Source organism: uncultured Adlercreutzia sp. (genome assembly GCF_958431955.1).
Taxonomy (GTDB): domain Bacteria; phylum Actinomycetota; class Coriobacteriia; order Coriobacteriales; family Eggerthellaceae; genus Adlercreutzia.
In genome coordinates this window covers 57,520-115,190 of record NZ_CAUASN010000003.1, presented here as the reverse complement: position 1 = coordinate 115,190, position 57,671 = coordinate 57,520, and the positions used below count along the sequence as shown (strand labels likewise).

General features: G+C 67.6%; 49 protein-coding genes (2 of these 49 only partly in view). 11 read left to right on the top strand and 38 right to left on the bottom strand.

Annotation, left to right across the window (positions count from 1 at the left end; translation table 11 throughout):
• The 21 genes from Q5064_RS02060 to dnaG form a co-directional block, all read right to left on the bottom strand.
• Window positions 1-82, bottom strand: the beginning of a protein-coding gene (locus tag Q5064_RS02060; RefSeq protein ID WP_302961855.1) for an iron ABC transporter permease. 923 nt of this gene lie to the left of the window's left edge; the window shows 82 of its 1,005 coding nt (coding positions 1-82); it begins with the start codon at window positions 80-82; its stop codon lies beyond the left edge, outside the window.
• Window positions 75-1,073, bottom strand: a complete 999-nt coding sequence (locus Q5064_RS02055) for an iron ABC transporter permease (RefSeq protein WP_302961853.1) — start codon at window positions 1,071-1,073, stop codon at window positions 75-77. Before Q5064_RS02055 ends, Q5064_RS02060 begins: the two co-directional genes overlap by 8 nt.
• A gap of 12 nt (window positions 1,074-1,085) precedes the next feature.
• Window positions 1,086-2,072, bottom strand: coding sequence for an ABC transporter substrate-binding protein (locus Q5064_RS02050; RefSeq protein WP_302961851.1), 987 nt, complete (start codon window positions 2,070-2,072; stop codon window positions 1,086-1,088).
• Window positions 2,073-2,488: 416 nt separating this feature from the next.
• A complete protein-coding gene (locus tag Q5064_RS02045; RefSeq protein ID WP_302961850.1) occupies window positions 2,489-3,781 on the bottom strand; it encodes a dihydroorotase in 1,293 nt (430 codons plus the stop codon).
• Window positions 3,765-4,709: an aspartate carbamoyltransferase catalytic subunit gene (locus Q5064_RS02040; protein WP_302961884.1), complete on the bottom strand. Its 945-nt coding sequence runs from the start codon at window positions 4,707-4,709 to the stop codon at window positions 3,765-3,767. Before Q5064_RS02040 ends, Q5064_RS02045 begins: the two co-directional genes overlap by 17 nt.
• 4 nt (window positions 4,710-4,713) lie before the next feature.
• Window positions 4,714-5,310 (bottom strand): bifunctional pyr operon transcriptional regulator/uracil phosphoribosyltransferase PyrR, encoded by a 597-nt coding sequence (gene pyrR, locus Q5064_RS02035; protein WP_302961848.1) that lies wholly within the window; start codon window positions 5,308-5,310, stop codon window positions 4,714-4,716.
• Between the two features lie 454 nt (window positions 5,311-5,764).
• Window positions 5,765-6,301: a rubrerythrin family protein gene (locus Q5064_RS02030; RefSeq protein ID WP_302961846.1), complete on the bottom strand. Its 537-nt coding sequence runs from the start codon at window positions 6,299-6,301 to the stop codon at window positions 5,765-5,767.
• A gap of 192 nt (window positions 6,302-6,493) precedes the next feature.
• Entirely contained in the window at window positions 6,494-7,225 is a 732-nt protein-coding gene (locus tag Q5064_RS02025) for a cytochrome c3 family protein (RefSeq protein WP_302961844.1), read from the bottom strand.
• Between the two features lie 302 nt (window positions 7,226-7,527).
• Complete coding sequence (locus Q5064_RS02020) at window positions 7,528-9,201, bottom strand: AMP-binding protein (RefSeq protein WP_302961842.1); 1,674 nt, start codon at window positions 9,199-9,201, stop codon at window positions 7,528-7,530.
• Between the two features lie 191 nt (window positions 9,202-9,392).
• Window positions 9,393-9,944 (bottom strand): helix-turn-helix domain-containing protein, encoded by a 552-nt coding sequence (locus tag Q5064_RS02015; protein WP_302961840.1) that lies wholly within the window; start codon window positions 9,942-9,944, stop codon window positions 9,393-9,395.
• Between the two features lie 15 nt (window positions 9,945-9,959).
• Window positions 9,960-10,496: a 2-oxoacid:acceptor oxidoreductase family protein gene (locus tag Q5064_RS02010; RefSeq protein ID WP_302961838.1), complete on the bottom strand. Its 537-nt coding sequence runs from the start codon at window positions 10,494-10,496 to the stop codon at window positions 9,960-9,962.
• A complete protein-coding gene (locus Q5064_RS02005) occupies window positions 10,496-11,347 on the bottom strand; it encodes a thiamine pyrophosphate-dependent enzyme (protein WP_302961836.1) in 852 nt (283 codons plus the stop codon). Before Q5064_RS02005 ends, Q5064_RS02010 begins: the two co-directional genes overlap by 1 nt.
• Before the next feature lies 1 nt (window position 11,348).
• On the bottom strand, window positions 11,349-12,419 hold the full coding sequence (locus Q5064_RS02000) for a 3-methyl-2-oxobutanoate dehydrogenase subunit VorB (protein WP_302961835.1): 1,071 nt from the start codon (window positions 12,417-12,419) through the stop codon (window positions 11,349-11,351).
• Window positions 12,420-12,423: 4 nt separating this feature from the next.
• Window positions 12,424-12,630, bottom strand: a complete 207-nt coding sequence (locus tag Q5064_RS01995; RefSeq protein WP_016308908.1) for a 4Fe-4S binding protein — start codon at window positions 12,628-12,630, stop codon at window positions 12,424-12,426.
• A gap of 72 nt (window positions 12,631-12,702) precedes the next feature.
• Window positions 12,703-13,452, bottom strand: coding sequence for a ParA family protein (locus Q5064_RS01990; RefSeq protein ID WP_302961833.1), 750 nt, complete (start codon window positions 13,450-13,452; stop codon window positions 12,703-12,705).
• Window position 13,453: 1 nt separating this feature from the next.
• Window positions 13,454-15,244, bottom strand: coding sequence for an AMP-binding protein (locus Q5064_RS01985; RefSeq protein ID WP_302961831.1), 1,791 nt, complete (start codon window positions 15,242-15,244; stop codon window positions 13,454-13,456).
• A gap of 108 nt (window positions 15,245-15,352) precedes the next feature.
• Window positions 15,353-15,937, bottom strand: coding sequence for a helix-turn-helix domain-containing protein (locus Q5064_RS01980; protein WP_302961830.1), 585 nt, complete (start codon window positions 15,935-15,937; stop codon window positions 15,353-15,355).
• 198 nt (window positions 15,938-16,135) lie between these two features.
• The gene (locus tag Q5064_RS01975; RefSeq protein ID WP_302961828.1) at window positions 16,136-18,196 is read right to left on the bottom strand and encodes a transcription antitermination factor NusB; all 2,061 of its coding nucleotides are present in this window, start codon (window positions 18,194-18,196) and stop codon (window positions 16,136-16,138) included.
• Entirely contained in the window at window positions 18,189-19,115 is a 927-nt protein-coding gene (gene fmt / locus Q5064_RS01970; RefSeq protein ID WP_302961827.1) for a methionyl-tRNA formyltransferase, read from the bottom strand. Before fmt ends, Q5064_RS01975 begins: the two co-directional genes overlap by 8 nt.
• A 1-nt stretch (window position 19,116) precedes the next feature.
• Window positions 19,117-19,659, bottom strand: a complete 543-nt coding sequence (def, locus tag Q5064_RS01965) for a peptide deformylase (protein WP_302961826.1) — start codon at window positions 19,657-19,659, stop codon at window positions 19,117-19,119.
• A gap of 236 nt (window positions 19,660-19,895) precedes the next feature.
• Window positions 19,896-21,740, bottom strand: a complete 1,845-nt coding sequence (gene dnaG / locus Q5064_RS01960; protein ID WP_302961825.1) for a DNA primase — start codon at window positions 21,738-21,740, stop codon at window positions 19,896-19,898.
• A gap of 118 nt (window positions 21,741-21,858) precedes the next feature.
• Here dnaG and Q5064_RS01955 point away from each other — a divergent pair, with 118 nt between their 5' ends.
• The gene (locus tag Q5064_RS01955) at window positions 21,859-23,085 is read left to right on the top strand and encodes a deoxyguanosinetriphosphate triphosphohydrolase family protein (RefSeq protein ID WP_302961821.1); all 1,227 of its coding nucleotides are present in this window, start codon (window positions 21,859-21,861) and stop codon (window positions 23,083-23,085) included.
• Here the strand turns inward: Q5064_RS01955 and rnhA are convergent.
• From rnhA to ilvD, 7 genes are all read right to left on the bottom strand, one after another.
• Window positions 23,082-23,561, bottom strand: coding sequence for a ribonuclease HI (gene rnhA, locus Q5064_RS01950; RefSeq protein WP_302961882.1), 480 nt, complete (start codon window positions 23,559-23,561; stop codon window positions 23,082-23,084). The two genes, Q5064_RS01955 and rnhA, sit on opposite strands and share 4 nt — an antisense overlap.
• 128 nt (window positions 23,562-23,689) lie before the next feature.
• Entirely contained in the window at window positions 23,690-25,219 is a 1,530-nt protein-coding gene (locus tag Q5064_RS01945) for a helix-turn-helix transcriptional regulator (protein WP_302961820.1), read from the bottom strand.
• Window positions 25,220-25,328: 109 nt separating this feature from the next.
• Window positions 25,329-25,601 (bottom strand): twin-arginine translocase TatA/TatE family subunit, encoded by a 273-nt coding sequence (tatA, locus tag Q5064_RS01940; protein ID WP_302961818.1) that lies wholly within the window; start codon window positions 25,599-25,601, stop codon window positions 25,329-25,331.
• A gap of 261 nt (window positions 25,602-25,862) precedes the next feature.
• Window positions 25,863-26,855: a ketol-acid reductoisomerase gene (ilvC, locus tag Q5064_RS01935; RefSeq protein ID WP_302961816.1), complete on the bottom strand. Its 993-nt coding sequence runs from the start codon at window positions 26,853-26,855 to the stop codon at window positions 25,863-25,865.
• Between the two features lie 42 nt (window positions 26,856-26,897).
• Window positions 26,898-27,380: an acetolactate synthase small subunit gene (gene ilvN, locus Q5064_RS01930; RefSeq protein ID WP_302961814.1), complete on the bottom strand. Its 483-nt coding sequence runs from the start codon at window positions 27,378-27,380 to the stop codon at window positions 26,898-26,900.
• The gene (gene ilvB / locus Q5064_RS01925) at window positions 27,377-29,401 is read right to left on the bottom strand and encodes a biosynthetic-type acetolactate synthase large subunit (protein ID WP_302961812.1); all 2,025 of its coding nucleotides are present in this window, start codon (window positions 29,399-29,401) and stop codon (window positions 27,377-27,379) included. The genes ilvN and ilvB overlap by 4 nt, the downstream gene beginning before the upstream one ends.
• Entirely contained in the window at window positions 29,398-31,065 is a 1,668-nt protein-coding gene (gene ilvD / locus Q5064_RS01920) for a dihydroxy-acid dehydratase (RefSeq protein ID WP_302961810.1), read from the bottom strand. The genes ilvB and ilvD overlap by 4 nt, the downstream gene beginning before the upstream one ends.
• A gap of 541 nt (window positions 31,066-31,606) precedes the next feature.
• Here ilvD and Q5064_RS01915 point away from each other — a divergent pair.
• A complete protein-coding gene (locus Q5064_RS01915; protein ID WP_302961808.1) occupies window positions 31,607-32,800 on the top strand; it encodes a hypothetical protein in 1,194 nt (397 codons plus the stop codon).
• 212 nt (window positions 32,801-33,012) lie between these two features.
• Window positions 33,013-33,567 carry a gamma carbonic anhydrase family protein gene (locus Q5064_RS01910; protein ID WP_302961807.1) on the top strand — a complete coding sequence of 185 codons (555 nt, stop codon included), beginning with the start codon at window positions 33,013-33,015 and terminating at the stop codon, window positions 33,565-33,567.
• 20 nt (window positions 33,568-33,587) lie between these two features.
• Here the strand turns inward: Q5064_RS01910 and Q5064_RS01905 are convergent, their stop codons facing one another.
• From Q5064_RS01905 to trxA, 5 genes are all read right to left on the bottom strand, one after another.
• The gene (locus Q5064_RS01905; RefSeq protein WP_302961806.1) at window positions 33,588-34,418 is read right to left on the bottom strand and encodes a purine-nucleoside phosphorylase; all 831 of its coding nucleotides are present in this window, start codon (window positions 34,416-34,418) and stop codon (window positions 33,588-33,590) included.
• 322 nt (window positions 34,419-34,740) lie between these two features.
• Window positions 34,741-35,943, bottom strand: coding sequence for a HemK/PrmC family methyltransferase (locus Q5064_RS01900; protein WP_302961804.1), 1,203 nt, complete (start codon window positions 35,941-35,943; stop codon window positions 34,741-34,743).
• Between the two features lie 170 nt (window positions 35,944-36,113).
• Window positions 36,114-37,187, bottom strand: a complete 1,074-nt coding sequence (gene prfA / locus Q5064_RS01895) for a peptide chain release factor 1 (protein ID WP_302961803.1) — start codon at window positions 37,185-37,187, stop codon at window positions 36,114-36,116.
• Between the two features lie 349 nt (window positions 37,188-37,536).
• Complete coding sequence (gene trxB / locus Q5064_RS01890; protein ID WP_302961801.1) at window positions 37,537-38,490, bottom strand: thioredoxin-disulfide reductase; 954 nt, start codon at window positions 38,488-38,490, stop codon at window positions 37,537-37,539.
• A 300-nt stretch (window positions 38,491-38,790) separates the two neighbouring features.
• Entirely contained in the window at window positions 38,791-39,099 is a 309-nt protein-coding gene (gene trxA / locus Q5064_RS01885; protein WP_302961800.1) for a thioredoxin, read from the bottom strand.
• Window positions 39,100-39,334: 235 nt separating this feature from the next.
• Between trxA and Q5064_RS01880 the strand changes: the two genes are divergently transcribed.
• From Q5064_RS01880 to Q5064_RS01855, 6 genes are all read left to right on the top strand, one after another.
• Window positions 39,335-40,726, top strand: a complete 1,392-nt coding sequence (locus tag Q5064_RS01880; RefSeq protein ID WP_302961798.1) for a cation:proton antiporter — start codon at window positions 39,335-39,337, stop codon at window positions 40,724-40,726.
• A gap of 189 nt (window positions 40,727-40,915) precedes the next feature.
• The gene (locus tag Q5064_RS01875) at window positions 40,916-41,440 is read left to right on the top strand and encodes a zinc ribbon domain-containing protein (RefSeq protein ID WP_302961796.1); all 525 of its coding nucleotides are present in this window, start codon (window positions 40,916-40,918) and stop codon (window positions 41,438-41,440) included.
• 214 nt (window positions 41,441-41,654) lie between these two features.
• Complete coding sequence (thrS, locus tag Q5064_RS01870; protein ID WP_302961794.1) at window positions 41,655-43,574, top strand: threonine--tRNA ligase; 1,920 nt, start codon at window positions 41,655-41,657, stop codon at window positions 43,572-43,574.
• A gap of 90 nt (window positions 43,575-43,664) precedes the next feature.
• Window positions 43,665-44,078, top strand: a complete 414-nt coding sequence (locus Q5064_RS01865) for a DUF997 family protein (protein ID WP_302961792.1) — start codon at window positions 43,665-43,667, stop codon at window positions 44,076-44,078.
• Window positions 44,071-45,624 (top strand): sodium/pantothenate symporter, encoded by a 1,554-nt coding sequence (gene panF / locus Q5064_RS01860; RefSeq protein ID WP_302961790.1) that lies wholly within the window; start codon window positions 44,071-44,073, stop codon window positions 45,622-45,624. Before Q5064_RS01865 ends, panF begins: the two co-directional genes overlap by 8 nt.
• A gap of 236 nt (window positions 45,625-45,860) precedes the next feature.
• On the top strand, window positions 45,861-47,726 hold the full coding sequence (locus tag Q5064_RS01855; protein WP_302961789.1) for a flavocytochrome c: 1,866 nt from the start codon (window positions 45,861-45,863) through the stop codon (window positions 47,724-47,726).
• A gap of 260 nt (window positions 47,727-47,986) precedes the next feature.
• Here the strand turns inward: Q5064_RS01855 and Q5064_RS01850 are convergent, their stop codons facing one another.
• Window positions 47,987-48,865: an enoyl-CoA hydratase/isomerase family protein gene (locus Q5064_RS01850; RefSeq protein ID WP_302961787.1), complete on the bottom strand. Its 879-nt coding sequence runs from the start codon at window positions 48,863-48,865 to the stop codon at window positions 47,987-47,989.
• A 328-nt stretch (window positions 48,866-49,193) separates the two neighbouring features.
• Here Q5064_RS01850 and fadK (Q5064_RS01845) point away from each other — a divergent pair, with 328 nt between their 5' ends.
• Both fadK (Q5064_RS01845) and fadK (Q5064_RS01840) read left to right on the top strand, forming a co-directional pair.
• Window positions 49,194-50,822, top strand: a complete 1,629-nt coding sequence (gene fadK / locus Q5064_RS01845; protein WP_302961785.1) for a medium-chain fatty-acid--CoA ligase — start codon at window positions 49,194-49,196, stop codon at window positions 50,820-50,822.
• A 238-nt stretch (window positions 50,823-51,060) separates the two neighbouring features.
• Entirely contained in the window at window positions 51,061-52,698 is a 1,638-nt protein-coding gene (gene fadK, locus Q5064_RS01840; RefSeq protein ID WP_302961783.1) for a medium-chain fatty-acid--CoA ligase, read from the top strand.
• 195 nt (window positions 52,699-52,893) lie between these two features.
• On the opposite strand, the gene Q5064_RS01835 is transcribed toward fadK (Q5064_RS01840), so the two are convergent.
• The 4 genes from Q5064_RS01835 to Q5064_RS01820 form a co-directional block, all read right to left on the bottom strand.
• Window positions 52,894-54,036 carry an acyl-CoA dehydrogenase family protein gene (locus tag Q5064_RS01835; RefSeq protein WP_302961782.1) on the bottom strand — a complete coding sequence of 381 codons (1,143 nt, stop codon included), beginning with the start codon at window positions 54,034-54,036 and terminating at the stop codon, window positions 52,894-52,896.
• A gap of 96 nt (window positions 54,037-54,132) precedes the next feature.
• Entirely contained in the window at window positions 54,133-54,966 is an 834-nt protein-coding gene (locus Q5064_RS01830; RefSeq protein ID WP_302961781.1) for an MBL fold metallo-hydrolase, read from the bottom strand.
• A gap of 5 nt (window positions 54,967-54,971) precedes the next feature.
• Window positions 54,972-55,928, bottom strand: coding sequence for an NUDIX hydrolase (locus Q5064_RS01825; protein ID WP_302961780.1), 957 nt, complete (start codon window positions 55,926-55,928; stop codon window positions 54,972-54,974).
• Window positions 55,921-57,671, bottom strand: partial view of a heterodisulfide reductase-related iron-sulfur binding cluster gene (locus Q5064_RS01820; RefSeq protein ID WP_302961779.1) — the 3' portion only. 352 nt of this gene lie beyond the right edge of the window; the window shows 1,751 of its 2,103 coding nt (coding positions 353-2,103); the start codon falls outside the window, past its right edge; its stop codon occupies window positions 55,921-55,923. The genes Q5064_RS01825 and Q5064_RS01820 overlap by 8 nt, the downstream gene beginning before the upstream one ends.

Genomic DNA, 57,671 nt, shown 5'->3' with positions numbered 1-57,671 from the left:
CGAGCCAGAGGGCAGCCGCGGCCAGCACGGCGAGCGCGGCTATGACGAGGCCGGCGCGGCCCCTGAACTTCCGATCAGCCAAGGTCGTCCGCCTCCCTCCGCGTGCACCAGATGAAGAACGGCACGCCCACGATGGCGAAGATGACGCCGATGGGCACCTCGCTCGGCGCGATGAGGGTACGCGCCAGCACGTCGGCCAAAAGCATGAACAGGGCCCCGGCCACCATGGAGGCGGGCACCACGACGCGGTAGTCGGCGCCAACGAAGCGTCGCACTACATGAGGCACCATGAGGCCGACGAAGGCCACGGGCCCTGCGAGCGCCACTGCAGCGCCCGCCAGCACGAGCACCACCAGAAGGCAGAGCGTGCGCGACCGTCCCACCGACACCCCCAGACCCGATGCCGCCTCGTCGCCGAGGGAGAGCACCGTCACCCGCGGCGCGAGCGCGCAGGCGGCAACCAGGGCGACCACCATGAACGGGGCCGCCAGCGCCAGGGTATCGGCGCGGATGCCGGCCACCCCGCCCGCCGTCCAGAACGTGAGCGAGTAGCCGATGTTGAAGAAGATGGCCACGCCCTGAGCGAGCGCCGTGAGGAAGAGGCCCACCGCGCAGCCCGCGAGCACCAGAAGCACCGGGTCCACTGTGCGCCGCCGAAAGCTCACGGCCCCGTAGACCGCCCCCATGGCGAGCGCCGCGCCCGCGAAGGACGCCACCACCACGCCGGCGAAGCTCATACCGGGCAAAAGCGCCAGGCACAGCGCCAGCGCGAAGGCCGCCCCGGCGTTGATGCCCAGAAGCCCCGAGTCGGCCAGAGGGTTGCGCGTCACGCCCTGCATAAGGGCGCCGGCCACGGCGAAGGCCGCCCCCACCACGATGCAGCCCACGGTGCGGGGGCCGCGCAGCTCGAGGACGGCCACATGCTCCTGGTTCGCCATGTCGGGCGAAAGGAGCGCCGCAATCACCTGGTCGGGGGCGATGGCGGTGCTGCCGAGGAACAGGGAGAGCCCGGCGGCCAGCACGACCGCCGCCGCTCCCCCGGCGAAGAACAGCGTTGTACGCAGGCGCGGCACGGCCCCGCCCCGCTAGGCCGCCGCGTGGGCGCGGAAGAAGTCCGTGAACGCCTGCAGCTGGTTGGTGAGCGTGATGGGGTCGCGGTGCATGAAGGCCACCTGCTCGTAGGGCATGAGGCGCCCCTCCTTCACCGCCGGCAGGTTCTGCCACAGCTGCGAGCCGTCCACATAGGCCGCATCGGCGCCGTCGAGCACGCCGTAGCAGATGAAGTCGCCGGCGTAGTCGGGCAGCGCCTCCACCGAGATGACCTGGTAGGCCTCGTCGCCCTCCACCATGGCGGTCTGGATGGGCTCGGGGGCCTTCAGCCCCCACATGTCGTAGAGGATGGACCCGCCGCGGGCGAAGTGGCTGCCCATGATGTAGATCTCCTGGGGCCACACCTCCAGGATGGACACGGTGCGGTCGCCCACGATGCCCACGATCTCGTCCTTCACCGTGGCCACCTTGTCGTTGAACTCGTTGATGTAGGCCTCGGCGGCGTCCTCCTTGTTCACAAGGCCCGCGATGTAGCGGAACAGCTCCTCGTCGGAGCGCGTGCCGTCGGCGATGTAGACCGTCGGGGCGATCTTCGCGTACTTCTCGCAATCGGCCTCGGTGATGGTGACGATGAGGTCGGGCTGCTTCTCGGCGATCATCTCGAGGGAGGTCTCGGCCGAGGTGGTGTTCAGCGCCTCGATGCCGTCGCACAGACCCGCGAGGAAGGGGTTGTTCAGCGCATAGGGGCTCGCGATGACCGGCTTCACGTCCACAGCGAGGAACTCGCCCAGGTAGTAGTCGCTCACGATGGTCTGGGGGTCGGCGGGAATCTCCACCTGCCCCTTGTCGGTATCCACCGTGCGCATGGCGCTCTCGGGGGCAGCGGAGGCATCAGGGGAGGCATCGTCGGCAGTCGATGCGCCCTCCCCGCCAGTGGTCGAGGAGGAGCATCCCCCCAGAGCCGGGGTCAGGGCGGCAGTGGCGAGGAAGGCCGCGAAGGTGCGGCGCGTGATGGGGGCCATGGGCGTGTTCCTTTCCTAATCGCGAGCGATTGAGTTAGCTTAAGCAAACTTACAGTGGCAGATGTTACCATAGGTTTACTTATAGGCAAGAGCAAGCGCGCACTTTTCCGCAAGCGACACAACGGCCCCGGAAAGCCGACGCTCATCGACCCCATTGTAGCCAGGGCCGAGGGGCCTCCCCTCCCCCCGAGCGCACCCGTTGACGACCCGCCATCGCAGCGTTGACCTCCTCTTGCGCCGCAGTGCAAGAGCGCCGCAGTGCAAGAGCGCCGCAGTGCAAGAGCGCCGCGCAAGCACACCCGCCAACACTCCAAGGCCCCGCTGCCGAGCAGCCGCCGATAGGCACGTGAAACGCAAAGGGGCGGCTCGCGTGAAGCGAACCGTCCCCTTCTGTGCAGGCTATGTCCGGCGCGCGTCTACTCGACGATGGCGCCGTCCTCCATGGTGGCGTAGCCGCCGACGTAGGTGTCGGTGGCGCGGCCCGTCAGCTCGGCGCCGATGAAGCCGGAGTTGTTGGCCTTGGAGCAGAACTCGCCCACCTCCACGGTCCAGGCGGCCTCCGGATCGATGACCGTAAGGTCGGCGGTGCTGCCGGCCTCGATCTTCACCGGCTCCTGGCGCAGGATGGCGCGCGGCGATACGGCCATGGCCTCGATCATGCGGCCGTAGTCGATGACGCCGGCGCGCACGAGGTGCGTGAGCACGAGCGACAGCGAGGTCTCGAGCCCCGTCATGCCGAAGGGCGCCAGCTCGAACTCGCGGTCCTTCTCCCAGTCGGTATGGGGCGCATGATCGGTCACGATGGCGTCGATCACGCCGTTCTTCAAACCCTCGATAAGGGCGGCGGCGTCCTCGGCGGTGCGCAGCGGCGGGTTCACCTTGAGGGAGGTCTGGTACTCGGCGGTGATGGCGTCCTCAGTGAGGAACATATGGTGCGGCGTCACCTCGCAGGTCACGGGCAGGCCCTCCGCCTTGGCGGCGGCCACCATATCGAGGCCGCGCTTGGTGGTGATGTGCTGGATGTGCAAGGGGCAGCCCGTCAGGCGGCAGAGCGCGATGTCGCGGGCGATCTCGAGCTCCTCGCCCTCGGCCGGCCAGCCCACCATGCCGAGGCGCGTGGAGGCCACCCCCTCGTTCACCTGGCCGTCGGCTACGAGCGAGTCGTCCTGGCAGTGGGCCATGATGACGGTGTCGAACTGGCGGGCGTAGTCCATGACGCGGCGCATCATGCCGGCGTCCTGCACCCCGTGGCCATCATCGGTGAACACCGGCGCGCCGTGGGCGTACATGTCGCCCATGTCCGAGAGCACCTCGCCCTTGAGGTTCTTCGAGCAGGCGCCAGCCGGGATGATGCGGCACTTCCCCACCGCGGCGGCGCGGGCCTTCACGTACTCCACGGCCACCGCATCGTCCACCACCGGATCGGTGTTGGGCATGGTGCACACGGCCGTGAACCCGCCGTGGGCCGCCGCGCGGGAACCGGAGGCGATGTCTTCTTTCTGCTCCTGGCCCGGATCGCGGAAGTGCACGTGCATGTCCACGAGGCCGGGGGTGACGATCTTGCCGGAGAGGTCGCGCTCGACGCCCTTCTCCATGGTGAGGTTGTGGCCCACCTCCACGATCTTGCCGTCGCGGATGAGGATGTCGGCCACCTCGTCCAGGCCGATCTGCGGGTCGATCAGACGGGCGTTCTTAAGCATCAATGCCATCGTTGCTACCTCCTAGGAGCAGGTACAGGGCGGCCATGCGCACGAGGACGCCGGCGTAGACTTGGTCGAGGATGATGGAGCGCTTGGGGTGGTCGGCCATGAAGCTGTCCAGCTCCACACCGCGGTTGATGGGGCCCGGGTGGCACACGCAAGCATCGGGCTTCATGAGGCGGTCGCGCTCCTGGGTGAGGCCGTAGAGCAGGTTGTACTCGCGCAGGTTCGGGTACGGGGCGCCCTCGAAGCGCTCGCGCTGGATGCGCAGCATGTACACCACGTCGAGCTCGGGCAGCGCCTCGTCGAGGTTGCTCGTCACGTGGTCGGCGCCGAGAACATCGGGGCGCGCGGGCAGAAGCGTCGGCGGGGCCACCACCGTCACCTCGCAGCCCATGATCTTCAGCGCCGGGATAAGCGAGCCGCACACGCGGGAGTGGGCGATGTCGCCGACCACGCCGACGTGCAGGCCGGCGAGATCGCCCTTCTCCTCCCAGATGGAGTACAGATCGAGCAGGGCCTGGGTGGGGTGCTGGTGCTTGCCGTCGCCGGCGTCGATGACCGACACGCCGGAGACGTCCGCGATCTTGCGGGGCACGCCGGCCCAGCGGTCGCGCACCACGATGCAGTCGATCTTGTAGGAGCACAGCGTCTTCACGGTGTCCACGAGGCTCTCGCCCTTCACCGTGGCCGTGGAAGAGCCGCCGAAGTTCAGCGAGTCGGCAGACAGGCGCTTCTCGGCGATCTCGAAGGAGGAGCGCGTGCGAGTGGACGGCTCGTTGAACATGTTCACCACGGTGAAGCCCTTGAGCGTGGGCACCTTCTTGATGCGGCGCTCGTTCACCTGCTTGAAGTTCTTGGCCGTCTCCAGGATGGTCATGATGTCATCGGCGGAGTACTCCGTGATGTCGATGAGATGCTTGTGGTTGAAGGCCATGGCCCTACTCACCCCCGTTGTTCTTGATCGGCGCGGAGCCGGCGCGCTTGCCCGGCTCGATTTCCAGGATCTCCACGGCGGAGACGCCGTCCACTTCCTCGAGGAACAGACGCACGTTCTCGTCGGAGGCGGAGGGCACGTTCTTGCCCACGAAATCGGCGCGGATGGGAAGCTCTCGGTGGCCGCGGTCCACCAGCACCGCCAGCTGGACGGCAGCCGGGCGGCCGATGTCCATGAGGGCGTCGAGCGCCGCGCGGATGGTGCGCCCGGTGTAGAGCACGTCGTCCACGAGCACGACGGTCTTGCCGTCGATGTCGAAGGGAATGTCGGTGGAGTGGACCTCCGGGGCGAAATGGGTCGCGAAGTCGTCGCGGTAGAAGCTGATGTCCAGCTTGCCGAGGGGCACTTCCACCCCCTCGATTTCCTGGATCTTCTGGGCGAGCATCTTGGCGAGAAGATCGCCGCGGGTCACGATGCCCACGAGCGCCAGGTTCTCAGCCCCCTTGTTGGCCTCGAGGATCTGGTGCGCGATGCGCGTCACCGCCCTCTCGATCTCGTCTGCGTCCATGCAGACGGACTTGACCAAGCTTGCGTCGTTCATACACACTCCCTTCTCAGGTTCAGTGCGTACAGACGAAACCCGAAAGCGCGTCCGAGTTTCCCGCGCTTCCGCTGTCGCCGGCGGGCAATAAAAAAGCCCGTCGGACGACGAGGCTCACTGAGTGCGCTTATGTTCGCGAGCATTCCGCGCTCGCGTCCCCGCGCACGGGGTGTACCTTGTCGGCCTCTCTGTACCGCATTTAAAGGACGGTTGCACCATACACCCCGAAAAGATGATTTGCAAGCACTGATTTAGTTTTCTCCCAAAGAAAAGGGTGAAAGGAGGATGTAATCGAGAATGGCCGAGAAGAGAGGAGGCACCGGGTGTTTCGACCGAGCGAGTTCCGCAGCGAACGAAACAGTCCGGTGGACTGTTTCGCAGAGCGAGGACTGTCTGAGCGAATCGAAATGCCCGGTGCCTCCGACCACAGCGGGGCCGCAGCAGCGACGGAATCTTAGTAATTTTCAGCCTTGATCTCAAAGTGTCCGCGCGGATGGTCGCACACGGGGCACTTCTCAGGAGGCTCGGTGCCGATCTCGATGTGGCCGCACACGGTGCACACCCACACCTTCACCTCCTTGCGGCGGAACACCTCGTCGTTGTTGATGCGCTCGATGAGCAGGTCGAAGCGATCCTGGTGGCTCTTCTCGATGGCGGCGAGCCCCTCGAAGAAGTCGGCCAGCTCGGCGAAGCCCTCCTCGCGGGCGGTCTTGGCGTAGCCGGTGTAGATCTTCACCTCGGCGTCCTCGTCGTCCTGGGCGTCCTTCAGGTTCTGCAGCGTGTCGGGCACCTTGCCGTCGTGGAGCTTCTTGAAGTGCAGCTTGGCATGGTGCAGCTCGTTGCCGGCCGTCTCGTTGAAGATCTCCGAGATCTGGGTGTAGCCGTCCTTCGCCGCCTGCTGCGCGTAGAAGGTGTACTCGCAGTATGCCACTGCCTCCTGGCTGAGGGCGTCTTCCAAATTCTTCCACGTCTGGGACTTCTCTAGCTCCATGATCTGCTCCTTTCGCCGGTACCGCCGCGCCTCGCGCGGCTCGCGATCACAGACCCATAGTGAACCGCCCGAACCCGAACGCGGCTGCGAAACACTGAGCGGACACGTAACCGTAACCGTTCTTGCGGGAAAACGAAAGAAGGCCGTCCGAAGACGGCCTTCCTCCCACTTTCCCCGTGGCGAAGGGAGAAGTTACTTGTTCAGCGACTCCAGCTCCTTGACGAGCTTCTTGTCGTCGGCGGAGGAGATCCAACCCTCGGGGATCTCGGCGTCGTTGTGGCAGCTGGAGCAGTAGTTCACCGACGCGCGGTGAGCCTTGTGGCACTCGCCGCAGGCGACCTCGCCGTGCTGCGGCACGTGCGGGTTGCGCTCCATGTCGGAGGTGGCCTGGATCAGGTCGTCGCGGGTCATGTTGTGGCAGGACTCGTTCAGGCAGAACTGATCAGGCTCGATGCCGCGGGCGGCCACGAGGTCCTCGAGGGACTTCTCGGGCACCACGTGCATACCGGCCTGGGTCAGCATAACCTCGTAGTTGCCGGTCACCCAGCTGATACCCTCGCCGATCTGCTCGGACAGGGTGGGAACGTGGCAGCCCATGCAGGTGATGTCGGAGGACTCATCGGCACGGTGCACGGCGGCCAGCATGCCGCTGGCGGTCTCGAGCTCGTTGCCCCACTTGTCAGTGGCGGGCTCGCCCGGGGTGGCCTCGTAGGTCGGCAGATAGGGATCCATCGGCGTATGGCAGATGGCGTTGCAGAAGCTCGGCTGCTCATGCCACACCCAGAAGCCGGCACCGGCTACGACCAGCACAGCCACGACAACGCCGACCACGATGGGCCACTTCTTGCGCGCCTTCTTGGCAGCCGGCGCAGCCTCGGTCTCCTCTACCGCGGCGACCTCGGCGGTCTTCTCTTCTTCGGACATACTCCATCCTTCCAGTTGGGGATTTCGAGGCGCGGGTGCGCCTCCCTCGTGCGAAGCGAGCAGATCTGCCCTCCCCAGCTGATCAGAACCTCGAGGAACGAGGACGCACGGCTCGCCACGCGCACAGCGTCATCGACCCTGGGGGTTTCGCTTCATCGCTCATAATACCCGAAATCCCCGCTTCTTGACAACGCCGTTTCAGGCTATTTTTGCCGATAGGCGCCCGATTATGGCAAGGGCGCCCCGCAAGGTGCCCTCTTCAACCGTTCGTTGCCAAATACCGACCGCAGCCCGCGACGCGGCTACTCCTGAATGCCGTCGGTCTGGCGGATGAGCTTGCGCTTGATCTTGCCGCCGATGGTCTTGGGCAGCTCGTCCACGTACTCGATGATGCGCGGGTACTTGTAGGGCGCGGTGGTCTTCTTCACGTGCTCCTGCAGCTCGCGGGTGAGCGCGTCGGTGCCCTCGTAGCCGCGGGCCAGCACCACCGTGGCCTTCACCACCTTGCCGCGGATGGGATCGGGCGCGGCCGTGACGGCGCACTCGACCACGGCCGGGTGCTCCACCAGGGCGCTTTCCACCTCGAAGGGCCCGATGCGGTAGCCCGAGCACTTGATGACGTCGTCATCGCGGCCCACGAAGAAACAGTAGCCGTCGGAATCGCGCCACGCCAGATCGTGCAGGTTGTAGTACTCCCCTCCCACAGCCTCGACCGTGCGCTCCTCATCGCCGTAGTAGCCGACGAACAGGCCCGGCGGGTAAGCCTCTTTCAGACCCGTCACGCAGATGGCGCCCTCCTCGCCGTCCTCCACCTCGCGGCCCTCATCGTCCAGAAGCTTCACGTTCAGAAGCGGCGAGGGCTTGCCCATGGAGCCGGGGCGCGGCTCCACCCACGGGAAGGTGGCCAAAAGCACCGGGCCCTCCGACTGGCCGAAGCCCTCGCGGATCTTCTTGCCGGTGAGCTTCTCCCACTGGATGGTCACCTCGGCGTTCAAGGGCTCGCCGGCCGTCGCGAAGTTGTGCACGCTGGACAAATCGTAGGCCTCCACGTCCTCCTGCAGCATGAAGCGGTACATGGTAGGCGGGGCGCAGAAGGTGGACAGCCGGTAGTCCTGGATCTTCTGCAGCAGCTTCGTGGGCACGAACTTGTCCATATCGTAGGCGAAGATGGTGGCGCCGGCGATCCACTGGCCGTAGATCTTGCCCCAGCCGAACTTGGCCCAACCCGAATCAGTCACGGTCATGTGCAGCTCGTTCTCGCGCACCTGCTGCCAGTACTTCGCCGTGATGATATGGCCGAGCGGGTGAGCAAAGTTGTGCTCGACGGCTTTGGGGTTGCCGGTCGTGCCGCTCGTGAAGTACATGAGCATGATGTCCTTCGAGGTGACGGCCTCCTCGCCGCGGGGCCGCTCGAAGGTCTCGGGCTTGCCCTCGATGAGATCGTGGAAGGGAATCCAGCCCGTGCGATCGCCGTCGACGATGAACTTCTCCAGCACGCCGGGGCAGTCGGGCATGGCCTCTTCCACCTGGGTGCACACGTAGTCGTCGTTCACCGCCACGATGGCCTTCACGTCCGCGCTGTTCACGCGGTACACCACATCCTTGCGCGTCAGCTGCAGCGACGCGGGAATGATGGTGGCGCCCAACTTGCACAGGGCCACGGCGCAGATCCAGTACTCCCAGCGGCGGCGCAGGATGCACATCACCACGTCGCCCTTGCCGATGCCCATGTCGGCGAAGGCGTTGGCGGCCTGGTTCGAGAGGCGCTTGATGTCGGTGAAGGTGAAGGTGCGCTCCTCGCCGCGGTCGTTACACCAGAGCAGGGCGCGCTTGTCGGGCTCCACGCGGGCCCACTCGTCCACGACGTCGAAGCCGAAGTTGAAGGCCTCGGGAACCTCGATGACGAAGTTCTCGGCGAAGTCCTCGTAGGAGTCGAACTCGATTCTCGGGCAGTACTTCTTCAGAACATGATCCATGGTTGGTTGCTTCTCTCTGCTCTCCTGTGGTCGTCCGCGCCGCTCTTCCGGATACTTCGATTCGCTCGAACAGTCCTCGCTCTGCGAGACAGTCCACTGGACTGTCTCGTTCGCTGCGGAACTCGCTCGGTCGAAGCATCCGAAATCGCAACGCTCCTCTTCCGAAACCGAATGCCTTGATTGGCTGCAGGCTACTCGGCGATGATGGTGATGAAGGTGGCCGGCTTATCGCCGTTGCAGCGCTGGCCGTGGGGGTACTCCGGGTTGAAGTAGATGGAGTCGCCGGCGTTCAGCACGATCTCGCGGTCCTGGAACACGAGCGTGATGGAGCCGTCCACCACGTAGTTGAACTCCTGGCCGCTATGGCTCACGAGCTCGGCGTCATCATCGGCCGGGTCGAGCACCACGCGCAAGGGCTGCATGATCTTGCGGGCGTAGCGCCAGGCCAGATCCTCGTACTGATAGCCCGGGAAGCGGTCCACGTCGATGCCCTCGCCGTTGCGCACCACGTGATAGGTGTCGAGCTTGGGCGCCGTGCCCGTGAGGATCTCGGCGAGATCGACGTTGAACTTCGTGGCCATGTGGTAGATGGCCGAGATGGGGATGTCCACCCCGGTCTCCTCCCAGGCGCGGTAGGTCTCCACGTCCACGCCGAGCTCCTGGGCCATGGTGTGGCGCGATACGTCGCACGCCTCGCGCAGGCCCTGGACGCGCATGCCGAGTTCTTTCAGGTTCTCTTCCATGTTCGTCACTTCTTTCTAAGCGTTGATGCCGAGCTCGATGGCGCGGCGGTTCTGCTCGAGCTTCTCGGGGCGCCTGGCCGGCACGCACTTGGCGATGGCCGCATCGAGCGCCTCGCGGCTGCAAAAGCCCGTTTGGGCCCAGAGCTTGCCGATGAGCACGATGTTGCCGAGGCCCTTGATGCCCGCCTCCTCGCACAGCTTCGTGGCGGGGATGCCGATGACGGTAACGCCCTCAGGCTCGCTCAGCTGCGGAACCATGGCCGTATCCACCACCACGGTGCCCCCTTCCACCACCGTATCGATGAACTTGTCGAAGGAGGGCTGGTTCAGCGCGATGAGCGCGTTGGGCGCCAGCACGAGCGGGCTTCCGATGGGCGCATCGGACAGCGTGACCGAGCAGTTGGCCGTGCCGCCGCGCATCTCGGGGCCGTAGGAGGGCATCCACGACACCTCGCGGTCCTCGATGAGGCCGGCCGTGGCGATGACCTTGCCGGCGAACAGCGACCCCTGGCCGCCGAAGCCGGCCACGACGCATGAGAGTTCCTGGGCCATTAGTTGCCTCCTTCGGCGTTCTCGGGATGGGCGATGGGGCAGGCCGCGTTGCGGGCGGCGGCAGCCTCGGCGGCGTTCGCGAAGCCCTCGGCGGTCACGTCGCGCACCACGCCGAGCGGGTAGTAGGGCAGCATGTTCACGCGCATCCACTCGAAGGCGTCCTGCGGCGTCATGCCCCAGTTGGTGGGGCAGGTGGACACCACCTCGATGAACGAGTAGCCCACGCCGTCGATCTGGTTCTGGAAGGCCTTCTTAATGGCCTTCTTCGCCTTGCGCACGTTCTTGGGCGTGTCCACCGTCACGCGCTCGATGTAGGCCGGGCCGTCCAGCGCGTTCAAGAGCTCACTCACGCGGATGGGGTTGCCCGCGGTGGCCACGTCGCGCCCGTAGGGGCTCGTCTGGGTCACCTGGTTCGGCAGGGACGTGGGGGCCATCTGGCCGCCTGTCATGCCGTAGATGGCGTTGTTGATGAAGATGATGGTGATGTTCTCGCCGCGGGTGGCCGCGTGGATGGTCTCGGCCATGCCGATGGAGGCCAAGTCCCCGTCGCCCTGGTAGGCGAAGACCACCTTGTCGGGATGCACGCGCTTCACCGCGGTGGCCACCGCCGGCGCGCGGCCGTGGGCGGCCTCGATCATGTCGCAGCCGAAGAAGTCGTAGGAGATAACGGAGCAGCCCACCGGCGCCACGCCGATGGTCTCCCCCTCCACGCCCAGCTCGTCCATGGTCTCGGCCACGAGGCGCTCCACGATGCCGTGGGGGCATCCCGGGCAGAAGTTGGTCACCACGGGCAGCAGCGCGTGGGGGCGCTCGAAGACGACCTTCAGGTCCTTCTCTGCGGTCTCGGCCATGCTACTCACCTACCTTCTCGTTCAAAGCGACAATGGCCGCAAGCACCTCGTCGGGCGTCGGGATGACGCCGCCGGTGCGGCCGAAGAACTCCACGGGCGCGCGGTCGGCCACCACCAGGCGCACGTCCTCGATCATCTGGCCCATGTTCATCTCCACATCGAGGAAGCCCTTGGCTTGGGGCACAAGCGCGGAAAGCGCCTCGGTCGGGAAGGGCCACAGGGTGATGGGCCGGAAAAGCCCCGCCTTGATGCCCTGCTCGCGGGCGGCGTTCACCGCCGAGCGGGCCACGCGCGCCGCGCCGCCGAAGGCCACGAGCACGATGTCGGCATCCTCGGTGAGGTAGCTCTCGGAGAGCTGCTCGTTCGCGACGATGGTCGCGTAGCGCTCGTAGCGCTCGCGGTTCAAGTTCTCCAGGTCCTCGGCGGTGAGGTACAGCGAGTTCACCACGTTGTGGGGGCGCTTCATGCCGTGGCCGTCGGTGGCCCAGGGCTTCTCGGGCAGCTCGTCCTCGGAAAGCGGCTCGGGCAGCACCACCGGCTCCATCATCTGGCCGAGCATGCCGTCGGCCATGATCATGACGGGCACGCGGTACTCATCGGCGGTGTCGAAGGCCTTAAAGGCGTAGTCGGCCATCTCCTGCACGGTGGAGGGAGCGTACACCACGATATGGAAGTCGCCGTGGCCGGTGGCCTTGGTGGCCTGCCAGTAGTCGGCCTGGGAGGGCTGGATGGAGCCCAGGCCCGGGCCCCCGCGCTGCACGTTGATGATCACGCCCGGCAGATCGGCGCCGGCCATATACGAGATGCCCTCCGCCTTGAGCGAGATGCCCGGCGACGAGGACGAGGTCAGCACGCGGGCACCGGCCGCGGCGGCGCCGTAGACCATGTTGATGGCCGCCACCTCGGACTCAGCCTGCAGGTAGGTGCCCCCCACCTTCGGCATCATCTTCGCCATGTAGGCCGCCACCTCGGTCTGCGGGGTGATGGGGTAACCGAAGAAGAAGCGGCAACCGGCGCGCATGGCCGCCTCGGCCATGGCCTCGTTGCCCTTCATGAGTACTTTCTCTGCCATAGGACTACCTTTCCACCGTGATGGCCACATCCGGGCACATCGTCGCGCACGTGCAGCAGCCCGTGCACTTGTCCTGATCGACGCAATGGGCCGGGTGATAGCCCTTGGCCGTGATAACGTCCGGATCCAGCTCGAGGATGGATACCGGGCAGACGTCCACGCACAGGCCGCAGCCCTTGCAGAAGAAGTCGTCGACGGTCACTCGCGCCATGGAAACCTCCTCAATCTCTCGGGCGGCGCGCGCAGCGCCGCTGCCGTTTCTCTCGTCTCGATGCGGCGCGCCCTAGGCCCAGGGCGGCGCCACCAGCACTTCCACAGGATAGCCGCCTGGCAGGCCCGAAAGCGCCGGTGCGGGGTCGCTTTCCCGCCGAATGGCCGACTTCGGCACCGTAGTGCACGCAACCGGCACCCCCGCCTTTGCGGCTACTGCCTGGGCGAACGGGACACTTTCAGCAATGTGTCCCAGCGTCGTCTCGCCCTGGAGGTGGGTGTTGTTCACCACCGCCGTGGCGGCCAGACCGCATTTCGCCTGGATCTCGGCGAGCACCGCGGCGGCCTCGTCGGGAGTCTGGGTGCGGTTGCGCCGCGCGTTCACCACATAGAGCACCTCGTGGCGCCCGGCGCGGATGGCCGGCGCGAAGCGCGCGAGCGCCGTGGCGCCCACATCGTCGCCCCCGGCGTCGATGACGACGGCCTTGCGGGGCGCGCCGGGCGCGCCGGCGGCATCCTCCGCGTAGGCGGCCTCGATGGCGGGCACCACCGCGCCGGTGAGCGAGGGCACGTCCAAACTCGTCCCCGCCCCGCCGAACACCGGAGCGATGAGGCGCACGCCCGCCTCTTCCAAAAGCCCCGCGTACTCGCTCGAGCGGAAGTACGGGTTCACCACGTCCATATCGGCCAGGGTGACCTCGTAGCCGGCCGCGGCGGCATCCAGGGCCAGGTTCAGGGCGAAGTTGGTCTTCCCCACCCCGTAGTGGCCCACCACCACGGTCACCGGCGCCAGCGCGAAGGGCACTTCGCCCGCGCGTGCCACCCTAGATCAGCCCCTCGGGGGTCTTCTTCGACTCGTGGTGGGTGCGGTCGGCCTCGCGGATGGCCGCGCGGCGGATCTTCCCGTTCACAGTGCGGGGCAAGTCGTCCACGTACTCGATGATACGCGGGTACTTGTAGGGGGCCGTCTGGCGCTTCACCCACTTCTGCAGCTCCTCGGTAAGGGCGTCGGAGCCCTTCCACCCGTCGGCGAGCACCACCGTGGCCTTCACGGCGAACCCGCGCACCGGGTCGGGCACGCCGGTCACCGCGCACTCGCGCACGGCGTCGTGCTCCAGAAGCACGCTCTCGATTTCGAAGGGCCCGATGCGGTAGCCGCTCGATTTGATGACGTCGTCGTTGCGGCCCACGTACCAGTAGTTGCCCTCCTCGTCGCGCCAGGCCGTGTCGCCAGTGTGGTACCAGCCGTCGTACATGGCCTCGGCGGTCTTTTCGGGGTTGCGGTAGTACTCCATCATGATGCCGGCCGGGTGCGGGTCTATCCCGATGCAGATCTCGCCGGTCTCGCCGGTATCGCACTCGGTGCCGTCGCCGCGCAGAATGGCCATCTGATACAGCGGCACGGGCTTGCCCATCGAGCCGGGGCGCGGCGTGGAGTTCGTGAGGTTGCCCACGGTCAGGGGCGTTTCGGTCTGGCCGAAGCCCTCGTAGATGGTAAGGCCGGTGTGCTCGCGCCAGAAGTCGAACAGGTCGGGGTTCAGCGCCTCGCCGGCCGTGGTGCAGTACTGAAGGCTGGACAGGTCGAAGGCGTCCACGTCCACCTCGGTCATGAGGCGGTACATCGTGGGCGGGCAGCACAAGGTGGTCACGCCGTACTTTCCGATGAGCGTGAGGATGTCGGCGGGGTTGTAGCGGTCGAAGTCGTAGGTGAGCACCGCGGCCTCCATGAGCCACTGCCCGAAGAACTTGCCCCACACGGCCTTGCCCCAGCCGGTGTCGGCGATGGTGAAGTGCAGGCCCTCGGGGTTCACGTTATGCCAGTGCTTCGCCGTGATGAGGTGCGCGAGCGCGTAGCCCGAGTCGTGCAGCACCATCTTGGGGTTGCCCGTGGTGCCGCTGGAGAAGTACATGAGCATGGGGTCGGCAGAGGCCGTCTCGCGCCGGGCGAAGTCGGCCGAAGCGGCGCGCACCTCGGAGTTGAAGTCGCGCCAGCCCGCGCGCTCAGCCGGCACCGCGCAGATGCCCTCGGGACCCGAGAGCGCCGGACCCGCCAGCTCGCCCTCGCCGATGAGCCAGGTGCCGTCGGCGTCCTGGGGCGTGAGGCCCGCGCCGGCCGGGTTCACCAGGATGAGCGTCTGCACGCTGGGGCACTCCCCCGCCACGGCATCCACCACCTCGGCGATGTCGCCGGCGCTCGTGCATACCACGGCCTTGATGTCGGCGCCCTGAAGGCGGTAGGTCAGGTCGTGCTCCTTCAGCATGAAGGTGGCCGGCACCGCCACCGCACCGAGCTTCGCCAGGGCCAGCATGGTGAACCAGAACTGGTAGTGGCGGCGCAGGATGACCATGACGAAGTCGCCGCGGCCGATGCCGCAGTCCGCGAAGAAGTTGGCCGTCTTGTCCGACCAGTACTTCATGTCGGCGAAGGTGAAGACGTGCTCCTCGCCCTCGGGGTTGCACCACACCATGGCGGTGCGATCGGGGTCGGCCAGCGCGATGTCGTCCACCACGTCGTAGGCGAAGTTGAAGTCGGCGGGCACGTTCACGTCGAACTGGGTGAGCAGGCCGTTGTCGTCGTAGGCCTCGGTGACGTAGCGTTCGTTGATATGTCGCATGATAGGTTCCTCGTTCATAAAGTCGTCGGCGGAAGATGATCGTGAAAAGGCGACGCCGGGGCTGCCCGCAGGCGCGACTGCGCTCTGCGGACGGCATGCCGGGGCCGCCTAGATAATCTTCTCCCCCTCGGGCTTCATGACGATGGCGAGGAACACGCAAGGCTCGCCGCCGGTGGCCACCATGCCGTGGCCGCGGCCGGAGTCGTACATGACCACGTCGCCCGCGTTCAGGATCTCCTCGTGGTCCTCGTAGGCGAAGCGCATCTGGCCGGAGATGATGAAGTCGAGCTCCTGGCCCTCGTGGCGCGACAGGTGCACCGGCACGCCCTGCTCCTCTTCCAGGTAAGGGGCGGTCACCACGAAGGGCTCAGCCAGCTTGTGGCGGAAGTGCGGCGCCTTGTGCAGGTACTCGAAGCCCGCGCGGCGCTTGATGGACAGCCCCTCGCCGGCGCGGGTGAGCGAGTAGCCCGTCAGATGCGGGTTCTCGCCGGTGAGCAGCTCGATGACGTCCACGCCGAACTTGTCGGCGCACTTGTACAGGAAGGTGAAGGACAGATCCTCTTCCCCGCTCTCCTGGGCGGCGTACTCGGCGGTGGTACGGCCCGTGGCCTCGGCCATCTCCTGCAGAGTGAGATCCATGTCCTCGCGCAGAGCGCGGATGCGCCCCGCCACCTCTTTGATATTCGGCTCCACGACCTGCGACCTCCTTTTCGATCTCGGAATAATACGTAGCCCGTTATTTTACTGACACCCCGACGGTCAACGTTTCACATTCGTAAAATTATCGGCAATGCACCTATAGTTTTTGCCGTAAGCACGCCATAGGCGCAGCCGAAAAGCAAAGCGGCCACCTTAAAGGATGGCCGCTCTGAAGTCGCAGTCGGAAATTCCCTACGCCTTCTTCCGCAAAAGGGCGAGGAAGTGGGCGTCGGGGCCACCGGGGGTCAGGGTCACCGAGAAGAACGGGGACTCGGCGCCCAGATCGGAGCTGCCGCAGGGCACCACCTCGAAGGCGGCGCCGGCCTCGGTGTCCAGGAAGGCTGCCACCGCGTCGGCGTTCTCCTCGTGGGTGATCGTGCAGGTGGCGTAGGCCAGGATGCCGCCCGGGGCCACATGCGCAGCCGCGCTCTCCAGCAGGCGCGCGTCGAGGGCCGCCGACTCGGCGATGGTCTCGGGGCGCAAACGCCAGCGGATGTCGGCATGGCGGCGCAGGGTGCCCAGACCCGTGCACGGCGAGTCGATGAACACACGGTCGAAGGTGCGCTCTCCCACGAGCGCGGTGAGGTCGGTGGCGTCCCCGATGTAGGGCTCGGCCACCTGGATGCCGTACTGCTCGGTGCGCTCCTGCAGAAGCTTCGTCTTGAAGGCGTGCACGTCCACGGTGACGTAGTCGGGAATCTGCGCGCCGAAGCGGCGGTAGGCCAGGCTCTGGTCGAGGATGGTCTTGGTGGCCCGCCCGGCGCCCACCTCCAGGAAGGAGGCCGGGGCCTCCTCTCCCACCACCAAACTCGCGATGGCCTGTGAGGTGGCGTCGCTCACGAGCAGGAGGCCCTGGCTGAACATGCGGCGCACGCGCCCGTCGAGCAGCGGCACGCCGGAGCACACGCGGTAGCAGCCGGGCACCGCGCGCCCGTTCACCTCCACCGGCTCGGGCTCGCCGTGGGCGTCGGCCAGCACCGAGACCACCTCGTCGTCGGTGGCCTTCACCGCGTTCACGGCGATGAACACCGGCGCCGGCTCGTTGGAGGCCACCATGAAATCGCGCGCGCCCTGGGGCCCGAGCTCGGCGATGAGCCGCTCGGCGAGCCATACGGGGAAGCCGTGCAGGCGCGCGTAGGCCGCGATGTCGGTGCGCGGGTCGCCGAAGGGGAAGCTCTCCTTGGCGCGCACGACGCGGCGCAGCACCGCGTTGGCCAGGCCACCCGCGCGCGGGGCCACCGACTTCACCAGTTCAACGCCCTGGTCCACGGCCGCATGCGGGCTCTTCTGCAGGAAGATGATCTCGTAGGCCGACAGACACAGCGCGTCGCGCACGGCCGGCGCCGCATCGTCGGGCGAGTCCATGCAGCCGGTCACGATCTCCTCGAGTGTGCCGCGGGTGCTGGCCACGCCGAGCACGAGGCGCGTGGCGAAGGCGCGCTCCTCGCGCGAGATGCGGGAGGTGTCGATGGTTTTGGCGATGATGTCCTGGGCGAAGGCGTCGCGGCCGCGCATCTGGTGCAGCGCCGCGAGGGCCAGCTGGCGGGCCGTGGTGGCCTTGTGGGCCTTCACGCCGCCCGTCTTGTCGCGGCGCGGGCCTCCCCCGCCGCTGCCGCTGCGGAAGCCGCCGCGATCGTCGCGGGAGCGGGGCGCATCCTGATCGGGGGCGGCCATCAGCTTGCCGTCGACGAACACCTCGCGCGGATGGCCCTGGTCGCGGAAGTCGCGGCGCGGGCCGCGGTCGTCCTTGCGGAAGCCGCCCGGCTTGCCATCACGGGGAGCGAAGTCCTTGCGGGGCGCGCGGTCGCCGGACGGCTTGCCGCCGCGATCCCGGAAATCCTTGTGGGCAGAAAAGCCCCCTTCGCTCAAGCGGACATCGCCGTTCTGACCGCGATAGCCGTCGCGCGGGCCGCTTCCGCCGTCTCTGCGGCCGGAAAAGCCGCCTTCGCGCGAGCGGTCGCCGCCGTTTTGGCCGAACTTGCCGCGGGGGCCGCCGGGCCTTCCGTCACGGGGGCCGTCCTTGCGGAAGCCGCCCGGCTTATCGTCGCGGCCGCCGTAGGGCTTGCCGTCCTTGCGCGGGCCGGAGGGCTTGCCGCCGCGGAACCCGCCGGGCTTCCCGTCGCGGTTGCCGTAGGGCTTGCCGCCGGGACGAGGGCCACGATTCTGGCGCGGGCCGCCCTGGGCGTTGCGGTCGCCCTGGGAGGCGCGGTCGTAGGAGCGGCGTTGGTTGTGGGAGTGGTGATCGTTAGACACAGGACCAGGTTCCTTCCTCGCCCCGCAGCGCGGGCACGCCGGCTGCGAAGGCCTTTGCCTCCATGGCGCGCTTGCCATCGGGCTTCACTTCGGTTACTTCCAGGGCGCCGTCGGCGCACCCGATATACAGTCGCTTGGCGGAAAGCCGCGCCGCGCCCGGGGCCAGGGCCGCATCGGCGGGGCGTGCGGCCAGCACTGTCACGGCACGGCCGCCGATGAGGCAGCGGGCCGGATGGGCCGCGCTCGACGCCCGCACCCGGCGGTCGTTCACGACGACCGGCTCGGCGGGGTCCAGGTTCAGCTCACCCTTGGCGATCTTCTCGGCATAGGTGACCTGCTCCTCGTCCTGGCGCACCCAGGCCACGCGGCCCGCCTCCACCTGGGAGAGCGCCACGAGAAGCGCGCTCGCGCCCAAATCGGCCAGATCGGCCGTGAGGCCCTCGGCGGTGGCGCCATCGGCCGGGATGGAGCGGCACACGCAGAAGTCGCCCGTGTCGAGCCCCTCCTCCATGGCCATGATGCACACGCCCACTTCCGCGTCGCCCGCGAGGATAGCCCGCTCGATGGGGGCCGCCCCGCGCCAGCGCGGCAGAAGCGAGCCGTGCACGTTCAGGCAGCCGTGGGCGGGAATGGCCAGCACCTCGGGGGGCAGGAGCAGACCGTAGGCGGCCACGCAGATGACATCGGGGGCGAGCGCGGCCAGCGCGGCCTGCTCCTCGGCATCACGCAGGGTGCGCGGGCAGCGCACGGGGATGCCGGCGGCCTCGGCCACCTGCTTCACCGGCGAGGGCACGAGCTCCTTGCCGCGGCCGCGCACCGCGTCGGGGCGGGTGTAGACGGCCACCACCTCGTGGTGCGGGATGAGCTGCTCGAGGATGCTGGCCGAGAAGGCCGGCGTGCCCATGTAGACGACGCGCACCCTACTTCACCTCGATGTCGGTGTCGCCTGGCCGCGCCCCGGCGGCCTTGGCCTCCTCGTAGGCGCGCAGGGCCTCGATGCGGGTGACGGCGTCGCAGCTCTCGAAGAGCGTCTTGCCGTTCAAGTGGTCGATCTCGTGCTGCAGGCAGCGGGCCAGAAGCCCGTCGCCCTCGATCTCCCACAGCTCGCCGTCCAGGTCGTAGTACTGCACGCGCGCCCAGGGCTGGCGCTTCACCGGCACGGTGACGCCGGGGCACGACAGGCATCCCTCGCCGCCCTCCTCGGGCTCGCCGGACAGCTCCACGATCTCGGGGTTCACGAGCACGATGGGATTCTTCTCCCCCTTCTCGCCGTCCCAGTCCACGTCGATGACGACGAGGCGCTTGGTAACACCCACCTGGGGCGCGGCGATGCCGCAGCCGTAGTTCTTGTACATGGCGTGGGCCATCTGCTTGGACAGGCGCTTGAGGGACTTATCGGAAAGGTCGCACGGCTCGCACACGGTAGCGAGCAGCGGATCGGGGGCGATGACGATGGGCAGCACGAAGGCTCCTTTTCTCGAGTATGGGGCCCGCGACACGCGGTCGCGGGGTGGCTTGAAGCTGCGGTTAACTAATATATTGTGAACCGAAGCGCCCGCTCCGTCCATATACCGCGCGAAATCTCCGCTTCCGCGGCCGCCATCGGCGCCGCTGCGTCGGACGGCGGGGCGGCGCGATGCCGACACCCGGGGCGCAAACGAGGGGCGGCGCGGCCGAGTGTCGCCGATGGTCGCGCCGGCTACTCCTGGGGCAGGGCGCGGTGGGCCACCCGCCGCGCGGCCACGTCCTTCTGCAGCGCCGTGACGGCGGCGTGCAGAAGCTCGGCCTCCTCGGGCGAGACCCCGGCGGCCAGCTGGGCCAAGAGGGCGCCGGCGGCCTCCTCGGCATCGCCCAGGGCAAGCTCCTCGGCCAGGTAGGCGCCGGCGGCCTCGGGCGTCGCGGCCAGCGCGCCTCCCCCGGTGAGCACCCGGGCCGCGTGCGGCGTGGCCGCCGCCGCGCGGGTGACCACCTCGGCCGGCGTGACGGCGGGATTCTCAGCCAGCGTGCCCAGGATGGACTCCGCCAGAAGCCGGTGCACGTCCTCGTGCCACTGGATCTGCGCGAGCGCGTCGGCGTGCGCAAGGCCCACGAGCGGGTTTTGGGCCACGAGGCTCAGGAACTCCCGCTCGAAGCGCAGGCGGTTGCGCTCGGCCTGGGAAAGCGCGCGCTGCGGGGCGGGCGCGGCGGCGGCAGGGCCGGCCTCGCGGTCGCGATCCTGGTAGCGCGGCGGCTCCTTGGCGGCGAGCGCCTCCAGCACGTCGTTCTCCCGCAGGCGCAAGCGCCCCGCCAGCCTCACGGCGTAGTCCTTCGCCAGGATGGAGTCCTTGATGGGAGCGAGCACCTCCAGGCACGCCTCGAGCGCCCGGGCGCGCCCCTCGGCCGCATCCAGGTTGTGGCTCGCCAGGCGCCGCTCGATACCGTACTCCAAAAGCGGCTTGGCCTCGTCCACGAGCGAGCGCAGGGCGTCGGCGCCGCGGGCGGCCACGAACTCGGCCGGATCCAGGTTGTCCGGCAGCGTGACGGCCACGAGCTCCACCTGGGAGCGCCCGGCCTCCGGCGTCATGGACTTGTCGATGAAGGCGAGCGCCCGATCAGCTGCCCGCTGGCCGGCGGCATCGCCGTCGAACAGGTACACGATGCGCTTGGAGGCATGGCGCGAGAGCACCCGGATGTGCCGCATGGTGAGCGCCGTGCCGAGGGTGGCCACGGCGTTTGCGATGCCCGCCTCATGCAGGGCGATCACATCGGTATAGCCCTCCACCACGATGGCCACGCCCGTCGACGCCATGGCGGCCTTCGCGTGGTCGAGCCCGTAGAGCACCTGGGACTTGTGGAACAGCGGCGTCTCCTGGGAGTTGAGGTACTTCGGCTCGCCGGTGCCGATGACGCGGCCCCCGAAGGCGATGCAGTCGCCCGACACGTCGAAGATGGGGAACATGACCCGGTTGTAGAAGCGGTCGCGCACCGGGCCGCCCCGCCCGTCGAGGGCCACGTTGGCGGCGATCATGTCGGCGGCCTTGAAGCCGAGCTGGGTCAGATGCCGCACGAGCGCCCCGCGGCCGGGCGCGAAGCCCAGGTTCCACTTCTTCGGCACGTCTCCTCCGAAGCCGCGGCCGGCCAGGTAGGCCCGGGCGGCGTCGGCCTCGGCCCCGCGCCCGCGCATGAGCTGGGTGTGGTAGAACTCGGCCGTGCGCGCGCAGATCTCCTTCAGGCGCGCCTTCTGGCTGGCCGGGATGCCGCGCCCGCCCTCCTCGACGATGTCGATATGGGCGCGCTCGGCGAGCCGGCGCACCGCCTCGGGGAAGGTGAGGTCCTCGGTCTTCATGATGAAGGAGAACACATCGCCCCCCTCGCCGCAGCCGAAGCAGTGCCACAGCTGGGTGGCCGGGTCGATCTTGAACGAGGGGGTCTTCTCCTGGTGCAGGGGGCAGCAGCACCAGAAGTCGCGGCCCTTCTGCTTCACCGGCACGCGCTCGCCGATGACCGCCACCACATCGGAGGCGTCGCGCACTTTCTGGATGTCCTCGTCGCTGATGCCCGCCACGCGCCCGCGCTCCTTCCCGTTGCTCTTTTTCCTGTGAAGTATACCACCACGCCTGCAAACAAATGTTTCAGACACTACAATAGGCCGCAAACGACGATGAGCGAGAAAGCGAGCGACCATGGCATCTGCGCGCACCCCCTATCTGACCTTGGACCCGCTGGTGGAAGAGGCCATCCGCGAGGACCGCGAGACCGGCACGCTGTCCCCCTACCGGTTCGACGACGCGGCCATCACCCGGCGCGAGGACCTTCCCCACGATGCGGCCACCCTCACGCGCCCGGCCTTCGCGCGCGACATCGAGAAGGTGCTCAACATCCCGGCCTACAACCGATACGCCGACAAGACCCAAGTGTTCTCCTTCGCCGAGAACGACGAGATCTCGCGGCGCGGGCTGCACGTGCAGCTCGTGAGCCGCATCGCCCGGGGCATCGGCGCGCTTTTGGGCCTGAACACCGACCTCATCGAGGCGATTGCCCTGGGCCACGACGTGGGCCACACCCCCTTCGGGCACGCCGGCGAGCGCTTCCTGTCGGCCTGCTACCACGCGCGCACGGGGCGCTACTTCAACCACAACGTGCACTCGGTGCGCGTGCTCGACGACCTGTACCGCCGCAACATCTCGCTGCAGACCCTGGACGGCGTGCTCTGCCACAACGGCGAGTTCGCCCAGCAGGTGCTCTCGGTCGGCGCCACGGCCACCTTCGACGAGCTCGATGCGCTCGTGGCCGCCTGCAACGCCGATGAGCAGGTCATCAAGACCCTGCGGCCCTCCACGCTCGAGGGCTGCGTGGTGCGCGTGTCCGACATGATCGCCTACATCGGCAAGGACCGCCAGGACGCCGTGGCCATGGGCGTGCTGGATTCCTACGACGTGTTCGAGAGCGACGTCATGGGCGTCACGAACGCCGCCATCATCAACAACCTCACCGTGGACATCGTGAACAACTCCTACGGGCGCGACCGCATCGCCATGAGCCCGGAGATCTTCGCCGACCTGAAGCGGGCCAAGCGCCAGAACTACGAGATCATCTACGAGCGCGAGGGCATGGTAGACGCGACCGAGAACATCGTGGAGGAGATGTTCGAGGAGATGTACGCGCGCCTTCTGGACGACCTCGTGCGCGGGCGGGAGGACTCCCCCATCTTCCGCCACCATGTGAAGCGCCTGGCGGCCCAGTCGCGCTCGGTCACGCCCGAGGCCTACCTGGCCGGCGAGCCCAACCAGATCGTGGTGGACTACTTGGCGTCCATGACCGACAGCTACTTCATGGCCATCTACGCCCACCTGTTCCCGGAAAGCGGCCGCCTCATCCACCCCCGCAGCTACTGCGCCGACCTCGCCTAGCCTTTGAAGCCCGTATCCTCTTTATGGCAGGCGGGGTTGTCGGCGGCGGCGGTGGCGAGCGCGTCGCAGCGCTCGTTCTCGGCGTGGCCCGCGTGCCCCTTCACCCAGACGAACGTCACCGTATGGGGCTCTTTGGCCGCCAGGAGGCGCTTCCACAGATCGACGTTCTTCACCGGCTGCTTCTGCGCGTTCTTCCAGCCGCGCTTGAGCCAGCCGGCCACCCAGTTCTGGTTGAAGGCGTTCACGAGGTACTGCGAGTCGGAGTACACCGTCACCGTGCAGGGGCGCTTGAGCGCCTCTAAGCCCACGATGCAGCCGAGCAGCTCCATGCGGTTGTTCGTGGTGCAGGAGAAGCCCTCGGAGAACTCCTTCTCGTGCACCGCCCCCGACGGCGCCCTGTAGCGCAAGATGGTGCCGTAGCCGCCGGGACCGGGGTTTCCCCGGGAGCTGCCGTCGGAGTAGAGGGTGACCTCCATGAGACTTCCTTCCTCGATGCGGGAGCCCGCCGCGCCGGCCGCCCCGCCGCCCGAAGACGGCGCGGCGTCGGAGACGAAGCCCGCCTGGGTGAATTCGCTGAACGAGAAACCGTGCGCCTCGCCCACGCTCACGACAGCTCCCTTTCGGTGCGCTCGCCGAGGTCGATGAGCTCCTGGCGGGTGTGCACGCCGCACTTCGCGTAGATGCGGCGCAGGTGCGTGTCCACGGTGTTCTTAGAGATGAAGAACTCGCTGGCGATGCGCTCGGCGGTGCGGCCCCGCAGGGCCAAAGGCAGGATCTCGGCCTCGCGCTTGGAGAGCTTGGCCACGCTCGCGATGCGCGCGCAGGCCTCCTCGAAGCGATCGGTCTGGGCCACCACGACCGAGAGGGCCGCCATGTCGCGCTCGGTGAACAAAAACAGGTAGGCGTACATAACCGCCACCCCCGCCGCGGCCACGAGCGCCGCCGAGGTGTCGAAGGTGCCCGGCACCGCCCCGATGACGCCGCCGAGGAGCACGCCGGCGATCTCGCCGGAGAACAGGGCCGCGAAGCCGCGGGCGAAGGAGCGCACGCTGTCGCGCCCGGCGATGCGCCCCATGATGAGGAACAGCGAGATGAGCACCGAGAAGATGCCGAGGTAGCCCGCGAGCACCACGGCCACGCCCGACACGCCCACGCTCTCGAGCAGGGGCACCGCCACGAAGCCGCCGACCATGAGCAGAAGCGCCAGCCGGTAGGCGCCGCCCAACGGCCCCACCTCCGCCCCGTTGCCGGCGGGCAGCACCGCGCGCACCCCGGCCGACAGGGGCCGGCCCCCGTACAGTTGCAGGGCCGCCGCGCAGTACAGCACGAACAGCACGAAAGTGACGGAAAGCGACGCGTAGGCCGAGTACTCGGCGCTGGCGGCCAGGGCCTCCACGGCCCCGGTGGCCACGCCGTAGACGACGGTGCCGGCCACGATGCGCCCGGAGAGCTTGGCGGCCTCCTCCGACGGGGCCCCGCCCGTCGCGTCGGCCGCGCGGGCCGCCGGGGCGCCGCTTCCGGCTGCCGGAACCTCCCCCGCATCCGCCGTCGCGCCCTCGCCGGCGGCGGGAACCGCGCCGAGGGCGCGCAGGGCCCAGGCGCTTCCCGCGGGCAGGGCGTAGAGCACGGTGTAGGCTCCCTCCACCGGCACGGCCACGACGAAGAAGCACACCGCGGCGCCGAGCGCGCTGCCGATGAACACCTCGGGCACCGACTGGTCGATGGACGCCTCGCCGAGCATGCGGCCCCACAGGCACAAAAGCAGCGCCAAGGGCACCCCGGCGACGATGCCCTCGGCCACGGCGAAGGCGAGCCAGGGCACCGCGGGCAGCGCCGCGCGCAGGGCCACGAGCGCGAAGAGCGCCAAAACCAGGGGCACCGCGAGGCAGGCGGCCAGCTTCTCGGCCGCGGCCATGAGCACGGCGCGGGGGCGGGAGCGCATCATGAGGGCGAAGGCGGCCGCCATGGCGGCGAGCACGCAGAGCAAATCGGCCCTGTCGACGAAAAACCCGTGCTGGGAACCCTCGTTATAGGAGCCGAGGTACAGCATGGCGAAGAGGAAAGCCTGGTTGCAGCCGAAGCCGATGATGGCGAGCCGCGCCTGCCGCACCCGCGGCAGCATTCCTGCGCCCATGGCCCTCCCCTCTCGCGAATATCCAATACCGGTATCCGTCTATTTTAGCGCAACGAAAAAGGGAGCCCCGCAAAGAGGCTCCCTTCCTCACAGCTTATCGGGAAAGCGGTTACTCGGCCTTCTTCTTGACGACCTTCTTCACCGTCTTCACCTCGGTCGCGCTGGCGGCGGCCACGGCAGGCGCGGGCTCGTCCTCGACCACCTCCACGACCTCCTCGAGCTCCTCGTCGTCCTTCTTGTCGAAGGCCATGCCCTCGCGCAGGCTCTTCACGGTCTTGCCGAGGGAGGCGCCGAGTTTGGGCAGGTTCTTCGGCCCGAAGATGAGCAGCACCACGACGAGGATGATAACGAGCTCGGGAACGCCCAGTCCAAGAATCTTCATAGGGAAAATCTCCTTCTTTGCTTCGAAGCCGGCCGGCTATTTCCCTCCGCCGCGCTTCACGGTTGCTTGCGTTTCAACGCTGCCCACTATGCCTTCGAAACCGCCGCCTGGCTATCACGCAGAACCGTGATTTTGTCACGTAAGACGTAAAAATCCCTGTCACGCGTTTACGTGACAGGGATTGTTTTACCTGGTCATGAGCATATCTGCCCAGAGGCTCGCCTCAGGAAGCCCACGTAGGGCCGCCCAGGCAAGCAGAATCTACTTATCCCAGGAGAACATGGAGCGAATGCGCTCGCCGGTCTTCTCGATCTCATGGGTGTTGATGGCCTCGCGCTGCTCCAAGAGCCATGCGTGCCCGTTGTTGCAGTCCTCGACGAACTCGCGGGCGAAGGTGCCGTCCTGGATGCGGGCCAAGATGTCGCGCATGGCCTGGCGGCTCTGCTCGTTGATGACCTTGGGGCCGGCGTAGTACTCGCCGTACTCGGCGGTGTTGGACACCGAGTAGTTCATGAAGTGGATGCCGCTCTCGTACATGAGGTCCACGATCATCTTCATCTCGTGGTAGCACTCGAAGTAGGCGAGCTCGGGCGGGTAGCCCGCCTCCACGAGCGTCTCGAAGCCGGCCTTCACCAGCTCCACGAGGCCGCCGCAGAGCACCGCCTGCTCACCGAAGAGATCCTCCTCGGTCTCCTGGGCGAAGGTGCACTTGATGACACCGGCGCGCGCCCCGCCCACGCCCCAGGCGTAGGAGAGCGCCGTGTCCCAGGCGCTGCCCGTGGCGTCCTGGGCCACGCAGATAAGATCGGGCACACCGGAGCCTTGCGTGTACTGGCGGCGCACGATGTGGCCGGGGCCCTTCGGGGCGCACATGATGACGTCCACGTCCTCGGGCGGGGTGATGTAGCCGTAGTGCACGTTGAAGCCGTGGGCGAAGGCGAGCGTGTCACCGGCCTTCAGGTGCGGGGCGATGAACTCCTCGTAGACGGCCGGCTGCAGCTCGTCGGGCACGAGGATCATGATGAGGTCGGCTTCCTCGGCGGCCGTGGCCATGTCGCACACGCGCAGCCCGGCCTCCTCGGCGGCAGCTCGGGACGCCGAGCCCTCGCGCAGGCCGACGCGCACATCGCAGCCGGAGTCCTTCAGGTTCAGCGCATGGGCGTGGCCCTGGGAGCCGTAGCCGATGATGGCGATCTTCTTGCCCTTGATGATGTCGGGGTTGCAGTCCTGCTCGTAATAGATGGTGACAGCCATGGGTTTCCTTTCTCGTCGTTGGCTGATGTTCGGTAACGGGTTCTAATCGCGGCTCGAGCGCGACAGGGCGATCTTGCCGGTGCGGACGATCTCCTTGATGCCGTAGGCGCGGAACAGGTCTTCCAGGCCCGTGAGCTTCGCGTCGTCGCCGGTGGCCTCCACGGTGAGCGTCGTGCGGCCCACATCCACGATCTTCGCGCGGAAGATGTTGGCGATCTCGATGACCTCGCTTCGCCGCTCGGGCGGGGCGCACACCTTGAACAGCGCCAGCTCGCGCTCGATGGCCCCCTCGTCGGTCAGATCGGTGATCTTGTGCACGCTGATGAGCTTGTGCAGCTGCTTGGTGATCTGCTCGAAGGCCACGTCGTCGGCCATGACGATGGCGGTGACGCGCGACATGGTGACATCCTCGGTCGGTCCCACCGACAGCGACTCGATGTTGAAGCCGCGACGGGAGATGAGGCCGGTCACGCGGGAGAGCACGCCGGGGCGGTTCTCCACCAGGACGGACAGCACGTGCTTCATCGCGCGCCTCCCTTCTTCTCCGTATCGGGACGGAAGAGCGTCTTCCAATCCTCGGGGGCCACGTCCACCGTGGAGCCGTCCTGGCCCAGACGCGCGCCCGTGTCCTCGGGGTCCACCTCCCAGCGGCCGCCGAACTGGGCGTCCAGCTTCGCGCAGGGCGAGGATGCCCCGTCGGCCGGCGCGGGCACGTCGGTGCGCACGGCGCCCACGGCCACGTCGATGGCGCCCATGACGTTGTCGAGGGCCGCGCCCGGGGCCACCATGGGGTACACGTTCTGCTCGGGCGAGATGGCCACGTCCAGAAGGTAGGGGCCGGGTGCCGCCAGCATGCGGGCGATGGCCCCGGCCACCTCGCCGGGCGCCTCCACGCGCTCGCCCTCCCAGCCGTAGGCGCCGGCGAGCTTCACGAAGTCGGGCACCGGCTCCAGAAGGGTCTGGGAGTAGCGCCGCTCGTAGAACAGCTTCTGCCACTGGTGCACCATGCCCAGACAGCGGTTGTCGAGGATCATCACCTTGACGGGGACGCCGTTGATGGCGGCGGTGGCCATCTCCTGGGAGTTCATCTGGAACGACCCGTCGCCGGCGATGCAGACCACCGTGGCATCCGGGCGCGCCACCGCGGCCCCGATGGCCGCCGGGAAGCCGAAGCCCATGGTGCCCAGGCCGCCCGAGGAGATGAAGGTGCGCGGCAGCTCGCGGTGCAGAAACTGGTGCGCCCACATCTGGTGCTGGCCCACCTCGGTGGTGACGACGGAGGCGGCCGGATCAAGCTGGCGCCCGAGCTCGGCGATGACCAGCTCGGGGACGATCTCGCCCTCCTCCTCGTTCACCGCCATGTTGGGGTGGTAGAAGGGGTAGCGCTCCCGCCAGGCGGCGATGTCGGCCACCCACTGGCCGTCGCGCGGGGCCGCGCCGTCCTTGGCAAGGCACTCCAGCATGCCGGCGAGCACGCCCTTCAGGTCGCCCACGATGGGCACGTCCGCGTCGCGTATCTTGCCGATCTCGGCCGGATCGATGTCGATGTGCACGATCTTGGCGTTGGGGGCGAACTCCGAGACGCGCCCGGTGACGCGGTCGGAGAAGCGGGCCCCCGCCGCGATGATGAGGTCGGCCTCGGTCATGGCCATGTTCGAGTACTTCGCCCCGTGCATGCCCACCGGCCCCAGGTTCAGCGGGTGGCTCGCCGGCACGCCGCCCTTGCCCATGAGGGTGACCACGGCCGGCACCTGCATGGCGTCCATGAGGGCCACAAGCTCCTCGGTGGCCCCCGAGGAGACGACGCCGCCGCCCACATACAGAAGCGGCTGCTCGGCCTCTTCCAGAAGACGGCAGGCCGTGCGGATCTGCTTGGCGTTGCCGCGGTAGGTGGGCTTGTAAGAGGGCAAGTTCACCTCGTCGGGGTACTCGAAGACCATCTCCTCGCCGGCCAAATCGCTCGGGATGTCGATGAGCACCGGGCCGGGGCGCCCCGTGACGGCGATGTGGAAGGCCTCGCGGATGGTGCGGGTGAGCTCGTCGGTGGATTGCAGAAGGTAGGAGTGCTTCACCACGGGCATGGTGATGCCCACGATGTCGGACTCCTGGAACGAGTCGGTGCCGATGACCCCGCGGCCCACCTGGCCGGTGATGACGACGAGCGGCACCGAGTCCATGTAGGCCGTGGCGATGCCCGTGACGGTGTTGGTGGCGCCCGGCCCCGAGGTGACCATCACCACGCCCGGCCGCCCCGTGGCCCGCGCGTAGCCGTCGGCCATGTGCACGGCCCCCTGCTCGTGGCGGGCGAGCACGTGGGTGATCTGCTCGGAGTCGTACAGGGCGTCGTAGAGCTTGATGGCCTGGCCGCCCGGGTAGCCGAACACGGTCGTGACCCCTTCGGCCTCCAGGCTCGCCACCACCGCCTCGGCGCCGAGCATGGTGGCTCCCTGCTTCGCCGTGCGGCTTCCCAAGCCGCGGCACGCGCCCTCGGATGCCGCGCTGCGGCGCACAGGCCGTGCCTCTTCCCTGTTCTCGGTCTCGGTCATTGGATGATCGCCCCCTTATCGGCGGAAGACACCAGCTTCGCGTACTTGGCCAGCACGCCGTGGTCGTGCTTGGGCGCGGGCGGCTGCCAGCTCGCCCGGCGGCGCGCCAGCTCGTCGTCGTCCACGTTCAAGGTCAATCGGCCGCCCTCGATGTCCACGGTGACCGAATCGCCCTCGCGGATGAGCGCGATGGGGCCGCCCGCGGCCGCCTCGGGGCTCACATGCCCCACGGCCGGGCCCTTGGTGGCGCCCGAGAAGCGCCCGTCAGTGATAAGGGCCACGCTGTCGGAGAGCCCCATGCCGCAGATGGCGGAGGTGGGCGTGAGCATCTCGCGCATACCCGGGCCGCCCTTGGGGCCCTCATAGCGGATGACCACCACGTCGCCGGGCGCGATGGCGCCGCCGTTGATGGCCGCGCACGCCTCCTCCTCCGACTCGAACACGCGAGCCGGGCCGGTGTGGCGCATCATGGAGGCATCCACGGCCGCCTTCTTCACGATGGCCCCATCCGGAGCGATGTTGCCGTGCAGCACCCGCAGGGCGCCCACCGGCGAATAGGGGTTCGCGCCAGTGCGGCACACCTCGCCGTCGGGGACGGGGCAGCACTCGCGCAGGTAGTCGGGCAAGGGCCCCATGCAGGTGAGCGCGCTCTCGTCGAGCAGGCCCAGGCACCCGAGCTCGCCCATAACCGCCGGCACGCCGCCCACGCGGTACAGGTCGATGAGCGGACGCGGCCCGGCAGGCGCGAGCTTCACGAGATGCGGCGTGCGGGCGCTCGCGGCGTCCCACGTGTCCATGGTGATGGGGCAGCCCGCCGCATTCGCGATGGCCGTGAGGTGCAGCACCGTGTTGGTGGAGCCGCCGAAGGCCATGTCGCACTCCATGGCGTTGTGCACGGCCGCCGCGCTCAGGATGTCTTTCAGGCACACGTTTTCGCCCACGAGCTCCATCACCTTCATGCCGGCGCGCTTGGCCAGGCGGATGCGCTCGGAGTACACCGCGGGCACCGTGCCGTTGCCGGGAAGGGCTATGCCTAGGGCCTCGCACAGGCAGTTCATGGAGTTCGCCGTGAACATGCCCGAGCAGCTGCCGCAGGTGGGGCACGCCGTGTCCTCGAAGTAAGCGAGCTCCTCCTCGGTCATGGTGCCGGCAGCCACCTTCCCCGCCCCGTCGAAGAGCGTATTCAGGTCGGTGGCCGTGCCGTCGGGCGCCACGCCCGGCAGCATCGGGCCGCCCGATACGAACACGGTGGGAACGTTCACCCGCAAGGCACCCAGAATCATGCCGGGCACGATCTTGTCGCAGTTGGGGATGCACACCATGCCGTCGAAGGCGTGGCCGGCCACGGCGCATTCCACCGAGTCGGCGATGACCTCGCGGCTGACGAGCGAGTAGTGCATGCCGTCGTGGTTCATGGCGATGCCGTCGCACACGCCGATGGTGGAGATCTCGAAGGGCACGCCGCCGGCCATGTAGATGCCGGCCTTCACAGCCTCGCAGATCTTATCGAGGTGGGTGTGCCCGGGGATGATGTCGTTGCGCGCGTTGACAACGGCGATGAAGGGGCGCTCCATCTCCTCGTCGGTGATGCCGTCGGCCTTCAGCAGGCTCCGGTGCGGCGCGCGGGCCGCTCCGCGCTTGATCTGGTCGCTGCGCAGTGCCATAGGCTCTCCTTTCTTCCCGTGCCGGGTCGTGTTCCGGCAAACAAAAAACCCGCTGCTTTCGCACCGGGTCCGGAATAAGCCAGCCTGCACCAGGACGAGCCTGGCCGCAGAAGAGCCTCGACATATGACGGTGTCGCCGATCCGGTGCTACTTGCGCACCCGCACCCGGCGGTAAGCCGGCAGTACGGGCGTCGTTCTCACCAAACTGCTCGGAGGGCTTGTTCGGAACGGCCGACGCCTGCTCGCAGATTCCGCAGGCTTGCTGTCAGACGGCTTGGCCCCTACTGGTCCTCGTCAACGCATTTGCGCTATGAACTTGGCTGCGCAGTATACCCCTTCCCCCGCCCAACGCAAGGCGAAATGCTCAACTTTTTTCCCAACGGAACGGAAACAGCGCCCCGCAGCACGCAACGGCAGGGTATCGGGGCGGCGACAAGTCACTCTCCGCCCGGTGACGGTTGACAGCTTGTCACGGGCGCTACGCGGGCAGTTCGTATCCTTTTAAGTGACTGTATCCGCGCCGTGAGAGAGGATAGGGACCATGGCCGCGACGACTACCGTGAGAGTGCACCGCCGGAAGAGCCCCGCCGCGGCGCAGCGCAGCGAGACCTTAGCCGAGGCCCGCGAGAGGGCGACAGGCTGGATGGCGGGCGCGGCGGCCCGACTCAAGGAGGCCCTGCCCGTCCGCGAGGGCCGCGGCACCAAGGCCGACTCCCCGCACGCCACTCCGACGACAGGCGGCGCGGAGGCGGAGAAGGCGCCGTCCGCGAGCGCGTCGCCGGCACCCTTCGCCGCCGTCCGCAAAGCCGCCGCCGCGGCCCGGGACGCCCTGGGGCCCACCCCGGCGACCGCGCCTGCGCGCCGGGACCGCGGCCGGGTGCTCCCCGCCACGAGCGAGCCCCTCTCCCCCGACGGCGGCGCAGTGCAGGCCGATGCCGTCATCGCCACCCGGGCCCGCCGGGGCGCCTATCCTCTGGACGCGCCCTCGTGGCGCGCCTTCCGCGGCTATGTTACCGACCGCTCCGACTGGGACGAACTGCGCGCCGTGGGGCTGCCCGCCATGATGCGCGCCCACCGCGGGCTCGCGCTCGCCGTCGCGGCGGCGGGGGCGGCCCTCCTGCTCACGCTGGCGGCCCTCGCGGCCTATTTCTGCTTGGCGCCCGCCACCGCCTCGGCCAACTCCCCCTACGAGACCGCCGAGACGGCCGCGCCGACGAGCACTCCAGCAAGTCAGTGGAAGGCCGGCGAGATACCCTCCCTGTACCAAGCCGATGCCGCCTGGGCTGACATCCCCTACGGCCAGGCGACCCTGGGAGAAGCGGGTGCGGCGCCCACAGGCTTCGCCATGGCCTACGTGGCCGTCACGGGAGATACCGCCAAGACCCCGGCGGACTTCGCCCAGTGGGCCACCGACCACGACCTGACGGCCGCCGGTGCCGACACGGTGCAGACCTTCCTCGCCGAGGCGGCCTCCGAGTTCGGCCTCTCGCTGAAGCTGATCGAGGTGGACGACCACGCCCTGCGCCGGGCCATCGTCTCGAACATCCCCGTCATCGTCGTGACGGAGCCCGACACCTTCGCCCCCGTGGCCAGCGTCGTCGTCCTCGACGACATCGACGGCAACAGCCGCATCGTGCTCCACGATCCGACCAGCGCGGCGCGCACGGCGAAGAGCTGGAGTTTCGACGACATCACCGGCGCCGCCCTGGCCGCCTACGAGGTGTCCGCCGCCTAGCAGCTTTCGGGCGCGGCATCCCCGCGGCAGCGGATCCCGCGCCTGCAGGCTACGAGATCGGCCCCTTCGACACGGTGCGCGAGCACGAACGCAACGGTTCGGGCAGTTTGGGTGTTTCCTCCGATCGCCGGGAGCGCTAAGGTAGGGAAAGCAAGCGAACATCGCATCGCGCCGGCCGCCGGCGCGCCCATTCCCCCGCCGAAGGAGACGCCATGACCTACCGCAACGTGAAACTGCATCCCGCCTGCCGCATCGCGCCGAACGCCACCCTCGTGGGCAACGTGGAAGTGGCCGAGAACGCCACCATCCTGTTCAACGCCACCCTGCGCGGCGACTACGGCAGCCGCATTCGCATCGGCGAGGGCTCCAACGTGCAGGAAAACAGCTGCCTGCACCTCGATTACGATCAGGATTGCATCGTGGGCCGCGGCGTGACCATCGGGCACGGGGCGGTGGTGCACGGCTGCACCCTCGGCGACAACGTGCTCGTGGGCATGGGCGCCGTGGTGATGAACGGCGCCGTGATCGGCGACAACTCGCTCGTGGCCGCCGGGGCGCTCGTCACCGAGGGCATGGTTGTGGCGGAGGGCTCGCTCGTGGTGGGCGTGCCCGCGAAGGTGCGCCGCGCGCTCACGCCCGAGGAGATCGAGGGCAACCGCGAGGCTGCCGCAGGCTACGCCGCCATCGGGGCCGAGCTCGTGGAGGAGGGCATCCTGTACGCCGGCGCCGACGTGCCCCGCGACATCCGCACCATCGCCCTGGCCTAAAAGCTCCCCCGAGCCGAGTCCTACAGGGCTTCCAAAATCCCCTCGATGAGGCGGCAGAAGTCCTCCTGGCGGGCCACGCCCACCTCGTGCACTTCCTCATCCGAGGGGCTTGCGCCCTCAACCCCGCAGGCCATGTTGCTGACCAGCGAGATGCCGAGCACGCGCATCCCCACGTGCCGCGCGGCGATGACCTCCTCGCACACCGACATGGCCACGGTGTCGGCGCCCCAGGCACGGAACATCCGGATCTCGGCCGGCGTCTCGAAGGAGGGACCCAACAGCCCCAGGTACACGCCCTCTTGCACGGGAATGGAGCGCTCATCGGCCACGCGATGGGCCAGCGCGCGCAGCGCTGGGTCGTAGGCATCCATCATGGAGAAGAAGCGCATCGCCATGGCGTCGGGCTCGGTGCCTGTAACGGGGTTGCGCCCCGTGAAGTTCAGCTGATCGGCCATGATGCAGAACTCGCCCACCCGGTACGACTCGTTGATGGCTCCGGCGGCGTTGGTGGTGATGAGCATGCCCACGCCGAGCCGCTCCATAAGCCACACGGGAAAGGCCACTTCCTGGGCCGTATAGCCCTCATAGCCGTGCAGGCGCCCCTGCATAGCGAGCACCCGCTTGCCGCCGAGCATGCCCGCCACGAAACGCCCCACATGGCCCGAGGCCGTGGACGTGCCCATGCCGGGCACCCCGCCGAAGGGGATGAAGACGGGATCGGCGATGCGCTCGGCCAGAGGGCCCAGGCCCGATCCCAAGATGAGGCCGACCTCGGGCTTGAAGCCCCCGAGCCGCTCCTCCATCACCGCCTGCGCCTCGTTGAGCACGTCCCGCAAATTCTCGATCGCCATTCGCGTTCCTCTCTGTCCCATTGCCGCCGTAGCCCCATTGTCGCCGAGCGTCTCTCGATAACGGAAAGTCGCCGTAAGGAGGGTACCAGCGCCGAATTCGGCCATCCGATAACGGAAAGTCGCCACAAGAAGGCCACTTGAGCAGAATTCGGCCCCCTAATGACGGAAAGTCGCCCCGAAAACGGCGCAACGTGCGTCTTTCGAGCCTATTTTCCCCGTTTTTCCCGGAAAACAGGCACCGAGCACCGAATGCGGCCGCGCAAACGGCGACTTTTCGCAATCAAGGGGCTCTTTTTCGCACACGCCCTCGGACGAGGGGCAATCAGAACCGTCTGCGCGCCACCAGCACGCGGGGACGACCGGCCAGGTCGTCCACGATGCGCACATCGGCGAAGCCCGCAGCCTCCGCCACGGCGCGGGCGGCCTCCAGGTGCCCCTCGTGCAGCTCGCAGGCGAGCACGCCTCCGGCCCTTAGAGCGCGTGCGGCCCATGCCACGAGGGGGCGGAACACATCCAGCCCGTCGGCCCCGCCGTCCAGCGCGAGCGCCGGCTCGAAATCGGCCACCTCGCGGGGAATGTCGGCCAGTACAGAGGTGGGCACATAGGGCGGGTTGGAAACCACGGCGTCGAAGGTGCCCATGCGCTTTTCGCCAATCCCGGTGCCAAGCGAGCATTCCAGCACGGCCACGCGATCGGAAAGTCCCAGGGCGTCGGCGTTCTCGCGGGCGAGTGCCACGGCCTTAGGCTCGATATCAGTGGCGATCACGCGCACATCGGGATGCTCGTAGGCCAGCGAGCAGGCGATGCAGCCGGATCCGGTGCACAGGTCGGCCACCAGCAGAGGGCGCACGGGCGCGTCCTCTGCGGCGCTGCCAGCCGATGCGGGATGATCGGCCGTGCACCCTGCGACTTCCCCGGCCGCTGCGGGACGGCTGAAACCGTCCCCTCCAGGATCACCTCCCCCAGTCTCGGAACCGTCCCCTATGGGGCGGCCGGGTGCGGCGCCTTCCGCAGGGGCGGACTTTAGCCCACCCGGATGGTCCGAGGCCGAGTTTTCCAAGCTGAAGGGCCGCTGGTTCTCGGCAAGGGCCTCTCCCGCCTCTTCCAGAGCCTTCTTCACAGCGGCAACGGCCTCGCGCTCCTGCTCGGCGGCCTCAGCGTTCCACTGGGCCTCGCGCCGACCGGGCGCGGGCAGCGTCGCCAGCACCTCGCTCACGAGCACTTCGGTCTCAGGCCGCGGAATGAGCACCCCGGGCCGCACCTTCACCGCAATATGGCGAAAGGCCACCTCACCGGTGATGTACTGCAAGGGCTCCCCCGCCCCGCGCCGCCGCACGAACTCGCGCAGCGTCCCTCGCTCGTCCTCGGAGAGCGGCCTATCATAGTTGACGAACAGATGCATGCGCGAGAGCCCCGTCGCCTCGGACAAGAGCCACTGCGCCGACAACCGCGGGTTCTCATCCCCCTTCTCGGTCAGATACCCCTCAGTCCACTCCAGAGCAGATTTTATCGTCCAGTCAGCCATGCAAACATGCGCCTTTCAACCAAAAGAAGAGCCAGGCCCGGCCAGTCGGCGAGAGTCCGCGCGGAGTTCCGCAGCGAACGGGAATGTCCAGTGGACATTCCCGCCGAGCGAGGACTGTCTGAGCACGGCGCCCTTGCCGACTGGCCGGGCCGTCGGAGCCGTAAAAGCCGCTAAACGGCCGCCTCCAGCTTCTGCGCGCGGTCGGCGGCCTGCAAGGCCGTGATCACATCGCCCAGGTTGTCGCCGAGAAGCACGCCGTTGTAGGTGGAGTTGAAGCCGATGCGGTGGTCGGTCACGCGGTCCTGGGGGCCGTTGTAGGTGCGGATCTTCTCGGAGCGATCGCCCGAGCCGATCTGGGCCAGGCGCTCGGCGCCCTCGGCGGCCTGCTGCTCGGCGAGCATCTTCTCGTAGAGGCGGGCGCGCAGCACGGCCATGGCCGCGATCTTGTTCTGCAGCTGGGACTTCTGGTCCTGGGACTGCACCACCAAGCCGGAAGGCAGGTGCGTGATGCGCACGGCCGAGTCGGTGGTGTTCACGCACTGGCCGCCCGGGCCGCCGGCGCGGTACACGTCGATGCGCAGGTCGTTCTCGTTGATCTCCACCTCCACCTCGTCGGCCTCGGGCAGCACCGCCACCGTGGCCGTGGAGGTGTGGATGCGCCCCTGGCTCTCGGTCTTGGGAACGCGCTGCACGCGGTGCACGCCGCTCTCGAACTTCATGACCGAGTACACATGGTCGCCCTTCACCTTGAACTGCACTTCCTTGAAGCCGCCGGCCTCGGAGGGCGAGGCGTCCATGGTCTCGGTCTTCCAGCCCTGGGATGCGGCGAAGCGCTCGTACATCTTGTACAGGTCGCCGGCAAAGATGGCGGCCTCGTCGCCGCCGGCCGCGGCGCGGATCTCCACGATGATGTCCTTCTCGTCGGCCGGGTCGGCCGGGATGAGCATGAACTTGATGTCCTCCTCCAGCTGGGGAAGGCGCGCCTCGATGCCGGCGATCTCCTCCTGGGCGAACTCCTTCATGTCGGCGTCTGAGAGCATCTCCTTGGCCGCCTCCAGGTCATCCATGGCGGCCACGTACTCGGCGGCCTTCTTGGCCAGCGGGCCCTGGGAGGCATATTCCTTGGCCAGGCGGTTGTACTCCTTCTGGTCAGCCAGCACGGCCGGGTCGCCCATCTTGGCCTGCAGCTCGTCGTAAGCCTCGATGATCTTGACGAGCTTCTCCTTCATATCAGTTTCCTGCATGGGTGCGTCCTTTGCGTGAAACGGGTAGGTTCAACGGCGCCCGCAGGCGCAACGCTACATTCTAGCAGAAGGCATCCCGCGCGCCGCGCCCTTCGGCAAAAGAACAGGGTGCGGGCGCCCGCGGGCGCCTTCCCTGGAGCCGCGCGATCCTTCGCTGTTGGCAAGTTTTCCTCGATTTCCAACACGGCCGCCGCATTGCGAGGCCTTGCAGGGCATCGGAACGTTGGAAAACAGCCGAAACATGCCGCAGACAGGTGACCGCAAGCCCCAAGCGCCGCGCGCCTGTTGGAAATCAGGCAAAACTTGCCCATTATGGGGAAATTCCCCGCAGCGCGGCAGACGTCGCCCCCTACGCGTTCAGGAAGTCGGCGGCGCTCTCGGCGGCGTTGGCGCCGTCGGCCACGGCGGTCACCACCTGGCGCAGCTCCTTGCTTCGCACGTCCCCCGCCGCGAACACGTCGGCGGTGGCGGTGCGGCCCGAGCCGTCGGCGATGATGTAGCCGCCCGCGTCCAACGCGAGCGCCCCGCCCAGAAACTCGGTGTTGGGCCGCATGCCCACGGCGATGAACACGGCCGACACGTCCAGGTCGCGCACCTCATCGGTCTTCACGTTGCGGATGCGCAGGCCGCTCACGCGGGGCCGCTCCTCGCCTTCGGTGAGGAACTCCTCGGCCACGCTGTCCCAGCACATCTCCACGTTATCGAGCTCGGCCAGGCGCTGGTGGTAGATGGCCGTGGCCCGCAGCTTGTCGCGGCGGTGCACCAGATACACCTTGCGGCAGATGCGCGCCAGGTAGATGACATCGGCCGCCGCCGTGTTGCCGCCGCCGATGACCGCCACGTCCTTATCGCGGAAGAAGTTGCCGTCGCACGTGGCGCAGTAGGACACGCCCCGCCCGCGCAGCTCCTCTTCCCGGGGCAGCCCCAGCTGGGCCGCCTTCGCGCCCGTGGCCACAATGACCGTGCGGGCGAAATAGGTGCCGAAGGGCGTGGTCAGCTTGTTCGGCTCGGCGGAGAAGTCGACCGCTGTCACCTCCTCGGAGATAGTGCCCGCACCGAAGGAGGACGCCTGGTCGTACATGTCCATGGAAAGCTCGAAGCCGCTCGTGGAGCGCGTGTAGCCCGGGTAGTTCTCCAAGTGCTCGGTCTGGGCGCACTGGCCGCCGGGCGAGAGCATCTCGAACATGGCGCAGGAAAGCCCCGCCCGCGAGGCGTACAGCGCCGCCGTGAGCCCCGCCGGCCCGGCGCCGATGATAGCCACATCCAGCACTTCATGCCCTGCGGTCTCAGTCTGTCCTGCCATAAATACTCCCCTTTCGGAAAAGGGCGACCGGAAGGTCGCCCCTGTTCTCATCTTTATGCTTCTGCCTCTTCCACGCTCCCTCGGGACGTAGCGCCCGAAGCTCGGGAGGGCTCGCGTTCGCAGACGTCTGAACGCCCCGCGGAGAACGCGGCCGTTAAGAAGCAGATTCCACTTCAGCGGCAGCGATGCGGGGATCGTACCGACCCGCGCGCGTCGTCCTCTCTGCTTCTGCAGCCGCGTTCGCAGCGGGACCAGCGCGAAGTCGGCTGCGAACGCGAGTCCTCCCGAGTTGGGAGAACCCTACAGCATGGCCAGGATGTTCTGCTTGGGCTGGGCGCCGAGGCGCTCGTTTTTCACCTGGCCGTTCTCGAACACGATGAGGGTGGGCACGCTGGAGACCTGGTACTTGAAGGCCAGATCAGGGCTCTGGTCGATGTCCACCTTGTAGACGGACACCTCGCCGGCCTTCTCGGCGGCGATCTCGTCGATCACGGGCGCCACCATGCGGCACGGGCCGCACCAGGTGGCGAAGAAGTCCACGAGAACCGGGCCCTGCGCTTTGAGCACCTTGGCCTCGAACTCGTCGGCGGACTTGATTACCTCTGCCATAAGAACCTCCTAGAAGGTACGCGGGGCGCGCCGCGGCGCAGGCCCCTTCCTGAAACTCCCGCAAATTGTAGCGCGGCCTCTCGGAGACGGCGCACGCGAATCCGATTGTTGATCGTTTGACACAAAATTGTGCCGTCGCCGACAGCGCCCGTTCGCCCGCAAGGACGCGGGAGGGGGTATCATGCAGGGTGTTCACGTATGCATCCGGCCGCCGGGCGCGCTCTAGGAGAAGATCATGGTAACCGACCTCGTATCCCTCGCGATCATCGCACTCATCGCGTTTGTCTGCCCCATTATCTGCAAGCTCATCCCCAACAAGGCGGTCCCCGAGACCGTGCTTCTGCTGGCCGCCGGCGCCCTTACCGGCCCGCACCTGCTGAACATCGTGCACGTGACCGATGCCACCGCGCTCCTGTCCGATCTGGGCCTGGCCTTCCTGTTCCTTCTGGCCGGCTACGAGATCAGCCCGAAGAACCTCACAGGCTCTGAGGGCAAGCGCGGGGCGGCCACGTGGTTCATCACCTTCGCCATCGCCTTTCTCGTGGTGGTGGCGTGGCCGTCGTTCTCGGTGTTCTCGGTGGACGGCATGGCCGTGGCCATCGCGCTGACCACCACCGCGCTCGGCACGCTTCTGCCCATCCTGCAGGAGCGCGGCCTCATGGACACGCGCATCGGCACCGAGATCTTGGCCTACGGCACCTGGGGCGAGCTTCTGCCCGTGCTGGCCATGACGCTTCTGCTCTCCACGCGGGCGAAGTGGGAGACCATGCTCATCCTTCTGGCCTTCATCGCCATCGCGCTCGCGGCAGCGGTGCTGCCCAAGCACGCGCGCCGCGTGGGCAGCTGGCTGTTCCGCTTCGTCATAGAGAACGCCAACACCAACGCGCAGATGCTCGTGCGCACGGTGAACCTGCTGCTCGTCGGGCTCACGGCCATCTCGGCCCTGTTCGATCTCGATATCGTGCTGGGCGCCTTCGCCGCCGGCTTCATCATGCGCTATCTCATCCCCGAGGGCAACCCCACCCTGGAGATGAAGCACTCGGCCATGGCCTACGGCTTCTTCATCCCGCTGTTCTTCGTCATATCGGGCGCGAAGATCGACATGCGAGCCGTCACGGCCAACCCGGGGCTTCTGCTCATGTTCATCGCGCTTTTGCTGTTCGTGCGCGCGCTGCCCATCTTCGTGTCGCTGTCCCTCGGGCGCGACTCGCGCGACATGACGGTGCCCGAGCGCCTCACCGTGGCCTTCTACTGCACCACGGCCCTGCCCATCATCGTGGCGGTAACCACCGTGGCCGTGGCAGCCGGGGCCATGGACCAGTCCACGGCCAGCGTCCTCGTGGCCGCCGGCGGCATCACCGTGTTCATCATGCCGCTTCTGGCCTCCGTCACCGCCCGCTCGGTGAACGCCGACCTGGGCCGGGCCTTCCGCGAGATCCGCGAGCGCCCCCGGGCCGCCGCGCATATCCTGGCCGAGCACCACCGCCAGGAGCGGGACCTGCACCGCCAGCTGAAGGCGCGCCGCAAGGCCGAGGGCACCGGTCAACTCGCCTCCTTCGACCTGACCCAGCGCTGCCCCGGCGGCGTCTGCCCTGTCGCGCCCGAGGCCGACGACGACGGGCGATAGGGCACGCCTCGCCTCCGACGACGCGCCGATAGCGGGATATGCGGTGCATTCGTGCAGCCATCGGGCGCGCGTCTGCTTTTTTGCTATACTATGTGCCCGTGTCATCGAACGCGATGATCCGAGTCATGGTATCGGGCACGCCTGCGCCGCGAGGCAGCGCGCCCCCGCAAATGCGAAGAAGAGGTTTTCATGAGCGAGCTTTTGTCCCAGCTTTGGACCCCGGAGCTGCAAGCTGCGTTTACCGTCGTGCTGGTGCTCCTGGTCATCCTGTACGTGCTCTCCATCGTCTGGGTGGTGCGCGACGCCTACCTGCGCGGCACCATGTGGTACATCTGGGCCGTCGTGGCCCTCGTTCCGGTCCTCGGTGTCATCGCCTACTGTCTTCTGCGCCCCCCGCTGCTGCAGCTCGACCGCGACGAGCAGGAGCTGGAGATCGCGCTGAAGCAGCGCCAGCTCATGAAGTACGGCGAGTGCGCCGCGTGCGGGTACCCCGTGGAGGCCGACTTCGTGCTGTGCCCGAACTGCCACACCCAGCTGAAGAACCTCTGCATGCGCTGCAACCACGCGCTCGAGCCCTCCTGGACGGTGTGCCCCTACTGCGCCACCCCCGTGGGCTCCTCCTCCCCCGCCCCCTCCTCGAACGGCCGGTCCCGCCGCTCGGGCGGCAACCGCTCCTCGCGGTCAGGCTCAGGCTCCGCTTCCCAGAAGAAGTAGCCGCCCCGCCGCGCGACACCGCGTCATCGGGATCGGGAGACAGCTTGTTTTGTTTCCCCATTGTTTTACGATTAGAGCAGAGCTGCCCCGGCGGCTCTGTTTTAATAAGGAAGGGCCGGACATGCCGGCCGCCATGTCAGTCGCCCCGGTAGTCAACGCCCGGGCGGAAAGGCGCAGGTGCTCTGTCTGCACCCGGCGCCGGAAAGGAACCAGTATGGAAATCGTGTTGCCCGACGGATCGAAGAAGACCCTGGAAGAGGGCGCCACCGTCGCCGACGTGGCCGCCTCCATCGGAGCGGGCCTGGCGCGCGCGGCGCTCGGCGGGAAGGTCGACGGCGCCTTCGCCGATCTGGATGCGCCTGTCGCCGACGGCGCCACCGTCGAGATCATCACCGCGAAGAGCCCCGAGGCGCTGGGCATTATGCGCCACTCGGCCGCCCACGTGATGGCCGAGGCGGTCCAAGAGCTCTACCCCGGCACCCAGATCGGCTTCGGCCCCCAGACCGAGGACGGCTTCTTCTACGACTTCGCGCTGCCCGAGGGCACCTCCATCTCGCCTGACGACTTCGCCGCCATCGAGGAGAAGATGGCCGAGATCGTGAAGCGCGACGAGCCCTTCGCGCGCGAGGTGGTCAGCCGCGATGAGGCCAAGGCCATCTTCGCCGACCAGCGCCTGAAGGCCGAGCACATCGACGACCTACCCGCCGACGAGGAGATCGTCATCCGCCGCCACGGCAACTTCGTGGACCTGTGCAGCGGCCCGCATATGCCCTCCGCCGGCAAGATCGGCCCCTTCAAGATCATGAAGACCGCCGGTGCCTACTGGAAGGGCGATTCCGACAACGAGATGCTCACCCGCATCTACGGCACCGCCTTCTTCAACAAGAAGGACCTGGAGGAGTACCTGCACAACCTGGCCGAGGCCGAGAAGCGCGACCACCGCAAGCTGGGCCGCGAGCTGGGCATCTACATGATGGAGCCCATGGCCGGCGTGGGCCTGCCGCTCTACCTTCCCAAGGGCGCGCGGGTCATCCGCACCCTGCAGGAATGGCTGCGCCGCGATCTGTACGAGCGCGGCTACGAGGAGGTCATCACCCCGCACATCTACAACGCCGACGTGTGGAAGACCTCGGGCCACTACGGCTTCTACCATGAGAACATGTACTTCTTCCAGATCAACGAGGGAACCGACGAGGAGCCGCGCTACTCCGAGTACGGCGTGAAGCCCATGAACTGCCCGGGGCACGTGCTGCTGTACAAGAACGAGCTGCACTCCTACCGCGACCTGCCGCTGCGCTACTTCGAGTTCGGCACGGTGTACCGCCACGAGATGAGCGGCGTGGTGCACGGGCTTCTGCGCGCCCGCGGCTTCACCCAGGACGACGCGCATGTGTTCTGCACGAAGGACCAGGTGGTCGACGAGGTGGTGGCCATCCTCGAGCTGGTGGACTACATCATGGGCACCTTCGGCTTCACCTACGAGGCTGAGATCTCCACGCGCCCCGACAAGTCCATCGGCACCGACGAGATGTGGGAGCACGCCACCGACTCTCTCATGGAGGCGTGCAAGCGCCGCGGCCTGGCCTACGACATCAACGAGGGCGACGGCGCCTTCTACGGCCCGAAGATCGACATCAAGGTGAAGGACGCCATCGGGCGCACCTGGCAGTGCTCCACCGTGCAGGTGGACTTCAACATGCCCGAGCGCTTCGAACTGACCTACCGCACCGAGGACAACACCGAGGAGCGCCCCTGGATGCTCCATCGCGCCATCTTCGGCTCCATCGAGCGCTTCCTCGGCATCCTCATCGAGCACTACGCGGGCGCCCTGCCGCTGTGGCTGGCGCCGGTGCAGGTGGCCGTCATCCCCATCGCCGACCGCCACAAGGAAGCCGCCGCCGAGTTCGCCGGCGAGCTGAAGGCCGTAGGCGGCCGCGTGGAGGTGATGGACGCCAACGAGCCCATGAAGGTGAAGATCGCGAAGGCCCAGAGCCAGAAGATCCCCTACATGGTGGTGCTCGGCGACAAGGAAGTGGAGGAGCGCGTCGTGAGCGTGCGCGACCGCGCCGAGGGCGACCTGGGCCAGTGGGACCGCCAGAAGTTCATCGACGTGATCAGGGACGCCGCGTTGTAGTCACTTACCAGATTCTCGCCGTTTCCGTTGCCGAGGTCGTGGCACCGAGGGTACACTGCCCTCGGTGCCATTTTTCGTGAGAGGAATGCCATGGGCAAGAGAAAGTTCACCACCTACGCCGCCAAGATGAGACAGGCGAACCGGGAGGCCGTCGCCACGGTGGCAGCGGTCGTCATCATCGCGGTCACCTGGCTGTCCTGGGGCATCGGCCTGGCCGACAGCGACATCCGCGTGTTCTCCACCCCCGTCTGGATCATCGGGGGCTGCATCGGTACCTGGCTCATGGCGGTGCTCGCCTCCCTCGTGCTCGGATGCGGCGTGTTCGCGAACTTCAGCCTCGACGACGATGACGAGGAGCCCGCGCCCGCTGCCCCGGCAGCCGATGCCGGCGTTGTCCGCCCCGGCGCGGCGGCCCCTGCAACTCCCGCGTCCCCCGCGGCTCCCGCCGCCGGCGTCCCCGGCCGCACCGCCCCGACGATGACCGAGGAGGCCTTCCGTGGATAACTTCGACCTGAGCGCCATCTTCGCCTCGCTGCCCGACCTCGGCACCCTCGCCGACCCCGCCGCCATCGAGGCGCTCGCGCCCCTGGCGCCCCTGGGCGTCTTCCTGCTGGTGGCCCTCATCACCTCCATCGTCGTGCGCGCCCGCAGCCGGGCCCGCGGCGGCACCTTCGTGAACCGCTACTTCATCGGAAACCGCGCCCTCGGCGGCTTCGTGCTGGCCATGACCACCATCGCCACCTACGGGTCGGTGAGCTCGTTCGTGGGCGGCCCGGGCCAGGCCTGGGAGATCGGCTTCGGCTGGGTGTACATGGCCGTCGTGCAGGTGACGGCCCTCGTGCTGCTCTACGGTATCTTCGGCAAGAAGATGGCGCTCATCGCCCGCAAGATCGACGCCGTCACCGTGGTGGACGTCGTGCGCGCCCGCTACGGGTCGAACCTGCTCGCCAACTTGTCGGCCCTCGTCATCGTGCTGTTCTTCATTGCCACGATGGTGGCCCAGTTCGTCGGCGGGGCGAAGCTCTTCGAGGCCGTGACCGGCTACTCCTACACCGTGGGCCTCATGCTGTTCGGCATCGCCGCCATCCTGTTCACCGTCATCGGCGGCTTCCGCGGCGTGGCCGTCACCGACACGCTCTGCGGCATCATGATGCTCGTGGGCATCGGCGTGCTCGCGGCGGGCATCCTGGAGGCCGGCGGCGGCTACGAGGCCATCATGCACTCCCTGGCCGTGAAGAGCCCCGAGATGCTCGAGCCCTTCTCCGGAGGCGCCATGCCCCCCTCGCTCTACGTGAGCCAGTGGCTGCTCGTGGGCGTGTTCACCTTCGTGCTGCCCCAGTCGGTGGTGCGCACCATGGGCTACAAGGACACCAAGTCGCTGCACCGCGCCATGATCTGGGGCACTGTCATCATCGGTGCCATGATGATCGGCGTCACCACCTTGGGCGTGCTGGCCGCCGGCGTGCTCACCGAGGACATCGCGGCCTACGGCAACAGCGTGGACAACATCATCCCCACCGCCGTGGTCTCCTCGCTGCCCCCGGTGCTTGCGGGCATCGCCATCATAGGCCCGGTGGCCGCCTCCATCTCCACGGTGTCGTCGCTGCTCATCTCCTCGTCGTCGGCCATCATCAAGGACCTGTGCCTCCAGGCCTGCGCCAGCCGCGGCATCGCCCCCAACGAGCGCAAGGTGGCCTTCTGGAGCCAGCTGGTGACCCTCGTGGTGGGTGCCGGCGTGTTCGTGCTGGCCGTCGTGCCCCCCGATGTCATCTGGAAGATCAACATGTTCGCCTTCGGCGGCTTGGAGACGGCCTTCTTCTTCGTGCTGGTCTGCGGCCTGTTCTGGAAGCAGGCGAACTCCATGGGCGCCCTGTGGTCGCTCGTGGGCGGAACGGCAGCCTACTGCGTCACCATGGCGCTGGGCGTGAGGGTGACCGACCTGCACCAGATCGTCATTGGCATCGGCGTGGCCGGGGTTCTCATGCTCATCGGCAGCCTCATCGGCAAGCAGCGGAAAAACGCGCGCATGGACGTCTTCTTCCCCGAATAGTCCCTTGGCGGAGGCCCTCGCGGCCTCCGCTTTCCTTAACATAAGTTTCAAATCGTCAACACACAATATGCACATGAACAACAGTGACCAGTTGACGCAGCGTTACTGCCCTCCAGCGCACTAAAGTCAGGGCAAGGTAATCGCCAGAGCCCTTGGTGTAGAGGCAATGCCAATTCCGGCTGGCCGAGCGACTCTCCCCTTGCCTTGTCCCGCAGTGCCAGTAAAGGAGGCAAATCATGACCCGCACATCTACTTCTATCCCGGCGAACGGCATTTCCCGCCGTACCTTCTGCAAGGGTGCCGCCGTGCTCGGCATCTGGGGCGGCCTGGCCAGCTTCGGCCTGACCAGCTGTGCCCCGCACACCGGAGCCGAGAGCGCCGCCGGCGGCTGGAAGGCCGGCACCTACACCGCCGAGGTAACCGGCCACAACGCGCCCTACACCCTCTCGGTCACCTTCTCCGACGACGCCATCACCGCCATCGACACCGCGAGCAACCAGGAATCCTTGGGCGTGGGCGCCGATGCCCTGAAGGCCCTCTCCGACCAGGTGGTGGAGAACCAGACCATCAACATCGACACCGTGACCGGCGCCACCTTGTCCTCCATGTCGCTGCAGGAGGGCCTCAAGGAGTGCGCCGAGCAGGCAGGTGCCCTCGAGGCGCTCGAGGAGGCCCCGGCCCCCGAGAAGCCGGCCGTCGAGGAGACCTACGACGCCGACGTGTGCGTCGTGGGCGGCGGCGGCGCGGGCCTGGCCTCGGCCATCGCGGCCGTGCAGGCCGGCGCGAACGTCATCGTGCTGGAGAAGTGCGGCATCACCGGCGGCTCCACCAACGTGTCCGAGGGCGCGCTGAACGCCGTGGACCCGGAGCGCCAGGAGAAGCAGGGCATCGAGGACTCCATCGAGACCTTCTACGACACCACCATCAAGGGCGGCCACGAGCAGGGCACCCCGGAGCTGGTGCACTATCTGACCGACAACGCCCTCGACTCCGTCCACTGGCTGGAGAGCCTGGGCGTGGAGTTCAAGGACGAGTGCGGCAGCGCCACCGGCTCCCTCGGCCAGCGCAGCCACTACCCCGCCACCCCCTCGGGCAACACCTACATCCGCTCGTTCCAGCAGTTCATCGATGACAACGCCGACAAGATCACGCTTTTGAACGACATGCAGGCCACCGAGCTCATCACCGACGACGCCGGCGCGGTCGTGGGCGTGAAGGCGCTCTACGACGGCGGCGACGAGGTGACGGTGAACGCCCCGGCCACCATCATCGCCACCGGCGGCTTCGGCGCCAACGTGGAGTACCGCCAGTCCGTCAACGACGGCGTGTGGAAGGAAGTCGTGCTCGACGACTCCATCGGATGCACCAACATCAAGCCCTGCGCCCAGGGCGAGGGCCTCGCGCTCGCCGAGGGCGCCGGCGCCGAGCTTATCGGCCTGTCCGACATCCAGCTGCATCCCTGCGGCACTCCGGGCACAGGCCTCATGGAAGACATCCGCACCTCCGGCCGTAACCGCATCTTCGTGAACACCGACGGCAAGCGCTTCGTGAACGAGGGCGCCGAGCGCGACGTGCTGTGCAAGAACATCTTCGCCCAGCCCGACGGCACCTACTGGGTCGTCGTGAACACCCTGCGCTACCCCGACCCCGACGAGCCCGACGACAACGGCGCCACGATCAACAACATGCTGGCGCTCGGCCACATCGTGACGGGCGAGACGGTTGAGGACCTGGCGGCCGCCATGGATGTGGACGCCGCGAACCTGCAGGCCTCCATCGACGCCTACAACGCCGTGGTGGGCGGCGCCGAGGACGAGTTCGGCTTCGTGGCCGACAACACCGCCGACGCCGAGATGGTGGACGGCCCCTGGTACGCCTGCCGCAAGGTGCCCACCGTGCACCACACCATGGGCGGCATCCACGTGAACGTCGAGTCCGAGGCCGTCTCGGCCGACGGCGAGGTCGTCCCCGGCCTGTACGCCGCCGGCGAGGTCACGGGCGGCATCCACGGCTCCAACCGCCTGGGCGGCAACGCCATCGCCGACTGCATGACCTTCGGCCGCAACGCCGGCACCAACGCCGCCACCTACGCGCTGGCCTAGGGCACGTCAACACCGGCATCCTTCCCACTGCGGGAAGCAACGTATGAGGGGGAGCGCCGTCTTCGGGCGGCGCTCCCCTTTTTTTCCGGAGAACATGTTCTCCGCCATATGAGAGGACCGGACGCCAAGCGAAGGCTGTCCCAGCGAATCAAGGTACCGCGCGGCTCACCCCGCGGTGGTGTCCAACAAGAAAAGAAAGAAGCCCCGGCCTTTTGGGCTGCGGGGCTCCGGAGGTACGGTGCGGTTTTGCCGCCCGCAGACTACATGTTGTGGAAGGCGTACTTCTCGGGGTTCTCCTTCACGTCGGCACGGTTCTTCGGGTTCATCTTCAGCGTGCCCATGATGCCGTCGTTGGTGTTGGAGGCCAGCACCTGGTTGCGGTTCTCCATCTTGATGCAGTTCTCGAAGGAGGTGCCGTCCAGCGAGCACTGCAGGGCTTCCTTGGTCAGGCGCAAACCGAACGGGGCGGTCTCGCGGCACATCTCCTCGGCCATGGCCACGGCGGTCTCGAGCACGTCGTCGTCGGCCACCACGCGGTTGGCGAAGCCCCACTCGTAGAGCTTCTGGGCGTCGAAGCGGGCCGGGTTCATGAGGATCTCGCAGGCGCGGGCATAGCCGACGATCTTCGGGAGGAAGAAGGAGCCGCCCATGTCGGTGCCGGTGTAGCCGATGGACAGGTAGCCGGCGTTCATCTTGTAGGACTCGCCGAGCACGCGCATGTCGCAGGCGCAGGAGATGGACAGGCCGCCGCCCACGGCGAAGCCCTTCAGGGCGCCGATGATGGGCTGCTCGCAGCGGCGCATGTTGATGATCTGGTCGGAGCACATGCGCTGCATGATGTAGAAGTCGCGCTGGATGCGGCCCATGTCCTCGGGGGGCTCCAGGGCAAGGTCGTTCAGGTTGAAGCCGGCGCAGAAGGACTTGCCCTCGCCGGTCAGCACGATGACGCGGCAGTCCTTGTCCATGCGCACCTTGATGAGGAAGTCGTTGAACTCCGCCATCTGGGCGTAGGACATGGCGTTCAGATTGCCGGCATCGTTGAAGGAGCAGATGTAGACCGGACCGCGACGGTCGATCTTCAGCTTCTCGTAGTCGTAGGTGAACTCGGGCAGATGGTAGGCCTCCTGATAGACACTCATGCGTGAACCCCTTTCGTACAAAGTACTCAAGTTTTGACTTTTAGCCCATTGGAATTTCCATCCTCTTGGCTTTCTCATCATGGTGCTCCATGGATTCTCAAATTTCTACGGACAAATTATTGTATCTGTCTATTTCATTACCCAACTTATCATTTTTGTGGGTAAAAGATTTCATCGATATTAAGCTGACCTATAACATCATCGGATATTCCGATTATCTTTTCTCAATTTTGCGCTCCTGTCCCACTTGCATCTTTGTATGCTGAAGGCAAGCGATTTTCTGCTATGCATCGACGGATGGCTTTGACGCCAGGGGAAAGGAAAGCCGATGATCACCGACCTGAAGATCAACGAGGAGCAGAAGAGGAAGTACTACGAAGCGGGGTACTGGACGGCCGACACCATCCGCGACGTGTGGGAGCGCACCGCGGCGGCCCACGCCGATGAGGAGTACGTGGCCGACGACCAGGGAGCGCGCTTCACCTACGGGGAGGTAGACGACGCGGCGAGCCGTTTGGCCGCGTGGCTGGTGAGCGAGGGCGTGAAGCCGGGAGACGTGGTCACGCTGCAGTTTCCCAACTGGGCCGAGTTCTGCATCGCGTACGTGGCCTGCTTCAAGGCCGGTGCGGTCATCCAGTCGCTCGCCCGCAACTTCAACGGAGTCGACCTCACCTACGCCATGAACCTCGTGGGCTCGGTGGCCTACATCGGCCCCACGTACTTCCACGGGGTGGACTACGAGGCCCAGATCCTCTCCATCGCCGAGGACATTCCCACCTTGAAGGTGATCGCGCTGGTGGACAAGAAAGCCCCGAAGAAGACCGACCTGCCCACCGTGGCCGAGATCGTGGCAGCCACCGAGCCCTTGGACGAGATGCCGCCTGTCGCCTCCGACGAGGTGGCGTGCCTGCTGTCCACCTCGGGCACCACCGGCAAGCCCAAGGAGGTCATGCTCACCCACAACAACATCCTGTTCTCCGAGCGCGTGTTCGTGGAGGGCCTCGAGCGCACGGGCGACGACGTGATGTGGATGCCCGCGCCCTTAAACCACGCCGTGGGCTTCTTCCACGGCCTGCTGGCCCCCATGCTCCTCGGCGGCCGCTCGGTGCTCATGCAGGACTTCGACGTGAAGAGCGCCATCGACCTCATCAACGCCGAGGGCGCCACCTGGTCCATGTGCTCCACGCCGTTCATCTACGACATCGTGAAGTATCTGGACGCGCATCCGGACGAGTCGCTGCCCACCTACGTCCTGCACTCCTGCGGCGGGGCCCCGGTGCCCGGCGCGCTCATCGAGCGGGCGCACAACCACGACATCCTGCTCTGCGAGATCTTCGGATCCACCGAGAGCTGCCCGCACGTGTTCGTGCCGCCGAGCAAGTGCGTGGAATGGAACGGCGACTGGTCGGGTATCCCCTTCCCCGGCATCGAGGTGCGCTACATCGACGAGCAGGGCCGCGACGTGGCCCCAGGCGTGCAGGGCGAGCACATCAGCCGCGGGCCGCACCAGTTCGTGGGCTATCTGAACGAGCCGGAGCGCACCGACAAGGCCCTCGACGACGGCGGCTGGTGGTTCTCGGGCGATCTGGGATACATGGACGAGCAGGGGCGCATCCGCATCAACGGGCGCCGCAAGGAGATCATCATCCGCGGCGGCGAGAACCTGTCGGCCCGCGAGATCGACGACAACCTGGTAGGCTGCCCCGGCGTGGGCGAGTCGGCCACCATCGGCATGCCCGACGACCGTCTGGGCGAGCGCATCTGCACCTTCGTGGCCCCGCTGGACGGCGATGAGCCCACGCTGGAGAGCGTGACGGCCTACTTGGAAGGCGAAGGCGTGCCCAAGCGCCTGTGGCCCGAGCGCATCGAGATCATCGAGGAGATTCCGAAGACGCTCATGGGCAAGGTGCGGCGCAACGTGCTCGTGGACGAGCTGGCCGCCCGCATGAACGCCTAGACACGGCAAGCGCCTGGACCCTGCGGTCTGGGCGCTTTTCTTGCAGGGCCGCCTGTTTCGAGGCGGTGCCCCGGCGCGATGGGAGGCGCGTACGGGTGCCACGGCGCTTCGATAGGTCTTTCCGATACATGAGCGGTTCTTGCTATGACGCGCCGTCAACGCACGGCGGTATGATGGCTGCAACGAGATTGGTCGCCGCACGGGGAAACGCGGCGAAGTGCACGGCAAAGGGGTTTGCATGATTACCGATCTGAAGATCAACGAGGAGCAGAAGAGGAAGTACTACGAAGCGGGCTGGTGGACGCCCGATTCCATCCGGGAGGTCTGGCACGCCCAGGCGGCGCGCTTCGCCGATCGCGAGTACGTCTGCGACGACACGGGCAGCCGCTACACCTACGGGGAGGTGGACGACGCGGCGGGACGGCTGGCAGCATGGCTTGCGAGCGAGGGCGTCTCGGTCGGCGACGTAGTCACCGTGCAGTTCCCCACGTGGGCCGAGTTCTGCATCGCGTATGTGGCCGTCATGAAGGTGGGCGCGGTCATGCACCCGGTGCCGCGCAACTACAACGACATGGATCTGGAATACGCCATGAACCTCGTGGGGAGCCGGGCGTTTCTGTGCCCCACCTTCTCGCACAACGTGGACTACGAGGCCCAGATCGCCGCGGTGCGCGCGTCCATTCCCACGCTGGGCCCCATCGCGGTGCTCGACAAGCAGGCGCCGAGCCACACCGACTTCCCCACCTTCGCCGACATCTTCGCGCGCTTCGCGCCGATGAGCTCCTTCGAGCCGGTCTCGGCCGACTCGGTGGCCTGCATCCTGCCCACCTCGGGCACCACGGGCAAGCCCAAGCAGGCCATGCTCACCCACAACAACATCCTGTTCTCGGAGCGCGTGTTCACCGGCGAGCTGGGGCGCACCGAGGCCGACGTCATGTTCATGCCGTCGCCTCTGAACCACGCCACCGGCTTCTTCCACGGGCTCATCTCCCCCATGCTCTTGGGCGGCCGGGCCGTGCTGCAGCAGGACTTCCACGCACGGGAGGCCATCGAGCTCATGAACGCCGAGGGGGTCACCTGGTCCATGTCGGCCACCCCCTTCATCTTCGACATGCTGAACGTGCTGGAGGCCACGGGCGACGGGCTCGCCTTCGAGACGCTGAACCTGTTCTGCTGCGGCGGCGCTCCCCTGCCGCCCTCCCTCATCGAGCGGGCGCAGCGCCACGGCATCCTGCTGTGCGAGATCTACGGCTCCACGGAGAGCTGCCCGCACGTGTACGTGCCGCCGGCGAAGTGCCTCGAATGGGACGGCGCCTGGTCGGGCGTGCCCTTCGAGGGCATCGAGGTGCGCGTGATCGACGGCGCGGGCAACGAGGTGCCCCGCGGCGAGCAGGGCGAGGAGATCTCCCGCGGGCCGCATATGTTCGTGGGCTACCTGAACGAGCCCGAGCGCACCGACCGCGCCCTGGACGATGAGGGCTGGTTCTACAGCGGGGATTTGTGCTACCAGGACGAGGAAGGGCGCATCCGCATCAACGGGCGCAAGAAGGAGGTCATCATCCGCGGCGGCGAGAACATCTCGGCCCGCGAGATCGACGACGACCTCATCGGCGCCCCGGGCCTGGCGAACTCCGCCACCATCGGCATGCCCGACGAGCGCTTGGGCGAGCGCATCTGCACCTTCGTGGTGCCGAGCGATCCCACGCGGCCGCCCACCCAAGACGAGCTCATCGCCTACCTCAAAGACCGCCACGTGGCCAAGCGCCTGTGGCCCGAGCGTGTGGAGGTGATCGACGAGATTCCCGTCACCGCCACCGGCAAGGTGAAGCGCTTCATCCTGGCCCAGATACTGAAGGAGCGCATGGAGGCGGAATAGTCCGCTGTCCGGCCGCGGGGGCGGGGGCATGCCTCCATACAAACGGCGAGCAGGCCGCCGGCGCGGGGTGTGCCTCCACGCGCAGTTCCGCAGCGACTGGAACAGCCCAGTGGGCTGTTCCACCAAGCGAGGACTGTCTGAGCATGGAGGCATATCCCGCGCCGGCGGCCGGACGAGCAGGGAATGCGAAGGCGCTTACTTGTACTCGCGGTCGAGCTCGCGGGCGATGGTCATGCGCTGGATCTGGTTGGAGCCCTCGAAGATCTGGAAGATCTTCGCATCGCGCATGAGCTTCTCCACCGGGTACTCCTTGGAATAGCCGTAGCCGCCGAACACCTGCACGGCGTTGGAGACCACCTCCTGCATGGCGTCGGTGACGAAGGTCTTCACGATAGCGCCCTCCTTGCGCACCATCTCGCCGGCGTCCATGCGGCGCATGCAGTGGTTCACCACCACCCGCGCGCACTCGGTCTTGATGGCCATGTCGGCGAGCATGGTCTGCACCATGGGCATGTCGATGAGCCGCGTGTCGAACTGGCGGCGCTGCTTGGCATAGGCCACGGCCTCGTCCAGGGCGCGCTGCATGATGCCCACTGCGAGCGTGGAGATGAAGGCGCGCGAGAGGTTCAGGGCGTTGAGCGCGATGGTCATGCCGCGGCCTTCCTCGCCGATGACGGCGCTGGCGGGCACGCGCACGTTGTCGAGCACCACCTCGCTCGTATCCGACAGGCGAAAGCCCATCTTGTGCTCCTTGGCGCCGGCGGAAAGGCCCGGCGTGCTCCCGTCCACGAGAAAGCCCGTGATGCCCCGGGCGCCGGCGGCCGGGTCGGTCTTGGCGAACACCACGTAGATGCTCGAGATGGAGCCGTTGGTGATGAAGGTCTTGGTGCCGTTCAGCACGTACTCGTCGCCCTCCCGCACCGCCGTGGTGCGCATGGCGGCCACATCCGACCCCGCGCAGGACTCGGACAGGCAGAAGGCGGCGAATCCCCCTTCCTCGGTCATCTCCACGAAATGGCGCGCCTGCTCGGGCGTGCCGTTTAGCATGATGTTGCGGAAGGCCACGAAGTTGGTGACGAAAGTGTCGGCATAGGCGGCGTCCACCTTCGCCAGCTCCTCGAACATCATGGCGCAGGTCTCGTAGGACAGCCCCATCCCGCCGTATTCCTCAGGAATCTCCACCATGTGAAGCCCCAAATCGAAGCCCCACTGGAACAGCTCCATCGGGCACTCGCCGGCCTCGTCGGCGGCGGCCACATGGGGCAGGATCTCGTTTCGGGCCACATCGCGCACGAGCGCGATGAGCTCCTTCTGCTCGTCGGTGTAGGCTAGGGCCATTGATGTTCCTTTCTCTCTCGTCTCCAGATCGCAAGCAACCTGGGAAAGCGCCGCGCCCTCCCCGCGCGGCGCTTTCCCAACCCGCTTTCCCGCCGGCTACCGGCGGCGGGTGGAGGAGGACGGCTCCTGCAGCAGCCCCGCGTCGAAGGCATAGCGCAGCTGGGCGTTCACGCTGGTCACGGCAGCCTCGTACAGATCGGGGGCCACGTCGTTGTAGATGGCCTCCACCAGCGCGCCGGCCTCGGCGGGAATGCCGCTGCGCACCGCCGACACCACTTGGTTGAGACGGCGCACACGATGGGACCGGGCCATCTCGATGCGCTCGCGCGGATCCTCGATCACCGGCCCGTGACCTGTGGCGAGCACCGCGATGCCGCGCTCGACCACGAAGCGCGCGAGCGCGTCGAGGCTTTCCAAGTAGTCGCCCATGCGTCCGTCGGGCCAGCACACCATGGTGGGACTCTGGGCGAAGAGCACGTCCCCGGTGACGGCGAGGTCCGCATCGCCCACAGAGAAGGCCACCGAATCGCTGGAGTGCCCCGGAAGCGGAAGCACCTCCAGGGAAAGTCCCACGCCTGCCACTTCGAGCGGCCCGGGCGCAAGGGTGCCGGCGCGCAATCCGAGCACGGGCGCGCCCCAACGCTCGGCGCACGCCGCGGCGCAGCCGGCGTGGTCGGCATGGTCGTGGGTCAGAAGCACCGCCGACGGCGTCAGGCCGCGGGCTGCAAGCGCCGCCTCAATGCGCTCCACGCAAGCCGTCTCATCGGGACCGGGGTCCACCACCACACAGCGCTCCTCGGCCGGATGAGCCAGAATCCAGGTGTTGGTGCCGTGATACGTAAGCGGCGTCGCGTTGGGATGGCGCACGCACTGGGCCCACGGCCCCACCATGGCGCCGTTCTCGGGCGTATGGGCGCGCGAGAGGGCCATAAATCCTACGCCTCCCCCACCGTGCAGCCGAGGGCCACCTCCCCGCCCGGACGCGCCACGGGACGGGGGCGCACATGACCGTCGAAGGGAAGCTCCCAGGCCTCGTCCACCGAGCGGGCGCGGGCCAAAGACGTCAGGTTCGAGATAGTGGGCGGCACGAGCTTCAGCAGGCCCGCATCGAAGCGGGCGAGCGCCTCGGCCGGGGCGATCCAGGCCGCCTCCACCGCCTCGGTGGTGCGCCCGTCGGCGTGCTGGCCGCGGGGCAGCCGCGCGAGGAAGAAGTAGGTGTCGTAGCGCCGCGCCTCGCTCTCGGGGGTCACCCAGTGGGAGCGCAGGCGCAAAAGGTCGCTGCGCAGCACCAGGCCCCGCTCGGCCAGAAAGGCGCCGAAGGGCACCGTGCGGCTCGCCACGGCCGCCCGCTCGCAGGCCCAGTGGTCGCCGCGCGCATCGGCGGGAAACTTTCCCGCCCGGTCGGTGGCCAGAAGCACACCGCTCTCCTCGAACAGCTCGCGCACCGCCGCGGTGATAACGGCACGGGCCCGCTCGGGCGAGGCGGCCATGGCCTGCCCCCACGCCTTCGCATCTGGACCGCCCCAGGGCACGTCGGCGTCCAAATCACGCGCGTCCATGCCGCCTCCGGGAAACACCACCGCATCGGGGGTGAAGGCCATCGTGGAGGCCCGGCGCAGCATGAACACGTCCACCGGGGCCGCCGGCACCGTCTCCTCGACGGGAGCCGCCCCCGGCAGCGGATTCTCGAAGCGGCGGAAATGGGGCTTGCCCTCGCTCACGAGCATGACCGTGGCGGCCATGCGGGGCACCACCACCTCGCCGGCGGTCGGGTCGGTCAGGTAGGCCCGGGCCCGGGCCGCCACCCCCGCCTGGTCGTCCACGGCGTATTCCACATAGCATCCGGGCTCAAGCGGCTCGCGCACGCCCCGAGTGCACCTCGCATCAGTCATCGTAGGCTCCTGCCAGAATCTCGGCGATGTCCCGCACCGGGACATCGGCTTCTTCCGACACCATACCATCGGCGAGCATCGTGAGGCAGAACGGGCACGAAGTCGCCACCTTATCGGGAGCGGTGGCCAATGCCTGGGCCGCGCGGGCGACGTTCACCCGCGAGGCGGCGTCCTCCTCCAGCCACATGCGACCGCCGCCGGCACCGCAGCAGAAGCTGTGGGCACCGTGGCGCTCCATCTCCACCACCTCGCCGCCCACGGCGCGCACCACGGCCCGCGGCTCGTCGTAGACGCCCTGATAGCGTCCCAGATAGCACGAGTCGTGCACGCACACGCGCTCGGCCGCCGCCTTCTCGGCCGCCTTCGGCAACCGCCCCTCGGCCAGAAGCTGCGCCAGAAGCGCGCTGTGGTGGATCACCTCGTAATGGCCGCCTAGCTGCGGGTAATCGCGGGCGAGGGCCTGGTAGCAGTGCGGGCACTGCACGATGATCTTTCTCACCCCGCAGGCATCTAACGTGGCGATGTTCTCGCTGGCCAGCATGAAGTAGACGAACTCGTTGCCCATGCGCCGCGCGGAATCGCCGCAGCACTTCTCGTCGTTGCCCAGGATGGCGAAGCTCACGCCCGCCTCCTTCAGCAGGCGCACGAGCGCCGCCGACACCTTGCGGTTGCGCGTGTCGAAGGCGCCGGAGCAACCGGGCCAGTACAGGTACTCGGCATCGGGGTTGTCGGCCAAGGTGGGCACCTCAAGCCCCTCGGTCCACTTCGCGCGCATCTGCCATCCCACGCCCCAGGGGTTGCCGTTGTTCTCCATGTTGCGGAAGGTCGCCTGGGCCTCGGGCGGGAAGGCGCTTTCCATGGACACCTGGTAGGTGCGCATCTTCGCGATCTTGGGCACGTGCTCCAGCATCGCCGGGCACACCTCCATGCACGCGCCGCAGGTAGTGCACGACCACAGGGCATCGGGGCTGATCGCATCGCCCACCAGCGTGCGGTCCACCACGGCGCGCTCCGCCTCGGTCAGATCGGCCGCCGCCACCAAGTCGGCCGCGGTGGCGGGCGGCTCGGCGGCATCGCCCGCATCGCCGGAAGCCGCTGCGGCATTGCGGGCCACCTCGCGCTGCAGGCGGTAGATGATAGGTCCGCGCTGCTCCAGCTCGGCGCCGAGATCCTGCATGAGGGCCTTGGGGCTTAAGGGCTTTCCGCAGGCGTAGGCCGGGCAGGCCTCCTGGCAGCGGTTGCAGCGGATGCACGCCTGGGTGTCGAACAGATCCTTCCAGGTCAGCTCCTCCAGCGTGCCCGCGCCCATGGTCAGCAGGCCCTCGTCCTCCATGTCGATGAAGGGAAGCTCGCCTTTGGGCGCGAGCGAGCGGCTGTAGACGGCCCGCGGCACCAGCAGCACGTGCACGAGCTTGCAGTAGGTCCACCACGCGATGAGCCCGAAGGCGAGCGCCATGTGGAAGTACCACAGCCCCCCATGCAGCGCGCTGATGCGCTCGGCGCTCCAGCCGGCGAACAGGCCCGCGAACAAGTCGCCCACCGGCGACCAGGCGCTCCACGGGTCGTCGGTGCCGGCGATGCGCAGCCCCTCCAGCACAAAACCGGTCACGCCGATGGCCAGCAGCGCGCCCAGCACGATGAAGTCCTCGGGCTTCGATTCCAGGCTCTTGTTCGCCAACCGGCGCACGATGCAGGCCACCATGGCGATGCAGAACGCCGCGCCGGCAAGGTCCACCGCAAGCG

Coding starts and splice junctions, on each gene's coding strand:
- Q5064_RS02050 (WP_302961851.1), bottom strand. CDS start 2,072: ATGGCCCCCATCACGCGCCGCACCTTCGCGGCCTTCCTCGCCACTGCC.
- Q5064_RS02045 (WP_302961850.1), bottom strand. CDS start 3,781: ATGGCATTGATGCTTAAGAACGCCCGTCTGATCGACCCGCAGATCGGC.
- Q5064_RS02040 (WP_302961884.1), bottom strand. CDS start 4,709: ATGGCCTTCAACCACAAGCATCTCATCGACATCACGGAGTACTCCGCC.
- pyrR (WP_302961848.1), bottom strand. CDS start 5,310: ATGAACGACGCAAGCTTGGTCAAGTCCGTCTGCATGGACGCAGACGAG.
- Q5064_RS02030 (WP_302961846.1), bottom strand. CDS start 6,301: ATGGAGCTAGAGAAGTCCCAGACGTGGAAGAATTTGGAAGACGCCCTC.
- Q5064_RS02025 (WP_302961844.1), bottom strand. CDS start 7,225: ATGTCCGAAGAAGAGAAGACCGCCGAGGTCGCCGCGGTAGAGGAGACC.
- Q5064_RS02020 (WP_302961842.1), bottom strand. CDS start 9,201: ATGGATCATGTTCTGAAGAAGTACTGCCCGAGAATCGAGTTCGACTCC.
- Q5064_RS02015 (WP_302961840.1), bottom strand. CDS start 9,944: ATGGAAGAGAACCTGAAAGAACTCGGCATGCGCGTCCAGGGCCTGCGC.
- Q5064_RS02010 (WP_302961838.1), bottom strand. CDS start 10,496: ATGGCCCAGGAACTCTCATGCGTCGTGGCCGGCTTCGGCGGCCAGGGG.
- Q5064_RS02005 (WP_302961836.1), bottom strand. CDS start 11,347: ATGGCCGAGACCGCAGAGAAGGACCTGAAGGTCGTCTTCGAGCGCCCC.
- Q5064_RS02000 (WP_302961835.1), bottom strand. CDS start 12,419: ATGGCAGAGAAAGTACTCATGAAGGGCAACGAGGCCATGGCCGAGGCG.
- Q5064_RS01995 (WP_016308908.1), bottom strand. CDS start 12,630: ATGGCGCGAGTGACCGTCGACGACTTCTTCTGCAAGGGCTGCGGCCTG.
- Q5064_RS01985 (WP_302961831.1), bottom strand. CDS start 15,244: ATGCGACATATCAACGAACGCTACGTCACCGAGGCCTACGACGACAAC.
- Q5064_RS01955 (WP_302961821.1), top strand. CDS start 21,859: ATGGCATCTGCGCGCACCCCCTATCTGACCTTGGACCCGCTGGTGGAA.
- rnhA (WP_302961882.1), bottom strand. CDS start 23,561: ATGGAGGTCACCCTCTACTCCGACGGCAGCTCCCGGGGAAACCCCGGT.
- Q5064_RS01945 (WP_302961820.1), bottom strand. CDS start 25,219: ATGGGCGCAGGAATGCTGCCGCGGGTGCGGCAGGCGCGGCTCGCCATC.
- tatA (WP_302961818.1), bottom strand. CDS start 25,601: ATGAAGATTCTTGGACTGGGCGTTCCCGAGCTCGTTATCATCCTCGTC.
- ilvC (WP_302961816.1), bottom strand. CDS start 26,855: ATGGCTGTCACCATCTATTACGAGCAGGACTGCAACCCCGACATCATC.
- ilvN (WP_302961814.1), bottom strand. CDS start 27,380: ATGAAGCACGTGCTGTCCGTCCTGGTGGAGAACCGCCCCGGCGTGCTC.
- ilvB (WP_302961812.1), bottom strand. CDS start 29,401: ATGACCGAGACCGAGAACAGGGAAGAGGCACGGCCTGTGCGCCGCAGC.
- ilvD (WP_302961810.1), bottom strand. CDS start 31,065: ATGGCACTGCGCAGCGACCAGATCAAGCGCGGAGCGGCCCGCGCGCCG.
- Q5064_RS01915 (WP_302961808.1), top strand. CDS start 31,607: ATGGCCGCGACGACTACCGTGAGAGTGCACCGCCGGAAGAGCCCCGCC.
- Q5064_RS01910 (WP_302961807.1), top strand. CDS start 33,013: ATGACCTACCGCAACGTGAAACTGCATCCCGCCTGCCGCATCGCGCCG.
- Q5064_RS01905 (WP_302961806.1), bottom strand. CDS start 34,418: ATGGCGATCGAGAATTTGCGGGACGTGCTCAACGAGGCGCAGGCGGTG.
- Q5064_RS01900 (WP_302961804.1), bottom strand. CDS start 35,943: ATGGCTGACTGGACGATAAAATCTGCTCTGGAGTGGACTGAGGGGTAT.
- prfA (WP_302961803.1), bottom strand. CDS start 37,187: ATGCAGGAAACTGATATGAAGGAGAAGCTCGTCAAGATCATCGAGGCT.
- trxB (WP_302961801.1), bottom strand. CDS start 38,490: ATGGCAGGACAGACTGAGACCGCAGGGCATGAAGTGCTGGATGTGGCT.
- trxA (WP_302961800.1), bottom strand. CDS start 39,099: ATGGCAGAGGTAATCAAGTCCGCCGACGAGTTCGAGGCCAAGGTGCTC.
- Q5064_RS01880 (WP_302961798.1), top strand. CDS start 39,335: ATGGTAACCGACCTCGTATCCCTCGCGATCATCGCACTCATCGCGTTT.
- Q5064_RS01875 (WP_302961796.1), top strand. CDS start 40,916: ATGAGCGAGCTTTTGTCCCAGCTTTGGACCCCGGAGCTGCAAGCTGCG.
- thrS (WP_302961794.1), top strand. CDS start 41,655: ATGGAAATCGTGTTGCCCGACGGATCGAAGAAGACCCTGGAAGAGGGC.
- Q5064_RS01865 (WP_302961792.1), top strand. CDS start 43,665: ATGGGCAAGAGAAAGTTCACCACCTACGCCGCCAAGATGAGACAGGCG.
- Q5064_RS01855 (WP_302961789.1), top strand. CDS start 45,861: ATGACCCGCACATCTACTTCTATCCCGGCGAACGGCATTTCCCGCCGT.
- Q5064_RS01850 (WP_302961787.1), bottom strand. CDS start 48,865: ATGAGTGTCTATCAGGAGGCCTACCATCTGCCCGAGTTCACCTACGAC.
- fadK (WP_302961785.1), top strand. CDS start 49,194: ATGATCACCGACCTGAAGATCAACGAGGAGCAGAAGAGGAAGTACTAC.
- fadK (WP_302961783.1), top strand. CDS start 51,061: ATGATTACCGATCTGAAGATCAACGAGGAGCAGAAGAGGAAGTACTAC.
- Q5064_RS01835 (WP_302961782.1), bottom strand. CDS start 54,036: ATGGCCCTAGCCTACACCGACGAGCAGAAGGAGCTCATCGCGCTCGTG.
- Q5064_RS01830 (WP_302961781.1), bottom strand. CDS start 54,966: ATGGCCCTCTCGCGCGCCCATACGCCCGAGAACGGCGCCATGGTGGGG.
- Q5064_RS01825 (WP_302961780.1), bottom strand. CDS start 55,928: ATGACTGATGCGAGGTGCACTCGGGGCGTGCGCGAGCCGCTTGAGCCC.